Origin of the sequence: Streptomyces rhizoryzae, from assembly GCF_023155275.1 — a bacterium.
In the GTDB taxonomy this organism is placed as follows: domain Bacteria; phylum Actinomycetota; class Actinomycetes; order Streptomycetales; family Streptomycetaceae; genus Streptomyces; species Streptomyces rhizoryzae.
Genome location: NZ_JALMUV010000020.1, coordinates 1 through 56,887 on the forward strand (window position 1 = coordinate 1; position 56,887 = coordinate 56,887).

Sequence of the window (56,887 nt, forward strand, 5' to 3'; positions counted from 1 at the left end):
GTGCGGTGGGGTGTGAGTGGTGATGGGGGCGGCAGGGGTGGGGTGCTGGGGGGTGGTGGCAGGGGCGGGGGGTGGCGGTGTGGCGTGGGCGTCGGGGGGTGTGGACAGGGCGACGGCCGCGGCCGCGCAGGTGGCGGTGGCGGCGACGGTGGCGCAGACCCGGTGCGTCAGGGTGCGCAGGCGGCCGTCCGGTGCCGTGGGGTGGGTGTGCGGGGTCGGGCCCATGCCTATCGCCTCATGCGGCGGGTGCCTTCTGCGTCATGGTGATCAGCCTGCGGCGGGGGATGGTCGCTCGCGCGTGGGGATGCGTCAAATGGAGGGCGGCGGTCCTTCGGGTGGAGTCCGGGGGACTCCGAGTGGCTGATGGGGCGTCAGCGGGAGCAGGCCGGAGGGTGGGTGGCGCAGGTCACACCGCGGGAGGGAAATAACCGGGGAGCCGGTCCCCGTTTGCAGGGGTGTTGAGTGAAGCGGGGAGTGGTTCCCCGGTTCTGTGGTTTTCCGGTTCTGTGGCTTCCCGGTTCTCCGGATCCGGGGCGGCCGGCGCATCGTGACCGGCGGCCGGTGGCCTTCGCTCGGTGAGCGCCGATCGGTGATCAGCGGGCAGCGGGCAGCGGTCGGCGAAGAGTAAGGGGTGAAGGGTGAAGGGGGGTGTCGGTGTGGTGACTGTGCAGCCGAGGCTGCGGGCCGACGCGGTGCGCAACCGGGAGCGGATCATCGCGGCCGCGCGGGAGACGATGGTCGAGTACGGCGCCGACGTCCCGTTCGACGAGATCGCCCGGCGCGCGGGTGTCGGCAACGCGACGCTCTACCGTCACTTCGCGGACCGCCGGGAGTTGATCCACCACGTCACACTCTCCGTCATGTCCCGTATGGCGGACCGCGCGGAGCGCGCCCTCACCGAGGAGCCGGAGGCGTTCGAGGCGCTGCGGCGCTTCGCGCACGAGGCGGTGGAGGAGCGGATCGGCGCCCTGTGCCCGCTGCTGTCCGGCGGTGTCGACGCGGCTCATCCCGACCTGCTCGCGGCGCGCGCTCGCCTGGACACGGCGGTGGCCGCCCTCATGGACGCCGCCCGGGACGGCGGCCGGCTGCGCGCCGACATCGCGGTCGGCGATCTGATGGTCGCGCTCACCCAGCTCACCCGCCCGCTGCCGGGCAGCGGCTGTATCGACTTCGACAAGTTCGTGCACCGGCACCTACAGCTGTTCCTGGACGGCCTCCAGGCTCCGGCGCGGTCCGAACTGCCCGGGTGCGCCGCCACGTTGGAGGATCTGAGGAGTCGCCGCCGCTCGTAAGGGGGAGTGCCGGCCGCCCCATCCCCTGGCCCCGGCCCACGGGTCGCTGTACCCGTCCGGCGCTTCTTCACGTTCCGTTACGCACGTCCTCACGTCCTCACGCTTCACGTCCTCACGTCATTAACGGGCGCTGCGCGCTTCACGACCCTCACGCGCGTTTCCCCCGCTACGCACCGATATATCCGTTACGCATCACTAGGTGGACCTCGCCATGCCTGATATCGCTCCGCACGTCGATCCGCGGCGCTGGAAAGCGCTGATATTCATCGCCCTCGCGCAACTGATGGTCGTCCTGGACTCGACCATCGTGAACATCGCGCTGCCCTCCGCCCAGAAGGACCTGGGGATCAGCGACGCCAACCGGCAGTGGGTCATCACGGCCTACGCACTGGCCTTCGGCGGGCTGCTGCTCTTCGGCGGCCGGCTCTCCGACCTCTGGGGCCGGCGGCGCACCTTCCTCATCGGCCTGACCGGCTTCGCGCTGGCCTCCGCGCTCGGCGGGGCCGCGGCGGGTGAGGGGATGCTGCTGGGCGCGCGGGCGCTCCAGGGCGTCTTCGGCGCGCTGCTGGCGCCGTCCGCGCTGTCGCTGCTGGCGGTGACGTTCACCGAGGCGCGGGAGCGGGCCAAGGCGTTCGGCATCTTCGGTGCGATCGCCGGTGGCGGGGCCGCCCTCGGGCTGCTCCTCGGCGGTGTGCTGACCGAGTACCTGGACTGGCGCTGGACGTTCTTCGTCAACATCCCGATCGCGGTGATCGCCGCGGCCGGTGCCGTACTGGTCATCCGTGAGCCCGCCGTGGGCCGCAACTCCTCCCGGCTGGACGTCCCCGGTGTCGTCCTGGCGTCGCTCGGCCTGGTCTCCCTGGTCTACGCCTTCACCCGGGCCGAGTCCGACGGCTGGCTGGCCGGGGTGACGCTGGCGCTGTTCGGCGCGGCGGCCGTGCTGCTGCTGGCGTTCGTCGTGGTCGAGTCGAAGGTGGCGGCGCCGCTGCTGCCGCTGCGGGTGGTCGCCGAGCGGAACCGCGCGGGTGTCTACGCGTCGCTGGGCCTGGCCGTGATCGGCATGTTCGGTCTCTTCCTGTTCCTGACCTACTACCTCCAGATCGTGAAGGGTTACACGCCGGTCGTGACCGGTCTGGCCTTCCTTCCGATGGTCGCGGGCATGATCACCGGTTCGACGCAGATCGGTGCCCGGCTGATGACCCGGGTGCGGCCGCGGCTGCTGATGGCGCCCGGTTTCACGGTCGCCGCGCTCGGCATGCTCGTCCTGAGCCAGATCGACCTGGACACCTCCTACCCGGCGCTGATCCTGCCCGGCTTCGTCCTGATGGGCCTGGGCATGGGTACCGCGTTCATGCCGGCGATGTCGCTGGCCACGCACGGGGTCCAGCCGCGGGACGCGGGAGTGGCCTCCGCGATGGTCAACACCTCCCAGCAGGTCGGCGGGGCGATCGGCACCGCCCTGCTGAACACCATCGCGGCCAGCGCCACCACGGCGTACGCGACCGCGCACGCGGCCGGCGCGCGCTCCGCGGACCTGCTCAAGCTCCAGTCGATGGTGCACGGCTACACCTCCGCCATCCGGTGGGCGGTGGGCATCCTCGCCCTGGCGGCGGTGATCGCCTTCACGTTCATCAACACCGGGCGGCCGGGCGCCGGTTCGCCGGCGGCCTCGTCGTCGGACGGCGCTGCGGGTGCGGAAGCGGGTGCCGGGGACGGTGCGGGCACGGAAGAGGCGGCGCCGGTTCCGGTGATGGTGCACTGAGGGCGCGGTGCGGCGCGCGGCAGCGCGTGCGGTGAGGTGTCCGAGGTGGCCGGCAGCGCGTGCGCGGTGAGGTGTGCACGTGGGGGCGGCCACGAAGGACCGGCCGGTTCCCGGGGGCGCGGATGCGCCCCCGGGGCCGGCCGGTGCCGTGTTTCCGGCCGGTGGGTGGTGCCGGCGGGTGGTGGCGTGCGTGCGGCCGGCCGGTGGCAGGAGCCGGCGGGTGGGGGTGCTCAGGGGTGGCGGGCGGCAGTGCCCCGTGACCGCGCGCACCCGGGAGTCCGGGAGCCCTGGGGCCACCGGGCCGGGAGTCCGCGCGCCCCGGAGTCCGCTCGCCCGACGGGCCCCCGGGCGCGTGGCCTCCGCGTCGGCCCCCGCGTCGGCCTCCCCTCGTCCCGCTGAAGGTCAGCGGAGCCAGGGGAGGTCGGCGCCCTGGGGCTGGAGCCCGTCGGCGATCACGCAGCAGATCGCGTCGAGTTGGCTGATCTGTTCCCGGGTGAGCCGGTCGAAGATCGCGGCCCGGACGGCGGCGACGTGGCCGGGCGCGGCCTTCTCCAGAACGCGCAGCCCCTCGTCCGTGAGGTAGGCGTTCTGGCCCCGCTTGTCGGACGGGCAGTCCTCGCGGCGGACCCAGCCGTTCTTCTCCAGGCGGGCGACGGCGTGCGAGAGGCGGGACCGGGTGATCTTGGCGTTCTGGGCCAGCTCGGTCATCCGCATCCGGCGCCGGGGCGCGCGGGAGAGCTGGACGAGCAGGCCGTAATAGACGTGCGGCATCCCGGCGTCGCGCTGGAGCTGGCGGTCGAGGTGGTCCTCCAGGAGCGTGGTGGCGTGGAGGTACGCCTGCCAGGCGTGCTGCTCCTCGTCGTCGAGCCAGCGCGGCTCGGTCGCGGGTTCGTTGCTCATGCCATCCACTCTCTCACCGCTCGGAGAGTTATTTAAGATTTAACAATATGCCGTCGGCCGAGAAGCGCCGGGTGTGGCGGGTGCGGTGGCCCGTGCGGGGTGGGTCGGCCCGTGCAGGGGCATCGGGTAACGCCAGTGTCGCCCTGGTTGAGTGTGATGTCGGTAATGTCGGCGCTATTTTTCTTGACCGGAGGGCAGGGGGTGCGGGCGGAGCGGGCGCGCCCCCTCCGCCCCGCCCGTCAGTCCTCTCCCGGCGTGATCAGTTCCAGGGAGCGGAGGGCCGCCTTCAGGGCGCGGTCGTCGCCGTCCGGGGTCCAGGAGGCGACGTCGAGGGCGGTGTCGGTGAGCTTGATCGCGTGGGCGTCGCCGTGCGCCGCGGCCCGTTCGAAGACCTCCTCGGGGGTGAGCGGCCCGGTTGACGGCTCCGGCAGGGGCTCGTCGGGGCTGTAGACGGAGGTGAGCGCGGCGCTCGCCGCCCAGGCCGCGCCGAACGAGGGCACCCAGAGCGCGCGGGGCAGCGCCGGGAGGGTGCGCAGGATGGCGCTCGGGGCGGTGGCCGCGTGGACCAGCAGGACCGCGTCGCCGTGGCCGTAGCCGAGGTAGCGGTGGGTGGCCGCCCGGACCAGCGCGGCCAGCTGGTCCCGCGCGTCATCGGGGCCCTGCGGGGCGCGCAGCGCCGCGGCGGCGGCCGGCCAGCCCGCCGTGCCGGGAAGCTGGGTCAGCCCGTTGGTGACCGAGGTCCGCTGGTCGGCGACGTGCGGGAGGGCGGCCAGGGCGTCGTCGGGGGAGAGGGTGCCGGCGGGCTCCGCGGTGACCGGGAGGGTGGTGTGCCGGGCCGCCCAGTAGCCGAGGGCGTGCCCCAACTCCGCGATCCGCGGCGCCTCTTCGCCCTGCTCCAGCAGGGTGCGGACGGCGTGGCCGACGCGGATGACCGGGTGGGTGGCGGCGCCCGCGAGACCGGGCAGCAGCCGGGGCCACCACTCGGCGAGCACCTCGCGCCAGGGGCGTTCGGCGACCTGGCGGGTCAGGTACGTGGTCCAGTCGGTGACCCGGCGCCGGTCGCCCAGCGCCTCCCGCCAGTTGGTGTCGGTGAGCGCGGTGTGGGCGCCGGGGACGTCCTCCAGCCGGGTGGCGTAGTCGTCGAGCCAGCGGTGGACGGTGGCGGCCTGGCCGTGCCGGGCCAGGGCTTCCACCGCCATCGGGCCGTGGTTGCTGAGGTATCCGTTGAACTCGGGGCCGGTGGTGTGGAGGCGTTCCAGGGCTTCGTCGAGTGTGCCGCTCCTCGTATCCATGGCCCGAGGCTAGGGCGGCGCCGGGGACCGGGTAACGGGCCGCGGGCGGATCCCGGACGGGCCCGCGGGACTACGGCGCTGGTCGTACGGCGGGGAGGGGCCGCAGGCCGGTGCGGGGGCGGGTCGCGGGGCGTTGTCAGTGGCAGGTGAGACGCTGAAGTCATGGGCGCGGGGCGGCCTTTGGGACAGCCGGCGGCGCGGCCGCGACGGCACGCACCGGGACGGCGGGCCTGCGGCACGAGGCGGACAGGAGGGCGGAGATGGGGGCAGAGGTGAGGGCGGAGTGGGGGTGGGCTTACGGGGCGGGGTGACGGGCGGAGAGGTCGCCGGACTGGGGGGCTGAGGAGCTGAGGGGGTGCCGGTCTGCGGTGTGGGGGAGCCGCAGCGGAAAGCGGACAGGAGGTGTCGGGTATCCGCGGGAGGCTGGCCGCCATGACGAGTGAGGACGAGCAGCGGACGGGGAGCGGACGGCGCGTGGAACGCAGCGCGGCGGCCGGCGGCACGGGGCACAGGACGGGGCACAGAGGTGCGGCGGCGGGCGGGGCCGTGGGTGTCTCCTGGGCCGAGGTGGAGGCGGTGGCACCGGAGTTGGCCCGGGCGGTGCGGGCGCGCTTCGGGGCGTACCGGCATCACATCCTGGCCACCCTGCGGAGGGACGGTGCGCCGCGGCTGAGCGGACTGGAGGCGGATTTCCGCTACGGCGAGCTGTGGCTGGGCATGATGATCGGCTCGCGCAAGGCGCTGGACCTGCGGCGCGACCCCCGGTTCGCGCTGCACGCCAATCCCGGTGGCGGCACGGACCCGGGGGCGGGCGATGTGCGGATCGCCGGGCAGGCGGTGGAAGTGACCGACTCCGGGCTGAAGGCGCGGTACGCGGCGGACGTGGAGCCGCCGGAGCCGTTCCACCTCTACCGGGCGGAGGTGACGGAGGTGGTGCGGACGTCCGTCGAGGCGCCGTTCATGAAGGTGGAGAGCTGGCGGCCGGGGCGGCCGCTGCGGACGATACGGCGGACGTCCCAGGACGCGGAGCTGCTGGTGGACGGGTGAGCGTGCTGCCGGTGGGGTGCGGCCGGCCGGCCCGGCCGGTCAGTGGGCCGTGTGCAGCGGGCGCCCGCCGGCCGGGCGGGCGTGGCGCGGCCGGTGCCGGCCGTGCGGTTCGCGTACGCGGTGGGTGCGGAAGATGTAGAGGGAGGTGATGAACATCACCCCGAACATCCCCAGGCCCCAGAGCGTCGACGAGAGCACCGAGGGCGCGGAGCCGGCGAGGGAGTACAGCCAGCCCATCGATGCGCCGAAGAGGGCGCCGTAGGCGAGCGCGCGGGTCTCGGTGAGCATGGTCGACTGGAAGTGCACCAGCGTCACGCCCAGGATCCCGGTGACCACCGCCGCGATCAGCCCGGTGAGGGCGGCCTGCCCGCCCTTCGCCCCGTTGGTGTGGTCCATCCAGATCGTGTAGGCGCCGAAGCAGAGCGCCGCGATGACCGGGAGCACCACCGAGGGCCGGAGGCGTCCGGCCGTCCCGGTGTCCGGGCCGGTGTCCGGTCCGGCGCCGGAGCGTTCCGCGGTGGCCGGGGCGGTCGCGCCGTGCTCCGGTTCGATGCTGCCGTGGGAGCGGGCGGCCCGTGCCTCGGGCAGTCCGTCACCGCGGGGGTGCTGGTCGCCGTGGGCGTGCTGGTCCATGACGGGCTCCTCTCGTTCGCCCCTCTTGTCGTCGTGCCGTCCGGGGGCGGGCGGTCCGGGGCGGGCGGTCCGAGTCCCGCTCCCGTCCCCTGCGGACTGCCTCCCTGCGGACTGCTCCCTCCGGACCTCCTGCCCTGCGGAAGCCCTGGCATCCGGGGAACCTGCCGTCCAGGAGGTGTCCGGGGCGTCCGGGGGCGTCCGGGGCTTTCTGTCCAGGCGACACCCGGCCACCGGCGGCGTCAACTGGATCAGCCCCCGGGGCGCCCGGAGTCCCGGCACCCCGCCCTCCAGCCTCGGACTACCCGGCTACCCGGCGCTCGCCCCGTCCCGCTGCCCCGCCCCGTCGAGGTCCTTCTGGTACCAGGCGACGTCCCAGTAGCGGCCGAACTTACGACCCACCTCCGTGAACGTGCCGAGGTGGCGGAAGCCGAAGCGGGTGTGCAGGCGGACGGACGCCTCGTTGGGCTGGGCGATCCCGGCGTAGGCGCGGTGCACGTCCTGCTCCGCGAGCACCGCGAAGAGCGCCGTGTACAGGAGCGTGCCGATGCCCCGGCCGGTGGCATCCGGGGCGCAGTACACGCTGGTCTCCACGGACGTCGCGTACGCCGGCTTGGCGCGGTAGGGGCTGCTGGTCGCGTACCCGAGGAGGGTGCCGCCGGCGTCCTGCGCAACCAGAAGGCGATACGGGCCGTCTAGGGGGTAGGAGAGCAGCCACGGGCGGCGCCGGTCCGCGGTGAAGGGCTCCGTGTCGAAGGTGAGGGGCGTCTCACGGACGTAGTGGTTGTAGAGCTCCGTGAGCGCCGCGAGGTCCGTCTCCCCGCCCGCCCTGACCTGCACGTCCCCATGTCCGGACAGCATGTTTCCTCCCCTGGTGACGGCGCAGGGTACTGCATGATCAGAAAAATTGGGGCGCGGCAGGGGAATTCTGTCCGGATTCCAGCCGTTGTTTCCATCGGACGGGTCAGCCGGTCGCCCACCGCACGACAGACCGGAGGGCTCGCCCCACCGTCCCGCGACCGACTCAGCGCAAAGGGAGCACACGCATGGCAACCCGTGCCGTCGCCCGTCGTCAGGCCAGCACCGCCGGTCCTGGCGAGGCCAACAGCGTTCGCGCAGCAGGCGGGGACATCGCCGACCGCGACCTGGTCGGCATGTACCTCGACGAGATCGCGCGCACGCCGCTGCTGGACGCCGCAAAGGAGGTGGAGCTGTCCCAGACCATCGAGGCCGGCGTCTACGCCCAGCAGATCCTGGACGGCGAGATCACCGATGGCAACGCCGCAGGCGCGAGCCGTGAGGAGCTCGAAGCGCTGGCCGCCGAGGGCGAGAGGGCCAAGGACGTCTTCATCCGGTCCAACCTCCGCCTGGTCGTCGCCGTGGCCCGCCGGTACCCGCGCTCCGGCCTGCCCCTGCTGGACCTGATCCAGGAGGGGAACGCCGGCCTGGTCCGCGCCGTCGAGAAGTTCGACTACGCCAAGGGCTTCAAGTTCTCCACGTACGCGACGTGGTGGATCCGCCAGGCCATCACCCGTTCCATCGCCGACCAGTCGCGCACGATCCGGCTGCCCGTCCACCTCGTCGAGGAGCTGGGGCGGATCCGCCGGGTGCAGCGCGAGTTCAACCGCGAGAACGGCCGCGATCCCGAGCCGGAAGAGGTGGCGGGCGAGCTGGGCTCCACGGCCTCCCGGGTCACCGACGTCCTGGACTGGGCCCGCGACCCGGTCAGCCTGAACATGTCCGTGGACGACGACGGCGACACGCAGTTCGGCGACCTCCTGGAGGACACCTCCGCGGCCTCCCCCGAGCAGTCGGTGCTCACGCTGCTGCGCAGCGAGGAGCTGGAGGACCTGATAGACCGCCTGGACCAGCGCACCGCGTCGATCATCAAGGCGCGCTACGGCATCGAGGACGGCCGCGAGCGCACGCTGACCGAGGTCGGCAAGCAGCACGGCCTGACCCGGGAGCGGATCCGGCAGATCGAGAAGCACGCGCTGCTGGAGCTGAAGCGGATGGCGCGCGACACCGGCTTCGACGCGGCCGCCTGAGCCGCGCCGGGGCCGCGGCCGGTCCGGACGGCGGGTGCGCCGTGCCCGCCGGGCGAGGCGGCGCGGGCTGCCGCCGCAGCGGCCGCCGGTTGCCGGCCGCCGGCCGATGCTGCCGTCGTGCGTCGTTGGGGCGAGCCCCGGTGCCCGTCGTGGAGGGCGTCGGGGCTCCTTTGCGTAGGGGGCACCCCGGGTCCTGTCGCCCCTTTCTCTTGCCCGCGCATGCCCGTTCGTGCCCGATCTCTTGCCCGTATCTGTTTACTTGCGCGCCTTCCGGACGTAGTCTGCCGCCGAAACCACAAGTCCGGACACGCGACGGACAGGGATCAGGGCAGGCCGCAGGGCAGGCCACCGGGTAGGCAACAGGACCAGGGAACGGACACCGACGCAGATGTACGCACCCGAGCGCCAGCAGGAGATCCTGCGGCTCGCCCGTGAGAGCGGGCGGGTCGATGTGCTCTCCCTCGCCGAGGAGTTCCAGGTCACCGCCGAGACCGTACGGCGCGATCTGAAGGCGCTGGACCGCGCCGGTCTGGTCCGCCGGGTGCACGGCGGCGCCATCCCGGCCGGCCGCCTGGACTTCGAGCCCGACCTCGCCGAACGGGACGCGGTCGCCGCCGACGAGAAGCAGCGGATCGCCCGGGCCGCGCTCGCCGAACTGCCCGGCGGCGACGGCCCGCGCAGCATCATCCTCGACGCCGGCACCACCGCCGCCCGGCTCGCCGCCGAGCTGCCGCTGGAGGCCGAGCTGACCGTGGTCACGCACGGCCTCCCGGTCGCGGCACGGCTGGCCGACCACCCGGGCCTCACCCTCCACCTCGTGGGCGGCCGCATCCGGCACCGGACGCGGGCCGCGGTCGACGACTGGGCGCTGCGGGCCTACCGGGAGATCAACGCCGATGTGCTCTTCCTCGCGGCCAACGGCTTCTCCCCCGACGGCGGGCTGACCACGCCCGACCTCGCCGAGGCCGCGGTCAAGCGGGCGATGATCGCCGCCGCCCGCCGGGTGGTGCTGCTGGCCGACGCCGCGAAGTTCGGGCAGCGCCACTTCGCGCGCTTCGGCGAACTGGCCGACGTGGACGTGCTGATCACCGACACCGGGCTGAGCCCGCAGGACGCCCTGGCCATCGAGCGGGCCGGGACGGAGGTGGTGCGGGTATGACACCGCGCGCCGGTGCCGTCGCCGACCCCGCCGGGGGCCGCCCCGCGGCCGCTGCCCCCGCCACCCCCGCCGCTTCCCCCGCCGCCGGCTCCACCGGGCCGGTGCGCGCATGATCGTCCTCACCGTGACGCCCAACCCCAGCCTGGACCGCACGTACGAGGTTCCGGCGCTCGCGCGGGGAGCCGTGCTGCGGGCCGGGGCCGAACGGATCGACCCCGGCGGCAAGGGCGTCAACGTCTCGCGGGCGGTCGCCGCCGCCGGCCACCGCACCCTCGCCGTGCTGCCGCTGGGCGGCCCCGCGGGCGCGGCGCTGGCCGGCCTGCTGCGGGACGAGGGCATCGAGGTGGCGGGCGTCCCGGTGGCCGGGCAGACGCGCGCCAACATCGCCGTCGCCGAACCCGACGGCACCCTCACCAAGATCAACGCGGCCGGCCCGGAACTGACCCCGGACGAGTCCGAGGCGCTGCTGGCCGCGGTCGGCGCACGGTCCGCGGGCGCCGACTGGATCGCCTGCTGCGGCAGCCTGCCGCGCGGACTGGCCCCCGAGTGGTACGCCGAACTGGTCGCCCGGGCGCACCGCGCGGGCACCCGGATCGCGCTGGACACCTCGGGCCCCGCGCTGACCGCCGCGCTCCGTGCCCGCCCCGACGTCGTCAAGCCGAACGCCGAGGAACTCGCCCAGGCGGTCGGCCGCCCCCTGGCGACCCTCGGCGACGCGGTCCGGGCGGCGGCGGAACTGCGTGCCCGGGGCGCCCGCGCCGTACTGGCCTCACTGGGCGCCGACGGACAGGTGCTGGTCGACGCGGACGGCGCGTACTTCGGCAGCGCCCCGGTGGCCGCCGTGCGGAGCAACGTCGGTGCGGGGGACGCCTCGCTCGCCGGGTTCCTGGCGGCGGGCGGGGCCGGCGTCCGGGCGCTGGCGGCCGCGGTGGCGCACGGCGCGGCGGCCGTCCAACTGCCCGGCAGCCAGATGCCGGTGCCGTCCGACCTGGCGCCGGAACGGGTCGTGGTGACCGCCGACGTGCCGCTCGACCGTGCGCTGACCGAACCGGCCCCGGTGCCCTGAGCCCCTCCCCCGTCCCCTGTTCCTCCCCGCCCCCTGTTCTTCCTCCGTCCCCTGTTCCTCCCCCCCCGTCCCGTCCCCACCGCCCGTCCCCGGCGGTACCGCGTGCAAGGGAGCCCGCGATGAGTGAGCTGATCACCGCGGACCTGGTCGATCTCGACCTGTCCGCCGCTACGAAGGACGCCGCCGCGCGTGCGCTGGCGGAACGGATGGCCGCCGCCGGGCGGATCACCGACCTGGAGGGCTTCCTCGCGGACGTGGCCGCGCGCGAGGCCCAGATGCCGACCGGGCTGGAGGGCGGGATCGGGATCCCGCACTGCCGCAGCGCGCATGTCACGGAACCGGCGCTGGCCTTCGGGCGCAGCACGGCCGGTATCGACTTCGGCGCCCCGGACGGCCCGGCCGACCTGATCTTCCTGATCGCGGCCCCGGCGGGCGGTGACGCCGACCACCTGGCGATCCTCTCGCAGCTCGCCCGCCGCCTGATGGACGAGGAGTTCACCGGCGCCCTCCGGTCGGAGACCGCCCCGGCACGGGCCGCGGCCCTCCTCCGCGGCGACCGGCCCGCCCCGGCGGAGCACCCCCCCACCGCGGAGCACCCCCCACCGGCCGAGGAACCTTCACGGCCACAGGAGCCCCCTCAGGCCCAGGAGCCCCCTCAGACCCAGAAATCTCCTCAGGCCCAGGAGACCCCACCGGCCGAGCAACCCCCCACCCCGCACGCCCCCTTCCGGGTCGTCGCCGTCACCTCCTGCCCCACCGGTATCGCCCACACCTACATGGCCGCCGAGGCGCTGGCGAAGGCGGCGCGGGCGGCCGGGGTGGAGATCGCCGTGGAGACGCAGGGCTCGGCCGGGTTCCGGCGGCTCGATCCGGAGGTGATCGCGGCCGCGGACGGGGTGATCCTCGCGCACGACGTCGAGGTGCGGGAGCGCGCGCGGTTCGCCGGGAAGCCGGTCGTCGACGCCGGGGTGAAGGCCGGTATCAACCGCCCCGCCGAACTCCTCGCGGAGATACGGGCGAAGGCCGCCGCCGCACCGGCCGCCCCGGAGACCGGCGGGGGAGCCGCCCCCATGGACCGCGGCGCCGCGGAGGCCGACGGCTACGGCACCCGGCTCCGCACCTGGCTGATGACCGGCGTGAGTTACATGGTCCCGTTCGTCGCCGCGGGCGGCCTGCTGATCGCCCTGGCGTTCGCCATCGGCGGCTACACCGTCAACAAGGCCCCGTCGGTGGCCGAGCACTTCGTGTGGGCCGAGTCGGCGAGCTGGGCGGCGCTGCTCTTCCAGATCGGCAGCACCGCCTTCGGCTTCCTCGTCCCGGTCCTGGCCGGCTACATCGCCTACGGCATGGCGGACCGGCCCGGCCTGGTGCCGGGCTTCGTCGGCGGCGCGGTCGCGCTCACCGTCAACGCGGGCTTCCTGGGCGGGCTGATCGCCGGTCTGCTGGCGGGCGCGGTGGCGCGGACGGTCCAGCGGGCCCGGGTGCCGGCGGTACTGCGCGGCATCATGCCGGTCGTGGTCATCCCGCTGGTCTCCTCGGCGGCGGTCGGCTTCCTGATGTTCCTGGTGGTCGGCAAGCCGGTCGCCGCGCTCCAGAAGGCGCTCACCGGCTGGCTGACCGGCCTGTCCGGCGCCAACGCGGTCATCCTGGGCGTGCTGCTGGGCCTGATGATGTGCTTCGATCTCGGCGGCCCGCTCAACAAGGTCGCCTACACCTTCGCGGTCGGCGGCCTGGCCAACCCCAACCCGGGCAGCCTGAAGGTGATGGCCGCGGTAATGGCGGCCGGGATGGTGCCGCCGCTGGCGATGGCGCTGGCCACGACCCTGCGGGGCACGCTGTTCACCCGCGCCGAGCGGGAGAACGGCAAGGCCGCCTGGGTGCTGGGGGCGTCGTTCATCACCGAGGGCGCGATCCCGTTCGCCGCCGCCGACCCGCTGCGGGTGATCCCCTCCGCGATGGCCGGGGGCGCGGTCACCGGCGGCCTGTCGATGGCGTTCGGCTGCACCCTGCGCGCCCCGCACGGCGGCGTGTTCGTCGTCCCGCTGATCGGCCGGCCGCTGCTCTACCTGCTGGCGGTCGCCGCCGGCACGCTCGTCGCCGCCGCCCTGGTGGTCCTCCTCAAGCGCTTCCGGCCCGCGCCGGGCGGGGCGGCGCCGGCCCCGGGCCGGGAGGCGGACCCCCGCCACGAGGCCACCGCGCAGCGCACCGCAGGGCCGGGGCGCGAAGACGACCGGTCGGTGCACGTCTCCCCGTAGGCGAGGGGCCCGCACGCGACGAGGCGGTGACCGCCCCGCACGGGGGGAGCGGTCACCGCCTCGCGCGGTGCGGCCGGGCCGGCCGGGTCGTCAGGAGGCGCTGCCCGCCGTCCACTGCGACCAGGAGAGGTTCCAGCCGTTGAGGCCGTTGTCCGGCTGGATGACCTTGTCCTTGGAGTTCTTGACGATGACCACGTCGCCGATCAGCGACTGGTTGTAGAACCACTTGGCCGGGGTGTCGCCACCGCCGCCCTTGTTGTCCTCCAGGCCGACGCAGCCATGGCTGGTGCCGGTCCGGCCGAAGATCGACGAGCTGCCCCAGTAGTTGCCGTGTATGAACGTGCCCGAGGACGACAGCCGCATGGCGTGCGGGACGTCCTTGATGTCGTACTCGCCGCCGAAGCCGACCGTCGAACCGTCCATCCGGGTCTGCTCGAACTTCTCCGAGATGACCATCTGGCCGTTGTACGTCGGGTGCTCGGGGCTGCCGCCGGAGATCGGGATGGTCTTGATGACCTGGCCGTCCCGCTTGACGGTCATGGTCTGGGTGTCCATGTCCACCGTGGAGACCTGCGAGCGCCCGATGGTGAAGGACACCGTCTTGGACTGCACACCGGTGATGCCCGGGCCGCCCTTCACCCCGTCCAGGTCGATCTTCATGGTGACCTTGGAGCCGGCCTTCCAGTAGTCCTGCGGCCGGAAGTCCAGCCGCCGGTCGCCGAACCAGTGGCCGACGACCTGCTGGCCGCTGCTGGAGGTCACCGTGATGTGGGACTGGACGTCCTTGCGGTTGGTGATCGACTTGTCGAAGTTGAACGACACCGGCATGCCGACGCCGACGGTCTTGCCGTTGTCGGGCGTGAACGAGCCGATGAAGCTGTGCGCCGACGAGACCGTGGTGAAGGTGGCGTTCTCGGTCGCCGGGCGGCCCTTGGCGTCCTTGGCGTTCGCCACGATCTTGTACTTGGCGCCGCGGTCCAGCTGCTCCGACGGCTTCCAGGAGGAGCCGTCCGGCGATATGGCGCCGGTGACGTCCTTGCCGGTGTCCACGGCGGTCAGCTTGACGTCGGTCAACTTGCCGCCGGTGACCTTCACCCCGGTGTCGTTGATGCTGGCGTCGGTGGCGCCGTCCTTCGACGACACCTGGATCTTGGCGTCCGAGGCGTCCTTGGCGGCCGCGGCGTCCGCTCCGGCCTGGCCGTTCTTGCCGTCGTGGCCGCCCGCCTCGGCGTCCCCGCCGCAGGCCGACAGCGACAGGGCGCCCGCGGCGAACAGCGCGGTCACGGCCAGGGCGCGGCGCATCCGGCGGCTGCCGCGGCGCGATGCGGCGGAATCCCGTGGCTCGGTGTGAAGCGGCAGGTGGGGGGTGCGGGACGGGGCGGGCGCGGGGTTGTCCGGCGATGTCACGAGCTGCTCCATACAGGGGTGTTGTGATTCCGTGCTGGTAAACAGCACCTACGGGCGGATTTGGTTGCGGGTACCACTGAGCTGTGATGAAGGTCACATGCGCGGTGGCAGGGGTCGGTCGCCCGGCCCTGATAGCCAGGTTCGCAGTGCTGTGCCGTCTCCGTCCAGGCGGGGTGGCGCCGCGGGTTGGGCCACCGGGGTCGCCGACAGCCGCAGCGGGCTGCGGACTTGGGGGAGGGCCCCCGCGCCGACCGGGGCGACCGGGTCCAGCCCCAGCCGCTCGGCCAACTCCAGGGCCTCGGAGACGGTGTTGACCGGTCCGCACGGTACCGAAACCGCCGCCAGTCGCGCCGTCCACCCCCGCGGAGTGTCGGCCGCCAGCCGCTCCTCCAGCTCTTTGACCAGGTCTGTGCGGTTTCGTACCCGGTCCTGGTTGTGCCGGAACCGCACGTCCTCCGCCAGCCCCGGCGCCCCCAGTGCCGCCGCCAGCGCCCGGAACTGACGGTCGTTCCCCACCGCCACGGCCAGCAGCCCGCCCCGGCAGGCCAGCGTCTCGTACGGGGCGATGCTCGGGTGCCGGTTGCCCAGCGGGACCGGGTCGCGGCCGGTGGCCAGATAGCCGGACGCCTGGTTGACCAGGGAGCCCAGCAGCGACGACAGGAGGTTGACCTCGACCCGCTGCCCCTGGCCGGTCCGGTCCCGGTGCCGCAGCGCGGCCAGGATCCCGGTGACCGCGTCCTTGGCGGTCAGCACGTCCACCAGCGCCACCCCGGCCTTCAGCGGCGGCCCGCCGGGCTCCCCGGTGAGGCTCATCAGCCCGCCCACCGCCTGCACCACGAAGTCGTAGCCGGGCAGCGCGGCGCCCGCACCCGAGCCGAAACCGGTGATCGTGCAGTGCACCAGGCCCGGGTTGGCGGCCAGCGTGGCGGCCGGGTCCAGGCCGTACTTGTCCAGGGTGCCGGGGCGGAAGTTCTCGATCAGGACGTCCGCCCGGCGGGCCAGTTCGCGGGCCGCCGCGGCGTCCCGCGGATCCGCCAGGTCCAGCGCCAGACCGCGCTTGGAGCGATTGGCGGCATGGAAGTACGCGGCGGTCGGCGGCCCGTCGCCGGCCGCCGGGCCGGGGGCGAACGGCGGCCCCCAGGAGCGGGTGTCGTCCCCGCTGCCGGGTCGCTCGACCTTGATGACCTCGGCGCCGAGGTCGGCCAGCGTCACGGCGGCCAGCGGGCCGGCCAGGACCCGGCTGAAGTCGGCCACCAGGACGCCGTCGAGGGCGCGCGGGGCGGTCCGGTGGTGCGGCAGGGGCACGGGGCACTCCTCACGTCGCGGACGGGGTGCCGCCATCGTTGGGGACGGCGCCCGGTGCGCGGAAGGCGCCGGGGTGGCCAACGGCGGGCCCGGCAGTGCGCCGGTGCGGCCGGTAGCGGACGCCCGCCCGCCGGCACCCGGCGCCGGAGCGACCCGGCAGGAGGTGTGTGGTGTCGGGAATGCGGGGAAATGTCATAGGAGATGTGTCACTTCACTGATTTGCGGCTCAACATCCCCTGTTGGAAGCCCAGACGTGTGGTGTCTACTGGGCCTTGCCCTGCGCCCACTTGTTCGGGAGGAACCCCATGCTCCCCTCCGTATCGATTCTCCAGCAGATCGGTCTCGGCGTGCTGCTGGTCGTCGTCGTCCTCTGGGCAGTCGGTCTCCTCAGACTGACCCGGCGCGGGCACCACCCCGCCGCCGGCCGCCGCCGCCCGCACCGGCGGCTCGGCGCGGTGCCCCGGCAGACCGGCCCGGCCGGGCCCCCGTCGGAGAACGTCGACCTCACCCCCGCCGAACGCGCGGCCTTCGACGACCTCGTGCGGCAGCTCACCAGCCCGGGCTGACCGGCGGCCCCCGGCGCGCCGGCGGCCCCGGCGCATCCGCTCAGTTCACCGGCCCCAGCTTCAGCAGCGCCAGCGCCGCCAGCATCTGCACCGACACCGAGGCCGCCGACTTCCGGGTCGGCAGGTGGTGCTGACCGCGTATCAGCAGCACCGCGAGGAAGTACCCGAACCCCCACGTCGTCCAGGTGGCGGCCTGGACGAAGGTGGAGTTGGCCGGCAGCCAGGCGGCGATCGCCAGCCGCGGCAGGTCCGTCACCCAGAAGAGGACCACGAACAGGCTCGCCGTCGGTGCGAACCGCCCGCTCCCGCCGAGCGTCCGCGCTATCGCGTGGGTCACCGCCCCCAGGCCCAGACTGGCGAGCAGCACCCCCGCCTCGGCCATCCCGGCCAGTTGCAGCGCCGCCGTGCGGTCCACCGCCCACTGCGCCCGGAACGCGTCCACCGACACGATCCCGATCCCGCCGCTGATCAGGCACAGCAGCACCGCCGCGCTCCACGCGCTGCGGTCCCTGGCCTCGTCGAAGACGTCCACCGGCCGGTACCAGAGCCCGAATATCAGCCGGTGCCACCACAACCGGCGGCGCCGTACGGGAGCTTGGGCGGGCGCGGGGGCGGGCGGCGGCTGCACCAGTGTGGGCGGCGGAGGCGGAGGCTTGGCACCCGCCGGCGGCGCGGAGCGCCGGTTGCGGCGGGACGGAGGCGGGTTGGGGGGCGGCGATGCGGACATACGGCCGTTTCTACCACCGGCCGGACCGGCACGATGCGCGGGCACTGGGCGGGGCAGGGCTGCGGCGGCGGTCCGCGGATGAGACGCTCGGCCGGTGACGCTTCAGACACCGGGGCACGACGAGGCACACGGCGGCGGACTCGGCAGCCGCCTGAACTGGCTGCGGGCGGCGGTCCTCGGCGCCAACGACGGCATCGTCTCCACCGCCGGACTGGTGGTGGGCGTGGCCGGCGCCACCGACTCCCGCAACACCCTGCTGACCGCCGGCCTCGCCGGACTGCTGGCCGGCTCGATGTCCATGGCGGCCGGCGAATACGTCTCGGTCTCCACCCAGCGCGACTCCGAGAAGGCCGCCCTGGCCCTGGAGAAGCGCGAACTGGCCACCGAGCCCCAGGCCGAACTCGCCGAGCTGACCGAGCTGCTGGAGGGCAAGGGCCTGAGCCGCGCACTGGCCCACGAGGTCGCGCAGCAGCTGACCGCGCACGACGCCCTGCGGGCGCACGCCGAGGTGGAACTCGGCATCGACCCCGACGAACTCACCAACCCCTGGCACGCGGCCGGCGCCAGCTTCCTCGCCTTCACCGCGGGCGCCCTGCTGCCCCTCCTGGCCATCGTGCTCCCCGGTGCGGGCGAGCGGCTGTGGATCACCGTCGGCGCGGTGCTGGCCGCCCTCGCCCTCTGCGGCTGGAGCAGCGCCCGCCTGGGCACCGCCCCGGCGGCCCCGGCCGTCCTGCGCAACGTCGCGGGCGGCGCCTTGGCGATGGCCGTCACCTACGCGGCCGGCGCCCTCCTGGGCGCCGCGGGCGCCTAGCTGGTAGGGGTCGGCCCCCTACAGGCCCGCCCCGTACGACTCCGACCCGTACAGCTCCGACCCGTACAGCTCCGTATAGGCCGGGAAGACGCCGCCGGGGCCGTCCACCGTGGTGGCGGTGAGCGCGGCCTTGACGACGGCGCGGGCCAGCACGTCCGCCCCGGCGGCCAGGACGGCGTTCAGCGCACCGGCCCGGAGGTGGACGCCGAAGGCCGGGTCGGCCAGGGCCTCCGTGGCGGCGAGCGGGCGGGCGCCGGTGGCGAGCGCGAAGACCGTGTCGCCGTCGTTGAGCAGGTGCACCGGCCGCAGGGCCCGGGCCAGGCCGTCCTGGGCGGTGACGGCGAGCTTGCGGGCCTGGGCGCGGGTCAGGGCGGCGTCGGTGGCGACCACGGCGAGGGTGGTGTTCAGCGGCGGCCGGACGGACGCGGTGGAGCGCGCCGCGGAGGCCGCGCGGGCCTGGGCGAGGCGGCGCCGGGCGGCGGCGTGGACGCCGGGGTCGGGGAGCGGGCCGGGCGCGCCGTACAGGGCGCCGGTGCGCGGATCGGCGAACGAGCCCGCGGCGTTGACGGCGGCCAGCGCGGCCACCGTCGCCCCGGAGGGCAGTACCGCGCTGGCCGTCCCGATGGCGCCCTTGAGGCCGCCGGAGACCGCTCCGGTGCCGGCGCCGGTGTTCCCCTGGGCGACGGGCGCGCCGGGGGCCGTCCGGGCGGCGGCCTCGGCCGCGGCGCGGCCCAGCGCGGCGTCCGGGCGGTTCCGCCAGGCGCCGCCGCGGCCCAGGTCGAACAGGGCGGCGGCGGGCACCACCGGGACGACCTGCGCCGGATCGGGCCCGACCCGGAAGCCGCGGCCCTGCTCCTCCAGCCAGGCCACGACCCCGGACGCCGCGTCGAGTCCGTAGGCCGAACCGCCGGTCAGCACCACCGCGTCGACGTGCTCGACGAGGTTGCCCGGATCGAGGGCGTCGGTCTCCCGGGTGCCGGGGCCGCCGCCGCGGACGTCGGCCGCCGCGACCGCGCCGCCCTCGGGGGCCAGGACGACGGTGGTGCCGGTGAGCCAGCCGCCGCCGGTGCGCCGGGCGTGCCCGACCCGCAGGCCGGGCACGTCGGTCAGGGCGTCGCGCGGCCCCGGGGGGAGCGGGGCGGGCTCGTCCCCCGGGGGCCGCCGGTGTTGCCGGGCGTCAGTCATGGGCCCATGCGTACCACGCGGGCCGCGTCCGGGTCAGTGCCCGGCCGGTCCCATCACGATGACCGGGTGCTGCTCCGGGTCGAGGGTGCGCAGCAGCTCGCGCATCACCTCGGGCTTGAGGCTGATGCAGCCCTGGGTGGGCCCGTCGTGGTCGACGTGCAGCCAGACGCCGCCGCCCTTCTCGTCGCCGAGGGGCCGCCGGCCGTCCAGGGGGGAGGAGCCGGGGACGCGGTTGTAGTTGATGGCGATGACGTAGTCGAACGCCCCGGCCAGCGGCTCGCCCTCGACGCCGGTGCCGTGCGCGACGAAGTTGCTGTTGTGGTCGTAGGGGAGCTTGGTGCCCTCGGGGGCGGGCAGGCGGCCGCCGGCGTCGGTGAGGGTGTAGACGCCTTCGGGGGAGCGCAGGTCGCCGTAGTGGTGGTGGGTGGTCCATCCGTGGGCGGCGTTGTGCGCGGCCCAGGACGGGCCGGCCTGCCAGAGGTCCGAGCCCTCCTCGCGGGTGTAGAGGACGACCCGGGAGTCGTAGGAGTCCGGGCCCTTGCCGGTGACGACCAGGACCTGGCGGGTGTCGGCCGGTATGCGCTTGCGGGCGGCGTCGCCGAGGTCCGGGATGGCGCGCAGGCCGTGCGCGGCGTCCGGCGCGGCCTGGTGCGGGGCGGGGGTGTTCGGGCTGGACACCGTCCGGGGCGTACCGCTCTTGGCGTCCGGCCGGCCGCTGTGGTCGTCGCCCGAGGCCGGCCAGGCCCACAGGGCGGTGCCGACCAGCGTGGAGAGGGCGAGACCGCTGACGGCCTTGCTGCGCCGGGACAGTCTCCTGCGAGCACGGGACTGAGCGTGGCGGGCTGCCATGTCTGGCGTCTCCTCAGGTACGGACGGGTGGACGGCCCGTGAGCCGTCGCGGATCCACGGGATCCGCTGGGCCCCCGGGTATAAAAAGGGCAATCTGCACCCTACCGCGTTCCGGCGATGCCGCTTCCGCGGGCCTTGGTGAACGGTAGAGGGCACGAGGATGACGCCGCGCGCCGGGGTGACCTTTGATAGGGGAAAGCGGAGGCAGGGGCGCCGCCGGGCGGCACCGCACCGCCCGCGGCCCGCCGGAGGCCCCGCCCGAAGATGGCCGGATCCCGCCCCAAGTGCCGTATGGCGAAGGCGTGTTGAGGTCCGCTCCGGGGGTGCGTTCCAGGGGCGGCGCCGGCGCGCCGGGAGCCCGGCACGGGCCGGTCGGCGTACGGCCGTTCGGCACGCTTACGGGGGACGGGGCGCGGTCCCCGGGGCCCGCGCACCCGTCACCGGGCTGGGCCGACCGGCGGTCGCTACTCCTCCTCCAGAGCGGTTCCCTGGCGTGCCGTCAGGGTGACGCCCACCGCGACCGCCAGCGCCGCCACCCCGCCCGCCGCCGGCACCGCCGCCCGGCCCGCGAACGTACAGGCCAGCACCAGCAGCGCGGACACCGGCAGCACCAGCTGCTGGGCCGGGCCCCGCTTCTGGTGGCGGGAGTGGATCAGCCACACGGTGAACAGGTACAGCGCGCCCGGCACGGTGAAGCAGGCCGCCGCCCCGTACACCGGCAGGTGCGCCCGGCCCGCGGACTGCTCCACGGCGACCTCGATGCCCGCGCCGACCGCCGCGGCCGAGGCGAACACCAGGTAGTGGCCGTAGCCCCACAGGAACGCCTGGCGGTTGTTGCGCAGGTGCAGGTGGATGGGGACCGCGAAGTAGATCCAGTACGCGGCGAAGACCAGCAGCAGGCCGCCGGCCGCGATCGGCAGCAGGGTGCCGAGGTCGTGGTGCTCGTCCAGCGCCGACTGGACGGCGACGGTCGCCGCGGAGACCGTCTCGCCCAGCACGATGAGGGTGAACAGGCCGTAGCGTTCGGCGATGTGACGGGGATGCCAGCTGGTCTGCCGGTCCCGTTCGGCCAGCGCGGGCACCGCCAGCTCCAGCAGGCCCATCACCACGAAGATCCACGGAGCGTCGCCCGGCGGCAGGAACAGCAGGGCCAGCCAGCCGATCTGGCAGGCGGTCACACCGGCGGCGTAGCGCAGCGCGGTGCGCCGTTCGGCCCCCTCGGCCCCGTGGGCGGCGCGCAGCCACTGGCTGACCAGGGCCAGCCGCATCACCAGATAGCCGAACCAGACGACGCGGAAGTCACCGGCGGTGAACGCCCGGGGCACCCCGGCCGCCAGGATCAGCACCCCGGCGATCTGCACCAGCGTCACCACGCGGTACAGCACGTCGTCGGTGTCGTACGCCGAGGAGAACCAGCTGAAGTTGAGCCAGGCGAGCCACACGGCGAAGAACAGCATCAGGTAGCCGGTGACGCCGTGGCCCGGACGGCCCTCGGCCAGGGCGTGCACCAGCTGGCGGCCGGTCTGGGCGACCGCCACCACGAAGCACAGGTCGAAGAACAGCTCCAGCGGGGTGGCGGCCCGGTGGGCCTCGGCGCGGCTGCGCGCCCGCATCGACACGGTCACGGTGGCCCACCGCCCTCTCGTCCGCCGCCGGCAGGGTGCCTCCTAGTAGAGCGCGGGGGCGGGGGAGGGGCGGGCAAGGGGCGGCGGCGTGTCCGGGGCGGTGCGGCGCGGGCGGTCAGTCGGCGACGGCCTCGACGACGGAGGAGTAGCTCGCCGTCGGCAGGACGCGGGTCAGGCGGAAGCCGCCCGCGGCCAGCAGCGCGGCGAACTCGTCGGCGTTCCGCTCCCGGCCGTCCAGCACGGCCAGCATGGCCACGTCCATGGTCTTGCCGAAGTGCGGGGCGTTCCCGGGCGGCAGGACGCAGTCGGCGATCAGCAGGCGGCTGCCGGGCGCCATCGCCGCGCGGCAGGTGCGCAGCAGCCGGCGGCAGGCGTCGTCCGGCCAGTCGTGCAGCACGTGCTTGAGGATGTAGACGTCGCCGCCCTGCGGGACGGCGGCGAAGAAGTCGCCCTCCTGGGTGCGCCAGCGGCCCTTGAGGTCGTCGGTGTCCAGGAGGTGGTGGGCCAGCGGCGGCGCCAGGTCGAAGAGGACGCCGGTCAGCTGCGGGTGGCGGCGGAGCACGGCGCGCAGCAGGCCGCCGCGGCCGCCGCCGACGTCCACGACGGTCCCGGTGTCCGGGAAGGGGTAGGCGGCGGCCACCGCCTCGTCCACCGGGGCGGCCAGGGAGGACATCCCGGCGTCGAAGAGCTCCCGCTGCGCCGGATCCGACTCCAGGTGGACGAAGAGCGGGGCGCCGAAGAGCCGTTCGAAGGCCGCACCGCCGTACCGCACCGCCTCCGTCAGGCCGGCGGAGGTCCGCAGGAACAGGTCGTCGGTGAGCATCAGCACGGCCGGGAGCAGCGAGTCCGGTGCGTCGCTGCGGAGCCGGCGGGCGGCCGGCGTCAGCTGGTACGCGCCGGCGGTGTCCTCGCGGAAGATGCCGCGCGCGGCGAGGTAGCGCAGCACCCGGCGCAGGTGCGGGGCGTGGGTGCCGGTGGCGGCGGCGAGCTGTTCGGGGGTGCGCGGGCCCGCCGCGAGGTGGTCGGCGATGCGGTAGTGGGCGGCGGTGCGCAGGGCGGCGGAGAACAGGTGCCCCATGGCCTGGTCCATGAGGTGGGTCGCCAGGTCGCCGGGTTCGTCCGCCGGTCGGGTGGGGGTAGGGGCCAACGTCAGCCTCCGGTCGTCGGCTCGGGCCTGCCGCCGCACCACGTGGCGGGCCTGGCGCGGGCAGGTGGTCCTGGGTCGGGCAGGGGGAACCCACCCGTCGGGCTCGGTGATCCACGGTCGCAGGCGGGCGCGGTGGTGTCACGGGGGTGCGGCGCCGACCCGTCGCGTACCGGCCAGCGAGGACGCGCCGGACGGTGGGCGGCGGGCGCTGCGAAGCACGGGGGAGCCGGTGCGGGGCGGTGCGCCGGACGGGGTGCGGCCGGGGGCGCACCAGGGGGCGGACGGCGCGGACGCTCCATGGTCGAATGCGCCTATGAGCGACAGTGACCACACCTTCCCCGCACCCGTCCTGGAACCGCTCGACGCCCGCCTCGCGGACCTCGTGGCGCTCTACGAAGACCTGCACCGCCACCCCGAACTCGCCTTCGAGGAAACCCGTACGGCCGCGGAGGTGGCCCGCCGGCTGACCGGCCACGGCTACGACGTCACCACCGGCATCGGCGTCACCGGCGTCACCGGCGTGCTGCGCAACGGCCCGGGGCCGGTGGTGCTGCTGCGCGCCGACATGGACGCGCTGCCGGTGACCGAGGACTCCGGCCTGCCGTACGCCTCCACCGTCCCCGGGCGGATGCACGCCTGCGGGCACGACGTCCACGTGACCTGCCTGCTGGGCGCCGCGGACCTGCTCGCGGCCGGCCGCGCCCACTGGTCCGGCACGCTGGTGGTGCTCTTCCAGCCCGCCGAGGAGGCCGGCAGCGGAGCCCGGCGGATGCTCGACGACGGCCTCTACAGCAAGGGCCTGGTGCCCACCCCCGATGCGGTGCTGGCCCAGCACGTCGCCCCGTTCGGCGCCGGGCTGATCGCGTACTGCCCGGGCGCCTGCATGGCCGCCGCGGACAGCCTGCGGATCACCTTCCACGGCACCGGCGGCCACGGCTCGCGGCCGGAGTCGACGGTGGACCCGGTCCTGATGGCGGCGGCGTTCGTCCAGCGGGTGCAGTCGGTGGTGGCGCGGGAGATCGCGGCGAAGGACCAGGCGGTGGTCACGGTCGGCTCGTTCCACGCCGGGGACAGCGCCAACGTGATCCCGGACCGCGCCGTCGTCCAGCTCAGCGTCCGCAGCTTCGATCCGCACGTGCGGACCGCGGTGCTGGCCGCCATCGACCGCATCGCGCGCGCCGAGGCGACCGCGTCCGGCGCCGAGCGGGAACCGGAGACGGAGGCGCTCGACTCCTTCCCCGTCACGGTCAACGACGCGGACCTGCTGCGGGACGTCAACGAGGGCTTCACCCGCCTCTTCGGCCCCGAGCGGGTGTTCGCCTACGAGCCGGCGACCGGCAGCGAGGACGCCGGGCTGCTGGCGACCGCCGCCGGGGCCCCGCTGTACTACTGGTGGCTGGGCGGCTGGGACCCCGAGGCGTTCCGCACCGCCCTGGCGGCCGGGCGGCTCGCCCAGGACATCCCCTCCAACCACTCCCCGCACTTCGTCCCGGTCGTCCGGCCGACCCTCACCATGGGCGTCCAGGCCCTGACGGCCGCGGCCCTGACCCGTCTGGACACCCCGTAAGGGGTGCGGCCCGGGGGCGGCGGCACCGCGCCGGGCCGTCCCCGGGCCCCCGGGGCCGCCGTTGACCTTGCCCCTGGGGGAAGGCCCAGCATCGGTGGGGCCGGGCCGGGGGCCCGGTACGAGGAGGCGGACGGGTCCGCCGGGGCGGCCGTGCGTGCCGCTCCCCGGCGGGCTGCGGCCGGTGGCGGGCGGAGACGCGGCGGAGGGAGGTACGGCCGGTGGACGGGGGACTGCTGACCATCGGGGCGTTCGCCCGGGCCGCCCGGCTCTCGCCCAAGGCCCTGCGCCTGTACGACGAGCTGGGCCTGCTGACCCCCGCCCACGTCGACCCGCACAGCGGCTACCGCCGCTACGCCCCGGCCCAGTTGGAGCGGGCCCGGCTGGTCGCCTGGCTGCGCCGGCTCGGGATGCCGCTGGCCCGGATCCGCGAGGTGTGCGAGCTGGCACCGGGGCCCGCGGCCCGGGCGGTCGCCGCGTACTGGGCGCAGGTCGAGGCCGAGGTCGCCGCCCGCCGGGACCTGGCCGCCTTCCTCGTCGACCAGTTGGCACGGAAGGACCCCGCGATGACCGAGCAACACCCGCAGCCCACCCAGCCGTTGACGCTGCGCTGCGCCGCCCTCACGGACCAGGGGCTGGTCCGCACCGTCCACCAGGACGCCGCCTACGCCGGCCGGCGCCTGCTGGCGGTGGCCGACGGCTTCGGACCCGGGGGCGGCCCGGCGGCCACCGCCGCCATCGAGGCGCTCAAGGCCCTGGAGGACCGGGACCTGACCGGCCTGCCCGCCGCGGACCTGCCGGGCGTCCTGGCGGCGGCGGCCCTGCCCGCCCACCGGGCCGCGCACGGGGCGGACGGCCCCGAGGGAGCGGCGGCGGGAACGGGGGGCGGTGCGGCCGGGGCCGGGGACAGGGCGATGACCGGTAGCACCCTCACCGCCCTGCTGCACTCCGGTTCCCGGCTGGCGCTGCTGCACCTCGGCGACTCCCGCGCGTACGTCCTGCGCGACTCCGGCCTCTTCCGGATCACCCACGACCACAGCGTGGTCCAGTCCCTCATCGACGAGGGGCGGCTCACGCCCGAGGAGGCGCCGTCGCACCCGCAGCGGTCCCTGCTGCTGCGGGCGCTGGGCGGCGGCACCGACTTCGCCCCCGACCTCGACGTCCTGGACGCCCGGCCCCAGGAGCGCTACCTGCTCTGCACGGACGGCCTGACCGGCGTCGTCCCGCCGGAGGCGATCCGGGCGGCCCTCACCGGGGCGGCCACCCCGCAGCAGGCCGTCACCGACCTCGTCCGCCTCACCCGCGAGGCGGGCGCCCCGGACAACGTGGGCTGCGTGGTGGCCGACCTGGTGGGGGAGGGGGCGGGGGTGCAGGGGCCGTGGGGGCCGTAGGGGCCTGCCTCCGGGTGGTCTCCGGGGCCGGGCCGGGCCGGGCCGGTCTCCGGGTCCGGGCCGGTCTCCGGGCTCCGGTTTCGCTCCGGTCCGGGGGCGCCGTCTTCCGCCGGCCGGTCGTCGCGTCCCGGTCCCCCGGCTACGCCCGGCCCTTGAGCATCCCCTGGAAGTACAGCTGCGGCAGGCCGTACCGCTTCAGGAACCACATGTCGGTGCGCTCCCGGGTGGTGTCCAGGAAGGGGAACGAGGGCGCCGGGCGGAGGTCGTAGTCGAACTCCGCCAGCACCATCTTGTGCCGGGCGGTGACCAGCGGGCAGGAGGTGTAGCCGTCGTAGCGGGCGGCGGCCGGCCGGCCCCGGAGACCGGCGAGGAGGTTGGCGACGACCACCGGGGCCTGTTTGCGGATCGCCGCGCCGGTCTTGGAGGTCGGGAGGTTCGCGACGTCCCCCAGGGCGAAAACGGTGGGGAAATCAGGGTGCCGGAGCGTGTGCGGATCCGCTGACACGTACCCGTAAGGGGATGCGGGGTCGGCCAGCGGGCCGTCCGCGACCCACTGCGGGGCGCGCTGCGGCGGGACCGCGTGCAGCAGGTCGTAGCGGACGGTCTCGGTGCGGCCGGTGGCGTGGTCGGTGAGGGCCGCGGCGCGCTCCGGCCCGTCCAGCCCGGTCAGTTCGGTGCGCAGGCGCACCTCGATGCCGTAGCGGCGGGCGGCCCCCTCCAGGGCACGGGCGAAGACCGGCACCTTGAAGAGGGACGGCTCCGGGAGCGCGAGGATGACGCGGATGTCGCCCAGGACCCCGCGCTTGCGCCAGTGGTCCGCGGCCAGGTACGCGATCTTCTGCGGGGCGCCACCGCACTTGACCGGCCCGGACGGCATGGAGAACACCGCGGTGCCGCGCCGCATCCGGCGGATCAGCTCCCAGGTGTACGGGGCGAGGTCGGCCCGGTAGTTGCTGCTCACCCCGTCGTGGCCGACGGCCGCCGCCAGCCCCGGCACCCCGTCCCAGTCGAGGCTCAGCCCCGGGGCCAGGACCAGCCACTCGTAGGAGACGACCCGGCCGGCGGCGGTGGTGACGGTACGGGCCACCGGGTCGACGGCGGTGGCCCGCTCGCGCAGCCAGCGCACGCCGGGCGGGATGACCTCGGCCTCCGGGCGCAGGGCCGCCCGCAACGGCGCCTGGCCGCCGCCGACCAGTGTCCACAGCGGCTGGTACCAGTGCGTCTCGGCGGGCTCCAGCAGCGCGACGTCCCGCAGCCCGGCACGCCGTAACCGGGCGGCAACGGTGATGCCCGCGGTCCCGCCCCCGACGATGAGGACCTGGTGGTGGGGGCGGTGGGGAGGGGCGGGCTCGGGGGCGGTTGCGGAGACGGGTGCCGGGTCGGTGCTGGGTGCCGGGGCCGGTGCCGGTCGGTCTGCTGACTGGGACATGGGGGGCTCCTGTCTTTCCGGATGGGGTGGTGGGTCGGGGGTTGGCTGGGGGTGGTGGGTCGGGGTGGCGAATCGGCGGTGGTGAGTGGGGAGGTGAGGTGGAGTGTGGTGTCTGGTGGGGAGCTTGCGGCTTGGGGGTGTGGTGCGCTGGGGGCTTGTGGGGTGGTCGTGGGTGGCGGTGGGCCTTGGGGGTGGGGGCTTTTGGGCCTTGCGTTTCGTGGCTGGGGTTGACCTTGGGTTTGGGCCTTCGCTTTGGGCCTTGGGTTTGGGCCTTGGGCGTTGGCTACCTGCTCCGTGGCCCGTCGGGGCTGTGGGTGGGTGGGCGGACGGGGAAGATCCGGGGCTAGAGGGCGGGCAGTGTGGTGGCCGCCATCGCCAGCGCGAGGACGGTGACCAGGGCGGCGAAGGAGGCGGTGAGGGCCTGCGGGCGGAGCCGGCCGGCGAGCCGGTTGCCGAGGTGGCTGCCGGTCGCGGCGCAGGCCGCGAGGGTGGCCAGCAGCGGCCAGTCCACGGACCCGGTACCGACCCGGGTGGCGAGCGCGGCACCGGAGTTGATGAGGATCACCAGCAGGGAGGTCCCGACGGCGACCGGCATCTCCAGCCCGAGGACGAGGGTCAGCGCCGGCACCACGACGAACCCGCCGCCCACCCCGAAGAACCCGGTCAGCAACCCGACGGAGGAAGCGGTCACGATGATCCGCAGCGGCCGGGGGCGGTTCCGGGGGGCTTGGTCGTGGTCCCGGGGCTGGTCGTGGCCCCGGGGCTGAGGGCGGTGAGTGCCCAGGGGGTGCCCCCGCACCCGTAAGGGAGGCGCTCCCGCCCGGAGGGGACGCTCTTCCGCCCCTGGGGAACGCTCCTCGGCCCGTACGGGGCGGGCCCGCGCCCCTGAGGGACGGGCGGGCACCCGTAAGCGGCGCAACGGCACCCGTAAGCGGCGCAGCCACCGCCCCGCCCGCCCCGGGGTGCTTCCCCGCGCCCCGCGGAGCGCCATCCCCGCGGCCACCACGAGCAGCAGCCCCGAGAACGCCGCCATCAGGGCCGTGGGGTCCAGGGCCGCGCTCCACCGGGAGCCGGCGAAGCTCCCGGCCGTACCCAGGGCACCGAACACCGCCCCGGCGCCCCAGCGGACCCGGCCGGCCCGGGCGTGGCAGACCAGGCCGCTGACCGCGCCGACCGCGACGACCACCAGGGCACCCGTGGTCGCCGCGTGCGGGGACTGGCCCAGCAGATAGACCAGGACGGGCACCGCCAGCACCGAACCGCCGCCGCCGAGCGCGCCCAGCAGCAGCCCGATCAGCAGACCGCAGGGCAGCGCCGCGACGGCTATGAGGACGGACGACACGGCCCGTTACGCCGACGGCGCCGCGGCGCGCGGGGCGAGGGCGACCGCCTGACTCGCGTCCGACCACTCGGCGACGAACGCGAAGCGGTCGCCGCGGACCACCGTCTCGCGCCACTCCACGGGCCGTTCACCGGCCCGCCCGAGCCGTTCGATGGCGAACGCCGCCTCGCGGTCGGCCAGTCCCAGCAGCCACGCCTGCCGGATGTCCGGGAGGAACGGAGCGATCCGTTCCCGCCCGCCGCTGACCTTCACCCCGCAGCGCCGCGCCAGCTCCCCGTAGAGCGAGGTGTGCCCGAAGTCCGCGTCCAGGAGGGGCTCGGCGACCTCCGCCGGGAGGTACGCGGTGTCGTGGGCGAGCGGTTCGCCGTCGGCGAGCCGGAGCCGCTCCAGGACCACCAGGGGCGCGTCCGGGACCAGCCCCAGGTGGCCGGCGACCACCGCGTCCGCGGTCCGTTCCAGCCGCAGCACCTCACTGCGCTGCTCCACGCCCTGCGCCTCCAGCTCGCGGAAGAGGCTGTAGAGGGAGCCGAGCGGCTGCTGTATGCGGCGGGTGTCGAGCCGGCTGGCGCGGCCGCGTTCGGCGATGACCAGGCCGTCCGCGCGCAGCTTGCGCAGCGCCTCCCGGACGGTGTGCCGGCTGACCTCGTACTCGCTCGTCAGCCGGTGCTCGGCCGGGAACTCCTCGGTGAACGCGCCCGATTCCATCCGGCGGCGCAGATCGGCCAGCAGCTGCGCCCACAGGGGCAGCGGTGACCCGCGGTCCAACGGGCGGGGACCGTAAGGGTCCTGGCCGCCGGGGTCGGCGCCACCGGGGGAGTTGCGGCCGTGCGCGCCCGTCGGGCGGTGCTGAGGCGGCGTCATATCGGTCCTCTCGTTCGTCATCCGGCCTGTCGCGGAAAGGGGCCCGGCTTGCCCCCCGCCCACCGGATACTTAATGTACGTACATCCGTGCATCCGCACAACGCGCCGCGGTATGCCCGACCGGAACCAGCCCACCCCCAACGCCCCGACCCCGACCCGCCCGAAGACCCCGCGGGCATCCGAACACCGGGCACCGCACCTGGCACCGCACCCCCTGGAGGCCGACCGTGCACTTCGCGCAGTACTACCTCGACTGCCTCTCCCAGGCGTCATACCTGATCGGCGATCAGGAGACCGGACGCGCCGTCCTCGTGGACCCCCGCCGCGACATCGACAGCTACCTGGCCGACGCCGAGGCGGCCGGCCTGCGCATCGAGCTGGTCATCGAGACCCACGTCCACGCCGACTTCCTCTCCGGCCACCTGGAGGCGGCCCGGGCGACCGGCGCCGAGATCGCCTTCGGCGAAGCCGCCGAAACCGGCTTCCCCATACGGCGGTTACGAGACGGCGAACGCATCTGCCTGGGCACCCCGCCGAATCCGGGACGGCAGCCCGCGACCGCACCAGGGGCCGCGGCCGAACCCGGTGCGGACCTCCAGCCCGCACCAGGGGCGAACATCCGGCAGCCCGCATCGGGGGCGAACATCCGGAAGGAATCCGGGGTCACCCTCACCGTCCTCGCCACCCCGGGCCACACCCCGGAATCCATCTGCCTGGTCATCAGGGAAAACCCCGACGACGAGGTCCCGTTCGGCGTCCTGACCGGCGACACCCTCTTCGTCGGCGACGTCGGCCGCCCCGACCTGCTCTCCGCCGCCGGCCACTCCCCCCAGGACATGGCCGCCCGCCTGTACCGCTCCCTGCACACCAAACTGCTGACCCTCCCGGACGCGACCCGGATTTTCCCCGCACACGGCGCCGGTTCCGCCTGCGGCCGCAGCATCTCCACCGAGACCAGCTCCACCATCGGCGACCAGCGTCGCCTGAACCACGCGCTCCAGCCCATGACCGAGGACGAGTTCGTCCGGCTGGTCACCGCCGGGCAGCCCACCGCCCCCGGATACTTCGCCCACGACGCGGCCCTCAACCGGGACGGCCACCCCCTGAGGGACCCCGCCCCGCCCGCCCCGCTCACCCTGACCGAGGCGCTCACCGCACGCGACGAGCACGGCGCCGCCCTGCTCGACTGCCGTCCGGCCGCCGCCTACGCCCGCGCCCACCTCGCCGGCTCGCTGCACGTCGGACTGGACACCCGGTTCGCGGAGTACGCCGGCACCGTGATCACCCCCGGCACCCCGATCGTCCTCCTGGCCGACCCGGGAACCGAGCACGAGGCCCGCCTCCGGCTCGCCCGGATCGGCTACGACCGGGTCCTGGGGCACCTGCCCGACCCGGCCGCGGCACTCGCCGGCGCCCCGGAACTCACCCGCCGCAGCGAGCGCCTCCACCTGGCCGACCTGCTCCCGCGGCTGTCCCTGGCGCCCGAGTCCGGAGCCCAGCTCATCGACGTCCGCAACCCGGCCGAGTACGCCACGGGCGCCCTGCCCGGCGCCCGCAACATCCCGCTCGCCGCCCTCCCCGCCCGGACCGCCGAACTCGACCCCTCCCGCCCCGTCATCCTCTACTGCCGCAGCGGCAACCGTTCACTGATCGCCGCCGCACTCCTCGAATCCCGCGGCTTCACCCACCTCACCGACCTCGCCGACGGCTTCACCCCAGCCCTGACCCCCTGACCCCCTGACCCCGAGGACCGAACCCGGGCCTCCGGGGCTGTGAGCCTCGGGGCCCACGGGCCTGGCGGCTCACGGGTTTGGTGGCCACGGGCCTGGCGGCTCACGGGCCTGGTGGCCACGGGCTTGGCGGTCCACGGGTTTGGTGGCCACGGGCTTGGTGGCCACGGCCCTGGCGGCCCACGGGTTTGGTGGCCACGGCCCTGGCGGCCCCCGGTCCTCGCGCCCGTGAGCCGCTCATCCTCGGCCCCCACCCTCGGCTTCTAACCCTTGGCCTACGAGCCCCGAACCCGCAGGCCCCGCCCCAGCCCCCTCCTCCGACCGCGCCCACTCCACCTCCCTCCGCTTCCTCCCCACGCCCCACCACCCGCTGCCCCTCACTCGGCTCCTCACTCATCACTCCCTCCCCACCACTCCCTCCCCTCCCGACCGCCCCGGCGCTCACCGTTCAGCCACCCACGCACCACCGGCACCACAACCCCCACCCAAACCCACACCACCCCTCCAACCACCGCCCCCACCAGGCACCCGACCGCAGACAGGGTGAGCAGCGGCAGGTGACCACCACTGGCCGACAACGCTTCCCCGGCCACCGGCGCCGCGGCAGAAGAACCCGAACCCGAACCCGCCCCCGTAAGGGCCAGCCCCAGCCCCGCCGTGCTGGTCAGCACGGACTTGGTGACGCCCGACGCCTCTCCCGCCCGTTCCCGCCGTACGACGGCCTGGGTACCCGTAAGGGCCAGCCCGCTGGCCACCCCCAGCGCGGCCGCCGCGCCCGTCGCAGCGAGCAGCAACCCCGCCGTCCCCCTAAGGGTTCCGGCGCTCCACAGCCCACCCCCGGCGACCGCCAGGCACAGCGCCATCACGGGACCGGCCGCCCGGGGCGGTACCCGTCCGGCCACCGGACCCCCGGCGGCCAACCCCGCGGCCGGAGCGAGAAACGCCGCCCCGGCGCCCAGCACCGACCACCCGCGCCCCTGCTGAAGCGCCAGCGGGATCGCGTACAGCAGCGCCACCGTCGCCGCGTTGGCGATCGCGCCCGCGGCGGTCAGGGCCACGTAGGGCCGATTGCGGAAGAGTGCGAGGTCCACCAGCGGGCCCGCCGCCCGCCGTTCCGCCCGTACGAACAGCGCACCGAGCAGCGCCGCCCCCGCCGCCCAGCCCCAGCCCTCCGGCTGCGCCGGCCAGCGCACCAGGCACACCAGGCACACCAGGACACCGGTCGCGGTCACCGCGCCGGCCACGTCGAACGGGTGCCTCGCCGCGCCCGCGTCCCGTGATTCGGCCGCCCGGCGGGCACACCCCGCGGTGGCCGCGGCGAGCGGCACCGTCAGCCAGAACACCGCCCGCCAGGAGGCCACCTCGGCCAGCGCCGCGCCGACGAACGGGCCGCCCACGGTGGCCAGTCCGGCCAGGCCCAGCGCCCGCCCGGTGCGCCGCCGCGCCTCGGCGGGCGGGCAGGCGTTCGTGAGCAGTGCCAGCCCGGCGGGCATGATGAGCGCCCCGCCCGTGCCCTGCACCACCCGCGCCGCCACCAGGAACGGCAACGAGGGCGCCAGCGCACAGAGAGCAGCGCTCACACCGAAGAGCGCCGCCCCCAGGCGCAACATCCGCCGCCGCCCGTACAGATCGGCCAGCCGCCCGGCGACCGGCATCAGCGAACCGGCCGCCAGCAGATACCCGCTCACCACCCACGGCACCATGCCCGCGCCACCGGGCAGACCGCCCCGGAGAACCGGCAGCACCGCATTCAACGCAAACGAATCCAACTGCACGCAGAACGCCCCCACCGCCACCGCCCGCCCCGCCCAACGGCCCCCCGCCCAACGGCCCCGCGCCCCCGACCTGTTCCGCCCACCCCCGAGCCCCCGACGACCCCCACGCCCCCACTCCAACCCCCGGGAAGCAACCCCGCCAACGAACCGCGAGAAGACGACCCCGGCCCGGCACCTCGCCAAGCCCGCCGACAGGACCACCCGCGCGGCCGCCCCCGGCACCACCCCAACGACCGCCCACCACCCCGCCCGACCCGCACCACAGCCACGAAAACGGCGATCAGGGACATGACGACCACAGAATCGAGGGCCCCGGGATCGAAGACCCCAGGAACGAAGGCCCCGGGAACAACGGCAACACGAACGACGGCAACGGTGGTGGACATCATGGTCAGCGCCATGGAACGGACAACCCGCCTCTCACACCATGCGCAAGCGAAAACCGAGGAAGCGACACAGCAAGGGGAGGGATGAAGTGCACCGGACCGGGGCAGGAAGAGGCGGGAGCCCACGACCGGGCTTCCGCAGAACACCCGGCGCCGGGCACTGCCGCGCGGGGTGCGGGAAGGGGCGGCGCGGACCCCGTGGAGCGGGAGCCGTACGGTCCCCGTGGTCCGTACAGCGGACGTTCAGCGATCGTTGATCGCTGATCTCCATGCTGGAGCGCATGTTGCGCCGTGTGACTTCAGAGCATGCAGATGACCTCCGGGGAACGCAAGAGCCCGATGCGTCGCAGATCGCCCTCACCTGGAGTGGGGAACCGGGCCGCCTGGAGGAGCTGACGCACGGCATGCTCCTGGAGCAGGCCGACCGGGCGGCGGCCGCCCTCGCCCGCTACGGGGTGCGGGCCGGTGACCGGGTCGCGGTGCACCTGCCGCTCGTACCGGAGTCGGTGATCGCCACGCTGGCCTGCGGCCGGCTGGACGCGATACGCACCACCCTGCCGGTCTCGCTGACCGTCCCCGAACTCGCCGCGCGCATCCGGGAGTCGGGGACGCGGGTGCTGATCACGGCGGACGCGGCGTTCTGGGACGGTTCCGTGCGGCCGGTGAAGCCGCTGCTGGACCACGCGCTGGCGCGCGCCGCCGCCACCGACGCGACCGCTCTGCCGCGCACCGTCCTGGTGGTGAACCGCTGCTCCCGCCCGGTCTCCTGGAAGCCCGGCCGCGACAAGTGGTGGCACGAGGCCCTGACCACCAGCTGACCACCTCCGCCACCGGCCGGCAGGCCACCCCGATGCCCCGCCCAACGGGCCGGGCGTCTCCGGCGCTCCTAGCGTGGGCCTTCCCGCCCCTTTCCCCGCAGGAAGCCGCCGCCCATGCCTCGACGCGCAGCCCGCAGCCACCACCCCCAGCCCTGCCCGCTCCCCGGCTCGGAACGCGGCCGGCCGCTCGGCCGCGGCCACGCCGAGCACGGCCCGCCGACCCGCCCGCCCAACGTGCACGGCCCGCACCCGATACCCACCCACGAACACGGAAGCCGCGAATCCTGACCGGACAGGGCAGCCAGGACACCTGACCGGCCCGACGCCGCGCCCCAATGCCGCCCGCCCCGGCACCGCACCCTCGACGCCGCGCCCGCGTGGCCTGGCCCGACCGGTGCGACGGACGAGGTGGGGGCGGCAGCTCCTGACGGGCACCCGTCTCCCGAGGGGCCCGCCCGTACCCTGGAAGGGTGAGCACCAACCCCGCCCCAGCCCCGGAGCCGGACTCCCGGCCCGACCCCGCCCCCGGCACCGATCTCGGCACCGATGCCGCGACCGATTCCGGCGCCTACACCGAGGACGGCCCGGCGGCCGGCCCCACGCGCCCGTCCCCCCAGTCGCCGCGACCCCAGGGGCGGAACGCCGCCGCGGCGCTGATCTTCGATGATCCGTTGAGCCAGCGGTCGGCCGATGACAGTGACCGCGGCTGGGGCGAGCGGCCCACGAGCAGCGGCAGCGCGGCCGATCTCGCGCGCTTCCTCGACGAGAAGCCGCCCCACCACCTCTGATCCGAGCGAGGCGAAGGGGCGGCGGGAACATGCCGGCCGGCGCGCCCCTAGTGCTGGGACTTCTGGCTGATGATGGCCGCCGAGGCCGTCCCGGACAGGGCGGCGGAGGCGCCGTCGCGCTGGGCGAGCAGGTCGCGGATCTCGGTGAGCAGCTCGACCTCGGTCGGTGCCGCCGGGGTGCCGTCCATCGCCTTCTTCGCGTCCTGCCGGGCCTTCCACTTGTTCATCGGCAGGATCATGAGGAAGTAGACGACCGCCGCGGTGATCAGGAACGTCAGCGCCGCGCTGAGCACCGAGCCCCAGAGGATGTAGATGCCGTCCACGTACTGGCCGGTCTTCTTGTCCACCCCGCAGGTGGTCAGGCAGGTCTGGTAGTTGTCGAGGTTCTGCGAGCCGAAGGCACCGACGATCGGGTTGATGACGCCCTTGACCACCGCGTTGACGATGTTGGTGAACGCCGCACCGACGACGACCGCCACCGCGAGTTCGATGACGTTGCCACGCATCAGGAATTCCTTGAATCCCTGAAGGACGCTCTTGCTCTCGCCCTTGTTCTCGCTCACCTGACAGCCTCTTTCCACGCTTGCTCTGGACGGTGCACCGACGATCAGCACCGCAACTTACGGCAGGGCGGGGCGGGGGTGTCCAATCACGCAACTCGAACCGGCGATCGGCCAGAGCGCCAGTACGGATATCCGCCCAGATACCGGGCACACCAGCGCCACCGTGAACGCCACCGCCACCGTGAACGCCACCATGAGCGCCATGAACGCGCTGGGCGCCACGGACCCCGCGGACACCAGGGGCTGTCCGGACGGGTGCCGGAGGGCGGTGGGACGGCCCGCTGGGGAGGGCCCGTGCCGTAGTGGGGGACGCGATGGTGAGGGATGCGGTGGTGCCGACAGCGGTGTCGGCGTCGGCGGCGGTGCGGGCGCGCCTCCGTAAGAGGTGCCCGGCAGGTGCCCGGCCACCCGGAGAAGTTTTCCGTGCCGGGCCGCGGGACGCCACTCGATCTTGGCGCGCGGGGAGCAGGGCGGCCACCGTCACCGCCCCCCGGAGGCCGGCGCGGCGGGGCAGGCGGAGGCGGGCGGGCCGGTGCGTAACGGGGCGTCCGATACGCCTGTGGCCAGGGCCGCGGCGGCAGCCGCGAGGGTGGCGGCGAGCCATCGGCGGCGCACCGGTCCGGACCAGCGGGCGCGGAGGCCGCCGATGCGGATGGGCGCGAAGTGCGGCACGTCACACCGCGGGGGAGTGGGCAGGGAGGGGAGGAGGGAGGGCATGGTCATCACCGCCTGGGGTGCGGAAGCGGGCCCGCCGTTCGGACCCGGCGCTCACCACCGTGCCGCATTCCGCCGCCGCCCGCGCCGGCCTGTGGACAGCCCCTGAGGCTGTGGAAAACCCCGTCACCCTCCAGGGCGCGGACGGCGCCCCGGCCCCGCCCGGCCCTGCCCCCTACGGCAGCTCGATCCCCAGCTCCCACCCCTGGTGGGCGTCCGTGCACAGGCAGGCGCGTTCGGCGGTGGCGGGCAGGGCTGCGACGGTGTCGAAGAGGACCTCGCGCAGGCGGCTGATGTTCGCGCCGAAGACCTTCAGGACCTCGTCATGCGAGACGCCCTCGCCGGTCTCGGTGCCCGCGTCCAGGTCGGTGACCAGGGTCAGTGAGGTGTAGCAGAGGCTCAGTTCCCGGGCGAGGACGGCCTCGGGATGGCCGGTCATGCCGACCACCGACCAGCCCTGGGCGGCGTGCCAGCGCGATTCGGCGCGGGTGGAGAAGCGCGGCCCCTCGATGACCACCAGGGTGCCGCCGTCGACCGGTTCCCAGTCGCGGCCGCGGGCGGCGTCGAGGGCCACCCGGCGGCCGGTGGGGCAGTACGGGTCGGCGAAGGTGAGGTGGACGACGTGGGGGACGCTGCCGTCGGGGCGCGGTTCCCCGTCGAAGTAGGTCTGGGCCCGGGACTTGGTGCGGTCCACCAGCTGGTCGGGGACGAGCAGGGTGCCGGGCCCGTACTCCGGGCGCAGCCCGCCGACCGCGCACGGGCCGAGGACCTGGCGGACGCCGACGGAGCGCAGGGCCCAGAGGTTGGCGCGGTAGTTGATGCGGTGCGGCGGGAGGTGGTGGCCGCGGCCGTGCCGGGGCAGGAAGGCGACCGAGCGGCCGGCGATCTCGCCCAGGAAGAGGGAGTCGCTGGGGCTCCCGTAGGGGGTGTCCACCGTGATCTCGGTCACGTCGTCGAGGAAGGAGTAGAACCCCGACCCGCCGATAACGCCAATCTCCGCGTCAGCCATGCGATCACCCTAGCGGGGGCCGGGGAGGGCCCGCCGGTGAGCCGCCGGATCCCCTCACCGCCCGCCCGGAACGCCGAAGGCCCCACCGTCCCGTAGGGGAGGCGGGGCCGGGGCCGGAGCTCGGGTCAGGCGGCCGAACCGGTGCTCGCCGAGGCCGTCGACTTGCTGTCCGAGGAGGACGACGAGGTCGAGGACGACGTCGACGAAGAGGTCGACGAGGACGAAGAAGAGGAGGTCGACGTCGAGGACGAGGACGACGACGGGCTGCTGCTGGACGACGAGCCGCGGCTGTCGTTGCGGTAGAAGCCGGAGCCCTTGAAGACGATGCCGACCGCCGAGAAGACCTTCTTGAGGCGGCCGTTGCAGTTGGGGCACTCGGTGAGCGCGTCGTCGGTGAACTTCTGCACGGCCTCAAGGCCCTCGCCGCACGCGGTGCACTGGTACTGGTAGGTCGGCACTTGACTTCCTCCTGGCACTCTCACTCATTGAGTGCTAACGACGCTCCATATTGCAGTATTCCGGCGCGTCAGTCCACCGCGAACGCGGCAACGGTGACCGACTCCACGCCGGGCCCGGGGCGGTGGTGCACCGCCCCGGGACGGCTCAGGCGCGGTTCAGGCGTGGCTCAGCTCCCGCTCGCGGCCGGCGTCGGCCGTCCCGGTGGTGCCCGGTGCGCCGGCGACCACCTTGCCGGTGTGCGGCGCCAGCCGGGACCGCAGGGTGAGCAGGACCACCAGGGCCAGGGCGGTGCCGGCCAGCGGCACCAGGAAGCCGGAGCTGGGGCCGAAGCGGTCGGCGAGCTGGCCGGCGGCGGTGGCCGCGGCGGCCTGGCCCAGCGCGACCGCGCCGGTCAGCCAGGTGAACGCCTCGGTCCGGGCGGCGGCCGGGACCAGGGACTCCACCAGGGTGTAGCCGGTGATCAGCGCGGGGGCGATGCACAGGCCGACGACGAGGCCGACGGCGCCCAGCAGCGGCACCGCGGTGACCGCCCACAGCGGGGTGGTGGCCAGCGCCAGCAGCCCGTAGGCGACCAGGAGGCGGCGGCGCGGGCCGACCTTCCAGGCGATCGCGCCGCAGGCGACACCGGCGAGCATGTTGCCGCCGGCGAAGATCCCGTAGAGGACGCCGTTGATGCCGGGCTGGCCGATGTGCTCGGTGAGCGCGGTCAGCGAGACCTGCATGCCGCCGAAGACCGAGCCGATGCCCAGGAACGCCACGATCAGGACGCGGACACCGGGGACGGACAGCGCGGAGACCCGCGGGCGGTCGTCGCTCCGGTCCCGGTGGACGGGCGGCTGGGTGCGCCGCTGGGAGGCGAACAGCAGGCCGCCGGCCAGCGTCAGCGCGGCCTCGGCCACCAGGCCGGCGGCCGGGTGGATGCCGGTGCACAGCGCGGTCGCCAGCACCGGGCCGACGACGAAGGTGAACTCGTCGGTGACCGATTCGAAGGCGGCGGCGGTCGGCATCAGCGGGCTGCCGCCCAGCTTCGCCGCCCACCGGGCCCGCACCATCGGGCCGACCTGGGGCGTCGAGGCGCCCGTGGGGACGGCGACGGCCAGCAGCGCCCACAGGGGGGCGTGGGCCAGGGCCAGGGTGATCAGGGCGCAGACGCCGGCGACGTGCACCAGGACGCCGGGGATGAGCACCGCGCGCTGGCCGAACCGGTCGGCGAGCTTGCCGCCCTGAGGGGCGAACAGGGCCATCGAGACACCGGTGGCGGCGGAGACCGCGCCGGCGGTGCCGTAGGAGCCGGTGGTGGACTGGACGAGCAGCACGATGCCGATGGTCAGCATGGCGAACGGCTGCCGGGCCAGGAAGCCGGGCAGGAGGAAGGTCCACGCACCAGGGGTGCGGAGCAGCTGTCCGTATCCGGGACGGGATTGCTTGACCGCGGATGCCACGGCCGGGCCTTTCTGCTGCCTGGTAGCGCCGCCCCGAGAGATCGTCACGGGTGCGCGCCGAGAGCTGTCCTCTCGCGCAGGACCGAGTGATACCGCGTGGTCCGCACCGGGAAGGTGGCTGCGTGTGGCAGGGGACCGCGGCCGCCGAGCGGTCGCGCCAGCTCTGCGTCAGGCAGAGTTGGTTCGTGATCCGTACAAGTTTCCCTCTTGATTATACAGGGCGGGCCGCGAGAAGCCCTGCGATTAACCAGGGCTTCACCGCGATTTCCTTGGTATCGGTGGAGAGATAGCGCACATTCGGCGCCAGGGCGGGCAAGGCGGTCGGTCCGGCGGGGCCGCCGGCCGGCGGGGTGGGCGGCCCGGCCTCAGTCGGTGCCGCGCCGTCGTCCCCACCGGGCCTGCGGCTGCCGCTCCCGCCGCCCCTGGGGCTGCCGTTCCGGCTCGCCGGTGCCCAGCCAGCCGGCCAGCTTGCCGCCCTGGGAGACCGCCTGGAGCCGCCGCTCGGCCGCGTCCCGCACCGGGTCGGTGGCGACCACCAGGAGTTCGTCGCCGTGCCGCAGCACGGTGGTGGGGGAGGGCACGAAGCTGGTGCCGTCCCGGACGACGAGGGTGACGGCGGCGCCCGCCGGCATCCGCAGCTCGCCGACCTCCACACCGTGCATACGGGACGTCGGTCCTATGGAGGTGGACAGCAGGTGGCCGCGCAGCCGCTCCAGGGGGGCCGACTCGATGCCCAGGTCGGCGGCCTCCTCGCCGTCGCCGAGCCGCAGCCGCCGGGCCAGCCAGGGCAGCGTCGGGCCCTGGATGAGGGTGTAGACCACGACCAGCACGAAGACGATGTTGAAGACCGTCTCGCTGCCGGGGACGTCGTTGACCATCGGGATGGTGGCCAGCACGATCGGCACCGCGCCGCGCAGCCCGGCCCACGACAGCAGGGCCTTCTCCTGCCACGGCATCCGGAAGGGCAGCAGTGACCCGAAGACCGACAGCGGGCGGGCCACCAGCGTCAGGATCATGCCGATGAGCAGCGCCGGCACGAAGTCGTCGAGCAGGTTGTGCGGGGTGACCAGCAGGCCGAGCAGGACGAACATGCCGATCTGGCCGATCCAGCCGACCCCCTCGGCGAAACCGCGGGTGGCCGGGGCGTGCGGCAGCTTGGCGTTGCCGAGGATGACCGCGGCCAGGTAGACGGCGAGGAAGCCCGAGCCGTGCGCCAGCGCGCCGGCGGCGTACGCGGAGACCGCGATGGCCATCACCGCGATCGGGTAGAGACCGGACGCGGGCAGCGCGACGTGCCGCATGCAGTAGGCGCCGAGCCAGCCGATGGCCACGCCGACGGCGGCGCCGATGGCCAGCTCCAGCGCGATCTCGCCGAGCAGGACGTACCAGTGCTCGGCCGGGCCGGCGGCGGAGAACGCCACCACGAGGATGACCACCGGGGCGTCGTTGAAGCCGGACTCGGCCTCCAGGACACCCGTCAGCCGGGACGGCAGGGGGACGCTGCGCAGGACGGAGAAGACCGCCGCCGCGTCCGTGGACGAGACGACCGCGCCGATCAGCAGCGCCTGTTTCCAGCCGAGGCCGGCGAGGTAGTGCGCGCCGGCCGCGGTGACCCCCACGCTCACCGCGACGCCGACCGTCGAGAGCATCGCGGCCCGGGGAAGGGCTGGTTTGATCTCTTTCCACTTGGTGCCCAGGCCGCCCTCGGCCAGGATCACCACCAGGGCGGCGTAGCCGAGGAGTTGGGTGAGCTCGGCGTTGTCGAAGACGACGCCGCCGATCCCGTCCTGCCCTATCGCGATGCCTATCCCCAGGTAGATGAGCAGGCTGGGGAGCCCGCTGCGCGAGGAGAGCCGTACCGCGGCGACTGCGATGAGCAGTACGAGTGAGCAGACCAGCAGGAGTTCGTTGAGGTGTTCGACAGTCAGGAGCTGATCCTTCCTCGCGCTGGTCCGGCCAAGCGGTCCTTACCGTATCTAGTTACTGACCCTAACAATTTACCATTGCTTGAAAGTTTAATGTGCTCGGTGCTGACTCCGCGTAGGGGTCGTCAAACCGGTGCGCCTATGGTTGCTCCAGCACTCCCACCCTGCCCCTCGAAGGACAGAGATGCCCGCCAACAAGTCCGGTCCAGCCCCCAAAAAGAAGAAGGGGCGGCGCGGCCGCCTCGTCGCGCTCACGGTCGTGCTGCTGCTCGTGGCGGGCATCGGCTTCGGCGCGTACTGGAGCGTCAGCACCGTCCGCGCCTCCTTCCCGGAGACCACCGGTTCGCTCAAACTCCCGGGCCTGACCGATCCGGTGGACGTCATCCGTGACGCCAACGGCATCCCGCAGATCTACGCCGACACCGACGAGGACCTCTTCCGCGCGCAGGGCTACGTCCAGGCGCAGGACCGCTTCTGGGAGATGGACGTCCGCCGCCACATGACGGCCGGGCGGCTCTCCGAGATGTTCGGCAAGAGCCAGATCAAGACCGACGAGTTCCTGCGCACCCTGGGCTGGCACGAGGTGGCGCAGAAGGAATACGACACCAAGCTCTCGCCGGCGACGAAGAAATACCTCCAGGCGTACTCCGCCGGTGTCAACGCCTACCTCAAGGACCATCAGGGCTCGGCGCTGTCCGTGGAGTACGCGGCGCTCGGCTTCACCGGCGACTACAAGCCGCAGCCCTGGACCCCGGTCGACTCGGTGGCCTGGCTCAAGGCGATGGCCTGGGACCTGCGCGGCAACATGCAGGACGAGATCGACCGGGCCCTGATGACCAGCCGCTTCACCCCGGCCCAGATCGCGCAGCTCTACCCGGCCTACCCGTACCAGCGGAACCGGCCGATCGTGGACGGCGGCGGCGTCGACCCGGTCACCAAGGAGTTCGACCCCAAGGCCACCACCACCTCCACCGGCGGCGGCACGGCCGCCGGGACCCCGCGCGGCGCCGCCGCCGGGCTCCAGAGCCGGCTCTCGACGCTCTCGAAGCACCTCGACTCCGTCCCGGCGCTGCTCGGCCCGAACGGCAACGGCATCGGCTCGAACTCCTGGGTCGTCTCCGGTGCGCACACCACCACCGGCAAGCCGCTGCTCGCCAACGACCCCCACCTGGCCCCGCAGATGCCCTCGCTCTGGTACCAGATGGGCCTGCACTGCCGCACCACCGGCCCCAAGTGCAACTACGACGTGGCCGGCTTCACCTTCTCCGGGATGCCCGGCGTCGTCATCGGCCACAACCAGAACATCTCCTGGGGCATGACCAACCTCGGCGCCGACGTCACCGACCTCTACCTGGAGAAGATCAACGCCGACGGCTACCTCTACGACGGCAAGCAGAAGCCGTTCCTCACCCGCCAGGAGACCATCAAGGTCGCCGGCGGCGACAGCCGCAAGATCACCGTCCGGTCCACCAACAACGGCCCGATCGTCTCCGACCGCGACGACGAACTGACCAACGTCGGCAAGGACGCCCCGGTCGCCGACGGCGCCCCGGACCGCGGCGACGGCTACGCGGTCTCGCTCCGCTGGACCGCGCTGGAGCCCGGCAAGTCCATGGACGCCGTCTTCGAGCTCAACCGCGCCCAGGACTGGACCGCCTTCCGCAAGGCCGCCGCCGACTTCGAGGTCCCCTCGCAGAACCTCATCTACGCCGACACCAAGGGCAACATCGGCTACCAGGCCCCGGGGAAGATCCCGGTCCGCGGCAAGGGCGACGGCACCTCCCCGGCACCCGGCTGGGACTCCGCCTACCGGTGGACCGGCTACATCCCGCAGAGCGCGCTGCCGTACGAGTACAACCCCAAGCGCGGCTACATCGTCACCGCCAACCAGGCCGTCACCGACGCCAAGTACCCGTACCTGCTCACCAAGGACTGGGGCTACGGCGCCCGCAGCCAGCGGATCAACGACCTGATCGAGTCCAAGATCAAGGACGGCGGCAAGGTCTCCACCGACGACATGCAGACCTTCCAGAAGGACAACAGCAGCGAGATCGCCCGGCTGCTCACGCCCTATCTGACGAAGATCGACATCAAGGACCCCTACGTCCGCGACGCACAGCAGCTGCTCAACGGCTGGGACTTCACCCAGGAGCCCGACTCCGCCGCGGCCGCCTACTTCAACGCCGTCTGGCGCAACACGCTCAAGCTCGCCTTCGGCAACAAGATGCCCAAGGAGCTGCGCGTCCAGGGTCAGTGCCTCTACGTCCGCCCGGCCGGCGACAACGGCCCGGCCGACGAGAACAACAAGCTCGTCCGCGAATGCGGCGAGCGGGCCGGCGACACCGCCCAGCCCGACGGCGGCGACCGCTGGTACGAGGTCGTCCGCTCGATCCTGGACGACCCGAACAACGCCTGGTGGAAGACCGAGGACCGGCCCGGCCACCCCGGCCTGAAGAACCGCGACCAGCTCCTCGCCCAGGCGATGAAGGACGCCCGCTACGAGCTGACCTCCAAGCTCGGCAAGAACATCGACCACTGGGCCTGGGGCCGGCTGCACCAGATGGACCTGAGGAACCAGACCCTCGGCAAGGAGGGCCCGGGCTTCCTCCAGGACCTCCTCAACCGCGGGCCCTGGAACGTCGGCGGCGGTGAGGCCGCGGTCGACGCCACCGGCTGGAACGCCTCCGGCGGCTACAAGGTCACCTGGGTCCCGTCCATGCGGATGGTGGTCAACCTCGCCGACCTCGACAAGTCCCGCTGGATCAACCTCACCGGCGCCTCCGGGCACGCCTACCACGCCCACTACTACGACCAGACCGACAAGTGGGCCAAGGGCGAGCTGCTGCCCTGGGCGTTCAGCGAGGACGCCGTGAAGAAGGCCGGCAAGGACACCCTCACCCTGTCGCCGTAACGGGCGGCGGACACCTCACCGCGTCGGGCGGGCCGGACACCTCCGGCCCGCCCGGCGGCGTTTCACGTGAAACATCCGACCGGCCCCGGCCGGTCAGTGCCGGAAACGGTGCACCCCCGACGGCGTCAGCGCCGCGTGCACCCGGCGGTCGTGCGGCTCGGCCGGCACCGCGTCCACCACCTCGTCGTCGTAGAGCAGCACCACCAGCGCCGTCCGCCGCCCCGACCGCTCCAGCCGCGCCAGCACCCGGTCGTACGACCCGCCGCCCCGGCCCAGCCGCAGCCCGGTGCGGTCCACCGCCACCCCCGGCAGCAGCACGACGTCCGCCCCGGCGACCGCCTCCGGCGTCAGCCGCGGCCCGGCCGGCTCGCGCAGCCCCCAGCCCGCCGGAACCAGCCGTTCGGGCCCTTCGTATACGGCCCAGTCCAGATCGTTGTCCGGCAGCAGCACCGGCAGCAGCACCCGCACCCCGGCCGCCCGCAGCTCCTCGATCAGCGCCCCGGTCTCCGGCTCCCCGCCGATCGACACATACGCGGCGACGGTCCGCGCCGGACCCTCCCGCAGCGCCTCCGCGAGCTCGTCGAGCTCCCGCGCCCGCCGCGCCAGCGCCGCCCCGCGGGCCGCCACGACATCGGCCGGCAATCCCCGTCTCATCTCCCGGAGATCCCGCCGCAACCTGCGCTTTTCCTCGTGCTCACGGCTCACCGCCGGCCCCCTTCGCGCTCTCATGATCTCTTGGCCTGACCCTCATCATCGGCCCATCCGCGCCGGTTAGGGTGGCGCGCATGACCGCATCGCATGGACGGATCACCAAGGCTGTCATCCCGGCGGCGGGGCTCGGCACCCGCTTCCTGCCGGCGACCAAGGCCACCCCCAAGGAGATGCTCCCGGTCGTCGACAAGCCGGCCATCCAGTACGTGGTGGAAGAGGCGGCGGCGGCCGGGCTCTCCGACGTGCTGATGGTGACCGGACGCAACAAGCGACCGCTGGAGGACCACTTCGACCGCAACTACGAGCTGGAGGAGGCGCTGCACCGCAAGGGCGACGGCTCCCGGCTCGCCAGGGTCCAGGAGTCCAGCGACCTGGCCACCATCCACTACGTCCGCCAGGGCGATCCGCGCGGCCTCGGCCACGCCGTGCTGTGCGCCGCGCCGCACGTCGGCGACCAGCCCTTCGCGGTCCTCCTCGGCGACGACCTCATCGACCCCCGCGACCCGCTGCTGCGCCGGATGATCGAGGTGCGCGAGGAGTACGGCGGTTCGGTCGTCGCCCTGATGGAGGTCGATCCGGCCAGCATCGGCCTCTACGGCTGCGCGGCCGCCACCCCCACCGGCGACGACGACGTCGTCACCGTCTCCGACCTGGTCGAGAAGCCCGAGCCCGCCGAGGCCCCCAGCAACCTCGCCATCATCGGCCGCTACGTCCTCGACCCGGCCGTCTTCGAGGCGCTGCGCAAGACCGCCCCCGGCCGCGGCGGCGAGATCCAGCTCACCGACGCCCTCCAGGAGCTGGCCGCCCACCCCGAACTGGGCGGCCCGGTCCACGGCGTGGTCTTCAAGGGCCGCCGCTATGACACCGGGGACCGCGGAGACTATCTGCGTGCCATTGTCAGACTGGCATGCGAACGTGAGGACCTGGGCCCCGACTTCCGGGCCTGGCTGCGCAGTTACGTCACCGAGGAGATGTAGGACGTTGAACGGCACCACCGGCCAGACCACCCCACCGGACCGCGTCTGGTCGGTGGCCGAGCACCTGGACGACATCCTGGCGGCGCTCCGCCCGCCGGCCCCCGTCATCCGCCAGCTCCTCGACGCCCAGGGCTGCGTCCTCGCCGAGGACCTCACCGTCCCGCTGCCGCTGCCGCCCTTCGACAACAGCTCCATGGACGGCTACGCGGTCCGCGCCGCGGACGTCGCCGGCGCCACCGCGGACGCCCCGGCCGTCCTCACCGTCATCGGTGACGTCGCCGCCGGCAGCGGCACGCTGCCCGCCGTCGGCCCCGGCCAGGCCGCCCGCATCATGACCGGCGCCCCGCTGCCGCCCGGCGCCGAGGCCGTGGTCCCCGTCGAATGGACCGACGGCGGCACCGGCCAGGGCCCGGCCGCCGCCATGCGCGCCCGCAGCGCCGCCCCGCAGGACGCGGCCGGCGAGGTCCGGGTGCACCGCCCGGCCGCCGCCGGCGCCCACATCCGCCGGGCCGGCAGCGACGCCCGCACCGGCGAGCCCGCCCTGCCCGCCGGCACCGTCCTCGGCCCCTCACAGCTCGGCCTGCTCGCCGCCCTCGGCCTGGACACCGTCCGCGTCCGCCCCCGCCCCCGCGTCGTGGTCCTGTCCACCGGCAGCGAACTGGTCCAGCCCGGCGAGCCGTTGGGCCCCGGCCAGATCCACGACTCCAACAGCTTCCAGCTCACCGCCGCCGCCCGCGCGGCCGGCGCGGTCGCCTACCGCGTCGGCGCGGTCGCCGACGACGCCGCCACCCTGCGCGCCGCCCTTCAGGACCAGTACGCCCGCGCGGACGTCCTGGTCACCAGCGGCGGCGTCAGCGTCGGCGCCTACGACGTGGTCAAGGAGACCCTGACCGCCCTCTCCGCGGACGACGGCCGGGTGCAGTTCCGCAAGCTCGCCATGCAGCCCGGCAAACCGCAGGGCTTCGGCCTGATCGGCCCCGGCCGCATCCCGCTGCTCGCGCTGCCCGGCAACCCCGTCAGCTCCTACGTCTCCTTCGAGCTGTTCGTCCGCCCCGTCATCCGCACGCTGATGGGCCACCCCGAGGTCCACCGCCCCACCGCCCGGGCCCGCGTCACCGAGCCGCTGGGCGCCTCACCGCGCGGCAAGCGGCAGTTCCTGCGCGGCTCCTACGACCCGGCAGCCGGCACCGTCACCCCCGTCGGCGGCAGCGGCTCCCACCTCGTGCGGGCCATGGCCTACGCCGATGCGCTGATCGTCGTCCCCGAGGACACCACCGACGTCCCCGCGGACGCCACCGTGGACGTCATCCCCCTCGGCCACCCGTAGCCCCGGAAGGCCCGCTGCCCCCTCCGTCCCCGGGCGCCCCGGCCGCAGCCCGCCCGCGCACCGCCGACCGGGCCGGGTGGCCGCCGCGGCCCGGGGGTACGGTGTCGTCCCACAAGCGGCAGTATGGACCGGGAGAACGATGAGCAGCGGTCAGCAACACCTCACCCACCTCGACGCGGCCGGCGCGGCCCGCATGGTCGACGTCTCGGGCAAGGACGTCACCGCCCGGACCGCCCGCGCCCGCGGCCGCGTCCTGGTCTCCCCGCAGGTCGTCGACCTGCTGCGCGGCGAGGGCGTGCCCAAGGGCGACGCCCTGGCCACCGCCCGGCTCGCCGGGATCATGGGCGCCAAGCGCACCCCGGACCTCATCCCGCTGTGCCACCCGCTGGCCGTCTCCGGGGTCACGGTCGACCTCGCCGTCACCGACGAGGCGGTGGAGATCACCGCCACGGTGAAGACCACCGACCGCACCGGCGTCGAGATGGAGGCGCTGACCGCCGTCTCGGTCGCCGCGCTCACCGTCGTGGACATGGTCAAGGCGGTCGACAAGGCCGCGGTGATCTCCGACATCCGCGTCGAGGAGAAGACCGGCGGCAAGTCCGGCGACTGGCGGCGGCCGTGAACCCCGCCCGCGCCCTGGTCGTCACCGCCTCCAACCGCGCCGCCGCGGGCGTCTACGAGGACAAGGGCGGCCCGCTGCTCGCCGAAGGACTGGCCGCCATGGGCTTCGCCGTGGACGGGCCCCGCGTCGTCCCCGACGGCGACCCGGTCGAGGCCGCCCTGCGCGACGCCGTCGCGGCCGGCTACGACGTGGTGCTGACCACCGGCGGCACCGGCATCTCGCCCACCGACCGCACCCCCGAGGCCACCCGCCGGGTCCTCGATCACGACGTCCCCGGCATCCCCGAGGCGATCCGCGCCGCCGGCCGCGCCAAGGTCCCCACCGCCGCGCTCTCCCGCGGCCTGGCGGGGGTCGCCGGCCGCACCCTGATCGTCAACCTCCCCGGCTCGGCCGGCGGTGTCCGCGACGGCCTGGCCGTCCTCGCCGACCTCCTGCCGCACGCCGTCGACCAGATCCGCGGCGGCGACCACCCCAGACCCTCCGGGAGCCCCAGCTGAACACGCCCTGGCCGGTGGTCCTGACGGACGGAGAGGTCTCCCTCCGCCCCATAAGGCTGCGCGACCAGCGCCCCTGGCGCGAGGTCAACCGCCGCAACCGCGACTGGCTGCGCCCCTGGGAGGCGACCGTTCCGCCGCCCCCGCCGGGCGTCCCGGTGCCGCACCGCCCCACCTTCCGGCAGATGGTCCGGCACCTGCGCGCCGAGGCGCACGCCGGCCGGATGCTGCCGTTCGTCGTGGAATACCGCGGCCGGCTCGCCGGCCAGCTCACCGTCGCCGGCATCACCTGGGGCTCGATGTGCTCGGGCCATATCGGTTACTGGGTCGACCGGGACGTCGCCGGCCGCGGGGTGATGCCGACCGCGGTGGCGCTCGCCGTCGACCACTGTTTCCGCACCGTCGGACTGCACCGCATCGAGGTCTGCATTCGCCCGGAAAACGTCCCCAGCCGGCGGGTGGTGGAAAAACTCGGCTTCCGCGAGGAAGGTCTCCGCCCCCGCTACCTGCACATCGACGGCGCCTGGCGCGACCACGCCGTTTTCGCGCTCACCGCCGAAGAAGTCCCCGAAGGGCTGCTCAACCGCTGGCACCGGCAGAAACCCGGCACCCCCGGCCGCTCCGACGCACCCCACAAATAAAAAGCCTGTTCGAATTATGCGGTCCCCGGTGCCGCATTCCTCACAAGTCCATCGCAACAATCACAAAAAAAGTTCGAGATATCAGCCAGATCGTGCGACACACCGGCTCAATTGGCGGATGGCCCCACGCAAACCCCTCTACCGTGTGAGTTGTGAGAAGCAGCGGCCTCATCTACGCAGTCATCGTCGGGGCCTGGGCCGCCTACCTGGTGCCGATGTGGCTCCGTAGGCAGGACGAGCTGAACGAGGCCCGTCCCACCGAGCGCTTCAGCACCGCCATCCGGCTCCTGTCCGGGCGCGCGGCCATGCAGCGCCGCTACGACCGGGAGCACGGCGCGTGCCCCGCCGACGATGCCGGCGACGAGCCGGACCCGGACGCCGCGGACGGCCCGGCCGGCGCCCGGCCCTTCGGCGACCCCGAACCGCCCCCGCCGCTCGCCGACGAGGCCCCCGCCCCCGGTCGCGCCCAGCCGGCCCCGCCGCGCCCCTCGCTCGCCGAGCGGACCAAGCGCGCCAAGGTCCTGGCCCGTCGCCGGCGCACCATCACCGTGCTCTTCCTCGCCTTCACCGCCGGTGCCATCGCCGCGGCCGTCGGCGGACTGCCGTTCCTGTGGGCCCCGGCCCTGCCCGCCGTCCTGCTCACCGCGTACATCGTCTACCTGCGGGCCCAGGAGCGGCGCCGCTTCGTCTTCACCATGGACCAGCGCAAGGCGGAGGCGGCGGCGCGGCGGCTGCGGGAGGGCCGCCCCCGCCCTCACGAGGCGGCCGACCAGCCGCCCGCCGACGACCACCGCCCCGCCGCCCGCGCTGACGCCGACCCCGCCGCCCCCGAGCCCGCCCGCCCGGCGGTGCCCCCGCACACCCCCGGCGCCCGCGCCCTCGTGGAGGAGACCGACCACGCCGAGTGGGTCGACCAGCAGCGCGAGCGGCCGCGGCCCGCCGCCGGCTCCTGGGAGCCGGTCCCGGTCCCGCTGCCCACCTACGTCACCGCCCCGGTCGCCCCGCGCGCCACCAGCCACGTCGACCTCGACGCGGACGACGCCTGGAGCTCCGCCCGCTCCAGCTCCGTCCCCGAGCGCCCCCGCCCGGACCGCACCCCCGACCGCCCCACCCACCCGGGCCGCCGCGCCCGCGGCCGCACCCCGCTGTTCGACCAGTACGAGGACGAGGACCGGCCGCGCGCGGCGAACGAGTGAGGCACTCCGCACTGACCAGCACCGGAAGCGATTTCCGGGCACGGCGAACGGGATGCTAGAGTTTCACTCGTCGCAAGGGCCTGTGGCGCAGCTGGTAGCGCACCTCGTTCGCAACGAGGGGGTCAGGGGTTCGAGTCCCCTCAGGTCCACCGCACGAAAGAACCCCTCCCGGGGAGATCCGGGAGGGGTTTTTTCGTCGGCCGGCCGGGAGGTGAACTCCCGGGTGGCTTTCCGCGGTTCGATCGGCGCCGCGCCGCGCCTCGGTGACCGCGTGAGGAACCCCCGCCGGACGATCCGGTGGGGGCTTTTTCATGGGGCGTCGGGGCGGGTGCTGACGGGGTGTGGGTCAGGGGAGGAGGTCGGGGAGGGCCTGGAGGGCGGTGGTGGGGCCGTCCTCGGTGGCGAGGTGGCGGGCGGCTGCCCGGGCGCGGGTGCGCAGGGCGGCGGTGGTGGTGGCCTCGGTGAGGGCGGCGGCGAGGCGGGCCGCGGCGTCGTCGGGGGAGAGGTCCTTGGCCAGGGCGGTGAGGGGGAGCGGGGCGGTCGCGGTCCCCAGGGCGGTCAGGCGGGCGGCCCAGAAGGGCTGGTCGCCGGTGAACGGGACCGGGACGGAGGGGAGGCCGGCGCGCAGGACGGCGGCCGAGGTGCCGGCGCCGCAGTGGTGGACGGCGGCGGCGACGCGGGGCAGCAGCAGGGCGTGCGGGACCTCGGCGGGAAGGGCGAGGACGTCGTCGGAGGGGCTTTCGGGCGCGGTCAGCGCGGAGTTGGCGGTCAGCAGCAGGCCGCGGAGGCCGGCGCGGCGCAGGGCGCGGACGGCGAGGGACGTCAGGCGTGCGGCGTGTGCGGAGGACATGCTGCCGAAGCCGAGGTAGACCGGCGGCGGCCCGGCGGCGAGGAAGTCCTCCAGGGCGGGCGGGAGTTGGGCGTCGGCGGGATGGTGGGGCCACCAGGTGCCGGTGATGCGGAGGCCGGGGCGCCAGTCGGCGGGGCGGGGTACGAGGAGTTCGCTGAAGCCGTGCAGAACCGGCCAGTTGGCGGCCTCGGCGCGGCGGCGGACCGTACCGGGCGAGGTGGGCGGCAGGCCGAGGCGGGTGCGCAGGGCGCGGGCGGCGCGGGCGTGCAGGCGGTCCACGACGCGAAGGGAGAGCCGGCCGGCGGTGCGGTTGCCCCAGCCGCCCAGGGAGCGGCCGCCGCTGAGGACGGGCGGGAAGGCGCGGGTCGGGGCGGTGGGCACGAGGTAGGCGCCGGCCGAGGGGATGCCGAGGGCCTCGGCGAGGTGCCAGCCGAGCGGGGCCGTGGTGGTGGAGAGCAGCAGCAGCTCGGTGTCCTCGGGGACGGCGTCGGCCAGGCCGGTGCCCAGCTGTTCGAGGAAGGCGGCGGCGCGGCGCATCAGGGCGCGGCGGTCGGTGGGGGTGGCGTCCCGGCCGTCGGCGGGGCGGGTGGCGCGGGGGTCGGCGGGCAGGGCGCGGAAGGCGAGGCCGGCGGCGCGGGCGAGCGGGGCGTAGCGGTCGTCGGCGGCGAGGGTGACCTCGTGGCCGCCGGCCGCCAGGCGGGCGCCGAGGCCGGTGTACGGGGCGACGTCGCCGTAGGAGCCGGCGGTGGTGAGCGTGATGCGCATGGGATCGCCTTGCGGGAGGAGGGGCGGGCGGCAGCGGGTGCGGGCGGGTCAGGGCGCCGGGTGGTCAGGGCGCGGGGTGGTCCCCGTCGGACGGGGGCGTCTGGCGGACGGCGTTGGCGTGCACGGCGGTGCGGAGGTACGGGGCCAGGCCGGGGCGCTGTTCGGTGGGCGGGACGAGGAGGGCGAAGGCGCGGGGGTCGGCGGCGAAGTCGTCCGCGATCCGGCCGTGCATCGCCGTGGAGCAGGGGGTGAACCAGCGGGTCAGGTGGTGGCGGTGCTCCTCGGCGAGGTCCATGGCGCGCTCCCCGTCGGGCGGTTCGCCGGCGTCGAAGGCGGCGGTCAGGCGGGCCCGCCAGTCGGCGGCCTCGGCCATGATCCGCGCCCAGTCCTCCTTGGAGTGCGCGGCGGCCCGGGCCATCGAGCGGCGGTAGCCCTCGCTGTGCTGCCACTGCCGCTCGGCCTTGGTGGCGTAGGTCAGGTCGAACGCGATCTCGCCGAAGACCTCGAAGCGCTCCTCCGGGGTCAGCCGGACGCCGGTCTGCTGCACCTCCATGGCCTGCTCGGCGACCTCGACCAGGCGCTGGAGGCGGTTGATCTCCTCGGTGAGCCGGCGGTGCCGGGCGCGCAGCTGGTCCAGGGCGTTGGCCTCCGGGTCCGCCAGGATCGCGGCGATCTCGTCGAGCGGGAAGCCCAGCTCCCGGTAGAAGAGGATCTGCTGGAGCCGGGCGAGGTCCGCGTCGCCGTAGAGGCGGTAGCCGGCCGGGCTGCGGTCGCTGGGGCACAGCAGGCCGGTCCGGTCGTAGTGGTGCAGGGTGCGGACGGTGACCCCGGCGAAGGCGGCGACCTGGCCTACCGGGTATCCCATGGGGAAGCCTTTCGGTGAACGGGACGGAGGGGACGGGGCGGGGCGGACGGGCGCCGGCCCCGGGTGCGGGACAAGCGTGCGCCCTGACGTGACGTGAGGGTCAAGGTGCGGCATGGCGGGGGCGGGGGCGGGGGAGGCGTCGGGGAACGGTGCCGGGAAGCGGTCGGGCGCCGGTTCGGAGGGACCCCCGTTACATTTGTCGGGAAACAGATATTCGCTCGTGTGTGCGGGTGGGTGTGTACGGCTGGGCACGCAGGGTCATGTGCGCAGGTGCCGGGGTGGCCCGGCCCGGGGTGTGCCGGGGCGGGTGCCGGGGTGCCGGGCGCTGGCCGTGGGCGGTGCGCCCGGGTGCCGGGGCGCGCCTTCCGCCGTGCCGGGGCCGTCCCGCGGCCCGTCCGGCGCCTTCCGCCGTCCCGCACCGCCCTGCCCCCCGTCCCGTCCCGTCCCGTCCCCGTCCCGCCGCCGTCCGAGGAATTGTTGGTTGTGAGATCAGCGTCTGCCGCCGCCCGTGCCGCCGGGGCCGCCGGGGCCGTGCTGCTGCTCGCGGGGGCGTGCTCCGCGGTGCTCTCGGGGTGCGGCGGGCCGGATCCGCTGCTGCGGGACCAGGGGCCCGCCCTCGCGCCGCCCGCGCGGACCGGACCGGTCTACGCGGCCGGGGACGCCGGCCGTCCGCTGCAACGCCCGGACGCCCTGCCCCTGGGCGACTCGGCGCGGCTGACCGGGCTGCGCTGGGAGTCGTGGGGCGGCCCGACCGCGGTGGCCGACGGCGGGCTGTCCGGGCCCTGGTGCGCGCCGGAGTGCGTCCGCACGCCGTACCGGGTCAAGGTCACGCTGAGCGGGCTCCAGCGGCAGCAGGGGTTCGCGTACTACTCCGCGGCCGGGGTGGTGGCGCCGCAGCTGCGCGGGGAGAAGGCCGCCGAGCTGGGCCGGGTGAGCCTGCACCTGCCGGACGTGTGAGCCGCCGGCCCCCAGGACGCGGGCGGCGGGGAAGGCGGGACCGGCGGGGACAGTGGGGCCGGTGGGGGAAACGGGGTCGGAAGGCGGCGGCGGGGGAACGCGGAGGACGACAGGAACGGAGACGGGAACGGATGGGGTTGCGCGCCAAGATCGGCATCGCGATCGCCGCCACCGCCGCGGTGGTCGCGGTCCTCGTCGGCGTGCTCGTCCACCACCGCACCGTCAACGCCCAGCTCGACCTGGCCGGGCACAGCATCGACAGCCGGCTCCAGACCGCCGTGCAGGACCGCGCGGCCGGTATCGACACCGGGCGCGGGATGATCAACCCGCCGGACCTGCCGCACCCGTTGAAGGAGCTGACCGAGCGCGGCCGGCGGGGCGTCTACCTGGAGGAGGGCGGGCGGACCCCGTACCTGTGGGCGGCCACCAGAGTGGGCCCGGACGTCATCGCGCTGAAGCGGTCCTACCAGCGCGAAGCGCAGACCGTGGCGGAGCTGGACCGGATGCTGTGGGTCGCCGGGGCGGCCGGTACGGCGCTGGGCTGCGTGGTCGGACTGCTGGTGGCGCACCGGCTCGGGCGGCGGCTGACGAGGTCGGCGGCGACCGCCCAGCGGATCGCCGAGGGCGATCTGGGTGCGCGGCTGGCGGGGACCGGGAACGACGAGATCGCGCAGCTCACCGCGGCGGTCAACACCATGGCCGACGCGCTCGCGGGCCGGCTGAAGGCCGAGCGGGACGTCACCGCGAACATCGCGCACGAGCTGCGGACGCCGGTGGCCGGGCTGGTCGCCGCAGCCGGACTGCTGCCGCCGTCCCGGCCCGCCGAGATGGTCCGGGAGCGGGCCGAGCGGGTGCGCGGGCTGATGGAGGACGTCCTGGAGGTGGCCCGGCTGGACGCCCGTACCGAGGAGGCGGACCGGGAGGTGCGGCCGCTGGGGGAGCTGGTGCGGCGGGCCGTCGCGGGCGCCGCTCCGGGCGCCGCGCGGGCGGCCGGGCCGGACGGGGACGGGCCGGCGGGTGCCGGGCCGGACGGGGACGGGCCGGTGCGGGTGCGCGTCGCCGCGGACGGGCTGGTGGAGACCGATCCGCGGCGGGTCGAGCGGATCCTGGTCAATCTGATCAGCAACGCCCGGCGGCACGGTGCCGCGCCGGTGACGGTGGAGGTCGACGACGGGCTGATACGGGTGCGGGATGCCGGGCCCGGTTTCCCGCCGGCACTGCTGGCGCACGGGCCGCAGCGGTTCCGTACCGGCGGGGGCGCGGGCGGGGCCGGGCTGGGCCTGGGGCTGACCATCGCGGCCGGGCAGGCGCGGGTGCTGGGCGCCGGGCTGAGCTTCGCCAATCCGCCCGGCGGCGGGGCGCAGGCCACCGTGGACCTGCGGGCGGCCCGCTGCCCGGAGCCGGACGAGGGGGCGGGGACGGAGCCGGGCGAGCGGACGGAAACCGGGCCGGGCGAAAGGCCGGACACGGAGCCGGGCACGGGGCCGGGCGCGGGATCGCGCCGGGGATCGCGTGAGTGGTCGGCGGAGGCCGGTCCGGACGGGGGCGGCAGCGGGGGCGGGCGGCAGGGCTGACGGGGTGCGCCCCCGGGGGCGCACCCCCGGGGCGCGGCGCCGGGAGCCCGCCCCGCGCTCATCCCTCCCGGCTCGCCGGGAAGCGGTCCTCCAGGACGGAGTTCAGCAGCGCGCGGACGTCCTCGCGGTCCAGGCCCTCGGCGCGGGCGCGGTCCATCCAGGCGCGCAGCTCCTCGCGCAGCACGGCGTCCGCGGCCGAGTCGGGCCGGGCCAGGGTCCGGCTGACGAACGTGCCGAGCCCCGGGCGCGGCTCGACCAGGCCCTCCCGCTCCAGCTCCCGGTACGCCTTGAGCGTGGTGTTCGGGTTGACCTTGGTGGTGGCGGCGACCTGCGCCGCCGTCGGCAGCCGGTCGCCCTCCACCAGGACGCCCAGCCGTAGTGCCTGCTGAACCTGCTGGACGATCTGGAGGTAAGTGGCGACGCCGCTGCGGCGGTCGATCCGGAATTCGACGGCACTCACCGCCTCTCTGCCTCGGGGTCCGTGCCGGCGCGGCCGGCGCCCCGGCGGGGCCCGCGCGCGTCGACCGCTCGATGATCGGGCCGCCCGGGACGGGTGTCAAAGCGCCGCCCGGGACGCGGCCGGCGGCCGTTCAGAGCGGCCGCCGGCGGGCCCGCCACACCACGAACGCCAGCAGCACGGCGGTCAGCGCCAGCAGCAGGGCCGCCCCGCGCCACTGCATCGCCGCCATCTGGTCGTACGAGAAGTACTCGGTGACGCGGTGGACGATGCCCAGCTTGGCCCGGCAGGCGTCCGGCTGGGCGTCGTGGACGCAGGTGCCGAAGCCGTACAGGCGGCCGTCGGCGGTGGCCACCCAGTCGTCGAACCGCACCGCGTCCGCCGGCAGCGCGGGACCGTCGCCGTCGTACGGGTAGGTCAGGCGCAGCGGGGTGCCGAGCCGCGCCACCACCTTCTCGCCCCACACGACGCTCACCGCCGCCGCGGTGAACGCGGTGGCCACCATCGCCGGGATCATCCGCTTGAGCAGTTTGCCCAGGGCGATGCCGCAGGCGGTCAGGAAGAGGGTCTTGGCGGCCAGCACCGGGCCGGTGACGTCGAACGGGCCGCTGTTGAGCCAGTCGCCCCCCACGACCAGGGAGCGGGCCGGCGCCCACAGCCACTGGAAGACCACCGCCAGCAGCGTGGTGCAGACCGTCACCAGGGTCAGGGGCAGTGCGAGGGTGGTCGCCAGCCAGCGGCCGCGGCCGGTGGACTGGGTGGTGACCAGGTGGACGGTGCCGCGCTCCAGCTCGGAGGAGATCAGCGGGGCGCCGAGGAAGACGGCGACCACGACCGGGATGTACCGGAGGAACGAGAGGTCGCTGTTGAAGGCCCCGTCGAACCGGGTCCGGAACTCGTCCTGGAGCGCGTCCGGCGCGCCGTGGTCCCCGAGGAAGCCCATCAGCCCGATCCGCTGGTACGAGAAGAGGGCGCAGGCGGCGAGGGTGAGCAGGATGCCGGCGAGCAGCGCGGTGCGGTGGCGGCGCCAGACCAGCCACAGGGTGCCGTGCAGCGCGCCGCCGGCCGCGCGGCCGGTACCGGTCTTCGGGGTGGTGGCGGTGCTCATGCCGCAGTCTCCTTCCGGGGCTCGTCCAGCACGAGGGCGGGGGCTCCCGGGGCGCGCATGCAGGCCAGGAGGACCTCCTCCAGGCTCGGCGAGAGGGTGTCCCAGGCGGCGGCCGCCGGGGCGCCGGGGGTGCCGGCCAGCGGCCCGTTCGGCCGGACCAGGG

Annotated in this window: 51 protein-coding genes, 1 tRNA gene and 1 pseudogene (1 of these 53 cut by a window edge); 25 read left to right on the forward strand and 28 right to left on the reverse strand. The window is 74.7% G+C overall.

What is annotated here, in order from left to right:
- Positions 1-225, reverse strand: a pseudogene (locus MUU72_RS17550) (hypothetical protein); the annotation flags it as partial.
- Between the two features lie 431 nt (positions 226-656).
- On the opposite strand from MUU72_RS17550, the gene MUU72_RS17555 reads away from it, so the two are divergent.
- Positions 657-1,292 (forward strand): TetR/AcrR family transcriptional regulator, encoded by a 636-nt coding sequence (locus MUU72_RS17555; RefSeq protein ID WP_248014232.1) that lies wholly within the window; start codon positions 657-659, stop codon positions 1,290-1,292.
- A 211-nt stretch (positions 1,293-1,503) separates the two neighbouring features.
- Positions 1,504-3,054 (forward strand): MFS transporter, encoded by a 1,551-nt coding sequence (locus MUU72_RS17560; RefSeq protein ID WP_248014233.1) that lies wholly within the window; start codon positions 1,504-1,506, stop codon positions 3,052-3,054.
- A gap of 402 nt (positions 3,055-3,456) precedes the next feature.
- Here the strand turns inward: MUU72_RS17560 and MUU72_RS17565 are convergent, their stop codons facing one another.
- Both MUU72_RS17565 and MUU72_RS17570 read right to left on the reverse strand, forming a co-directional pair.
- Positions 3,457-3,954 carry a MarR family winged helix-turn-helix transcriptional regulator gene (locus MUU72_RS17565; protein WP_248014234.1) on the reverse strand — a complete coding sequence of 166 codons (498 nt, stop codon included), beginning with the start codon at positions 3,952-3,954 and terminating at the stop codon, positions 3,457-3,459.
- A 239-nt stretch (positions 3,955-4,193) separates the two neighbouring features.
- On the reverse strand, positions 4,194-5,246 hold the full coding sequence (locus tag MUU72_RS17570; protein ID WP_248014235.1) for a questin oxidase family protein: 1,053 nt from the start codon (positions 5,244-5,246) through the stop codon (positions 4,194-4,196).
- Between the two features lie 567 nt (positions 5,247-5,813).
- Between MUU72_RS17570 and MUU72_RS17575 the strand changes: the two genes are divergently transcribed.
- Entirely contained in the window at positions 5,814-6,293 is a 480-nt protein-coding gene (locus MUU72_RS17575) for a pyridoxamine 5'-phosphate oxidase family protein (RefSeq protein WP_248014336.1), read from the forward strand.
- A gap of 39 nt (positions 6,294-6,332) precedes the next feature.
- Here the strand turns inward: MUU72_RS17575 and MUU72_RS17580 are convergent, their stop codons facing one another.
- Both MUU72_RS17580 and MUU72_RS17585 read right to left on the reverse strand, forming a co-directional pair.
- Complete coding sequence (locus MUU72_RS17580) at positions 6,333-6,926, reverse strand: hypothetical protein (protein ID WP_248014236.1); 594 nt, start codon at positions 6,924-6,926, stop codon at positions 6,333-6,335.
- Between the two features lie 306 nt (positions 6,927-7,232).
- Positions 7,233-7,784 carry a GNAT family N-acetyltransferase gene (locus tag MUU72_RS17585; RefSeq protein ID WP_372503157.1) on the reverse strand — a complete coding sequence of 184 codons (552 nt, stop codon included), beginning with the start codon at positions 7,782-7,784 and terminating at the stop codon, positions 7,233-7,235.
- Positions 7,785-7,969: 185 nt separating this feature from the next.
- Between MUU72_RS17585 and MUU72_RS17590 the strand changes: the two genes are divergently transcribed.
- From MUU72_RS17590 to MUU72_RS17605, 4 genes are all read left to right on the forward strand, one after another.
- Positions 7,970-8,971 (forward strand): sigma-70 family RNA polymerase sigma factor, encoded by a 1,002-nt coding sequence (locus MUU72_RS17590; protein ID WP_248014237.1) that lies wholly within the window; start codon positions 7,970-7,972, stop codon positions 8,969-8,971.
- Between the two features lie 388 nt (positions 8,972-9,359).
- Complete coding sequence (locus MUU72_RS17595; RefSeq protein WP_248014238.1) at positions 9,360-10,130, forward strand: DeoR/GlpR family DNA-binding transcription regulator; 771 nt, start codon at positions 9,360-9,362, stop codon at positions 10,128-10,130.
- A gap of 112 nt (positions 10,131-10,242) precedes the next feature.
- Complete coding sequence (gene pfkB, locus MUU72_RS17600) at positions 10,243-11,196, forward strand: 1-phosphofructokinase (RefSeq protein ID WP_248014338.1); 954 nt, start codon at positions 10,243-10,245, stop codon at positions 11,194-11,196.
- A 119-nt stretch (positions 11,197-11,315) separates the two neighbouring features.
- The gene (locus MUU72_RS17605; protein ID WP_248014239.1) at positions 11,316-13,451 is read left to right on the forward strand and encodes a fructose-specific PTS transporter subunit EIIC; all 2,136 of its coding nucleotides are present in this window, start codon (positions 11,316-11,318) and stop codon (positions 13,449-13,451) included.
- 90 nt (positions 13,452-13,541) lie between these two features.
- Here MUU72_RS17605 and MUU72_RS17610 read toward each other — a convergent pair whose 3' ends face one another.
- Together MUU72_RS17610 and MUU72_RS17615 are read right to left on the reverse strand one after the other, a co-directional pair.
- Entirely contained in the window at positions 13,542-14,870 is a 1,329-nt protein-coding gene (locus MUU72_RS17610; protein ID WP_248014240.1) for a L,D-transpeptidase, read from the reverse strand.
- 81 nt (positions 14,871-14,951) lie between these two features.
- A complete protein-coding gene (locus MUU72_RS17615; protein ID WP_248014241.1) occupies positions 14,952-16,163 on the reverse strand; it encodes a CaiB/BaiF CoA transferase family protein in 1,212 nt (403 codons plus the stop codon).
- Positions 16,164-16,468: 305 nt separating this feature from the next.
- On the opposite strand from MUU72_RS17615, the gene MUU72_RS17620 reads away from it, so the two are divergent.
- Positions 16,469-16,729, forward strand: a complete 261-nt coding sequence (locus MUU72_RS17620; protein WP_248014242.1) for a hypothetical protein — start codon at positions 16,469-16,471, stop codon at positions 16,727-16,729.
- 40 nt (positions 16,730-16,769) lie between these two features.
- Here MUU72_RS17620 and MUU72_RS17625 read toward each other — a convergent pair whose 3' ends face one another.
- The gene (locus tag MUU72_RS17625) at positions 16,770-17,357 is read right to left on the reverse strand and encodes a YIP1 family protein (protein WP_308403831.1); all 588 of its coding nucleotides are present in this window, start codon (positions 17,355-17,357) and stop codon (positions 16,770-16,772) included.
- A 193-nt stretch (positions 17,358-17,550) separates the two neighbouring features.
- Here MUU72_RS17625 and MUU72_RS17630 point away from each other — a divergent pair, with 193 nt between their 5' ends.
- A complete protein-coding gene (locus tag MUU72_RS17630) occupies positions 17,551-18,267 on the forward strand; it encodes a VIT1/CCC1 transporter family protein (protein WP_248014244.1) in 717 nt (238 codons plus the stop codon).
- Between the two features lie 18 nt (positions 18,268-18,285).
- On the opposite strand, the gene MUU72_RS17635 is transcribed toward MUU72_RS17630, so the two are convergent.
- The 4 genes from MUU72_RS17635 to MUU72_RS17650 form a co-directional block, all read right to left on the reverse strand.
- On the reverse strand, positions 18,286-19,452 hold the full coding sequence (locus MUU72_RS17635; protein WP_248014245.1) for a P1 family peptidase: 1,167 nt from the start codon (positions 19,450-19,452) through the stop codon (positions 18,286-18,288).
- A gap of 33 nt (positions 19,453-19,485) precedes the next feature.
- Positions 19,486-20,301: a L,D-transpeptidase family protein gene (locus tag MUU72_RS17640; protein ID WP_248014246.1), complete on the reverse strand. Its 816-nt coding sequence runs from the start codon at positions 20,299-20,301 to the stop codon at positions 19,486-19,488.
- Between the two features lie 464 nt (positions 20,302-20,765).
- A complete protein-coding gene (locus MUU72_RS17645) occupies positions 20,766-21,926 on the reverse strand; it encodes a low temperature requirement protein A (RefSeq protein ID WP_248014247.1) in 1,161 nt (386 codons plus the stop codon).
- Between the two features lie 115 nt (positions 21,927-22,041).
- Positions 22,042-23,073 (reverse strand): methyltransferase, encoded by a 1,032-nt coding sequence (locus MUU72_RS17650; RefSeq protein ID WP_248014248.1) that lies wholly within the window; start codon positions 23,071-23,073, stop codon positions 22,042-22,044.
- A 313-nt stretch (positions 23,074-23,386) separates the two neighbouring features.
- Between MUU72_RS17650 and MUU72_RS17655 the strand changes: the two genes are divergently transcribed.
- Positions 23,387-24,640, forward strand: coding sequence for an amidohydrolase (locus MUU72_RS17655; RefSeq protein ID WP_248014249.1), 1,254 nt, complete (start codon positions 23,387-23,389; stop codon positions 24,638-24,640).
- 218 nt (positions 24,641-24,858) lie between these two features.
- Positions 24,859-26,028, forward strand: a complete 1,170-nt coding sequence (locus MUU72_RS17660; protein WP_248014250.1) for a MerR family transcriptional regulator — start codon at positions 24,859-24,861, stop codon at positions 26,026-26,028.
- A gap of 139 nt (positions 26,029-26,167) precedes the next feature.
- On the opposite strand, the gene MUU72_RS17665 is transcribed toward MUU72_RS17660, so the two are convergent.
- The 3 genes from MUU72_RS17665 to MUU72_RS17675 all read right to left on the reverse strand — a co-directional run bounded on the left by MUU72_RS17665 (position 26,168) and on the right by MUU72_RS17675 (position 29,660).
- Positions 26,168-27,457 (reverse strand): NAD(P)/FAD-dependent oxidoreductase, encoded by a 1,290-nt coding sequence (locus MUU72_RS17665; RefSeq protein WP_248014251.1) that lies wholly within the window; start codon positions 27,455-27,457, stop codon positions 26,168-26,170.
- A gap of 343 nt (positions 27,458-27,800) precedes the next feature.
- Positions 27,801-28,799, reverse strand: coding sequence for a sulfite exporter TauE/SafE family protein (locus tag MUU72_RS17670; protein WP_248014252.1), 999 nt, complete (start codon positions 28,797-28,799; stop codon positions 27,801-27,803).
- Positions 28,800-28,805: 6 nt separating this feature from the next.
- Positions 28,806-29,660 (reverse strand): GntR family transcriptional regulator, encoded by an 855-nt coding sequence (locus MUU72_RS17675; RefSeq protein WP_248014253.1) that lies wholly within the window; start codon positions 29,658-29,660, stop codon positions 28,806-28,808.
- A 227-nt stretch (positions 29,661-29,887) separates the two neighbouring features.
- Between MUU72_RS17675 and MUU72_RS17680 the strand changes: the two genes are divergently transcribed.
- Complete coding sequence (locus tag MUU72_RS17680) at positions 29,888-31,393, forward strand: rhodanese-like domain-containing protein (protein WP_248014254.1); 1,506 nt, start codon at positions 29,888-29,890, stop codon at positions 31,391-31,393.
- Positions 31,394-31,779: 386 nt separating this feature from the next.
- Here the strand turns inward: MUU72_RS17680 and MUU72_RS17685 are convergent, their stop codons facing one another.
- Positions 31,780-33,186, reverse strand: a complete 1,407-nt coding sequence (locus tag MUU72_RS17685; RefSeq protein ID WP_308403832.1) for an MFS transporter — start codon at positions 33,184-33,186, stop codon at positions 31,780-31,782.
- 658 nt (positions 33,187-33,844) lie between these two features.
- On the opposite strand from MUU72_RS17685, the gene MUU72_RS17695 reads away from it, so the two are divergent.
- From MUU72_RS17695 to MUU72_RS17705, 3 genes are all read left to right on the forward strand, one after another.
- The gene (locus MUU72_RS17695) at positions 33,845-34,369 is read left to right on the forward strand and encodes an AMP-binding protein (protein WP_248014256.1); all 525 of its coding nucleotides are present in this window, start codon (positions 33,845-33,847) and stop codon (positions 34,367-34,369) included.
- Positions 34,370-34,483: 114 nt separating this feature from the next.
- On the forward strand, positions 34,484-34,657 hold the full coding sequence (locus MUU72_RS17700; RefSeq protein ID WP_248014257.1) for a hypothetical protein: 174 nt from the start codon (positions 34,484-34,486) through the stop codon (positions 34,655-34,657).
- A gap of 182 nt (positions 34,658-34,839) precedes the next feature.
- Positions 34,840-35,157 (forward strand): hypothetical protein, encoded by a 318-nt coding sequence (locus MUU72_RS17705; protein WP_248014343.1) that lies wholly within the window; start codon positions 34,840-34,842, stop codon positions 35,155-35,157.
- A gap of 47 nt (positions 35,158-35,204) precedes the next feature.
- On the opposite strand, the gene mscL is transcribed toward MUU72_RS17705, so the two are convergent.
- The 6 genes from mscL to MUU72_RS17735 form a co-directional block, all read right to left on the reverse strand.
- Positions 35,205-35,720, reverse strand: coding sequence for a large conductance mechanosensitive channel protein MscL (mscL, locus tag MUU72_RS17710; protein WP_308403833.1), 516 nt, complete (start codon positions 35,718-35,720; stop codon positions 35,205-35,207).
- A 57-nt stretch (positions 35,721-35,777) separates the two neighbouring features.
- Positions 35,778-35,957 (reverse strand): hypothetical protein, encoded by a 180-nt coding sequence (locus MUU72_RS17715; protein WP_248014258.1) that lies wholly within the window; start codon positions 35,955-35,957, stop codon positions 35,778-35,780.
- 652 nt (positions 35,958-36,609) lie between these two features.
- Positions 36,610-37,443 carry an S-methyl-5'-thioadenosine phosphorylase gene (locus MUU72_RS17720; RefSeq protein ID WP_248014259.1) on the reverse strand — a complete coding sequence of 278 codons (834 nt, stop codon included), beginning with the start codon at positions 37,441-37,443 and terminating at the stop codon, positions 36,610-36,612.
- Positions 37,444-37,568: 125 nt separating this feature from the next.
- On the reverse strand, positions 37,569-37,901 hold the full coding sequence (locus MUU72_RS17725; protein ID WP_248014260.1) for an FmdB family zinc ribbon protein: 333 nt from the start codon (positions 37,899-37,901) through the stop codon (positions 37,569-37,571).
- Between the two features lie 156 nt (positions 37,902-38,057).
- Positions 38,058-39,344, reverse strand: a complete 1,287-nt coding sequence (locus MUU72_RS17730; protein WP_248014261.1) for an MFS transporter — start codon at positions 39,342-39,344, stop codon at positions 38,058-38,060.
- A gap of 365 nt (positions 39,345-39,709) precedes the next feature.
- On the reverse strand, positions 39,710-41,272 hold the full coding sequence (locus tag MUU72_RS17735) for a potassium/proton antiporter (RefSeq protein WP_248014340.1): 1,563 nt from the start codon (positions 41,270-41,272) through the stop codon (positions 39,710-39,712).
- Between the two features lie 181 nt (positions 41,273-41,453).
- Between MUU72_RS17735 and MUU72_RS17740 the strand changes: the two genes are divergently transcribed.
- On the forward strand, positions 41,454-44,180 hold the full coding sequence (locus MUU72_RS17740; RefSeq protein WP_248014262.1) for a penicillin acylase family protein: 2,727 nt from the start codon (positions 41,454-41,456) through the stop codon (positions 44,178-44,180).
- A 93-nt stretch (positions 44,181-44,273) separates the two neighbouring features.
- On the opposite strand, the gene MUU72_RS17745 is transcribed toward MUU72_RS17740, so the two are convergent.
- Positions 44,274-44,909: a 5-formyltetrahydrofolate cyclo-ligase gene (locus tag MUU72_RS17745; RefSeq protein ID WP_282504228.1), complete on the reverse strand. Its 636-nt coding sequence runs from the start codon at positions 44,907-44,909 to the stop codon at positions 44,274-44,276.
- A gap of 56 nt (positions 44,910-44,965) precedes the next feature.
- Between MUU72_RS17745 and galU the strand changes: the two genes are divergently transcribed.
- The 7 genes from galU to MUU72_RS17780 all read left to right on the forward strand — a co-directional run bounded on the left by galU (position 44,966) and on the right by MUU72_RS17780 (position 50,297).
- Positions 44,966-45,868 carry a UTP--glucose-1-phosphate uridylyltransferase GalU gene (gene galU, locus MUU72_RS17750; RefSeq protein WP_248014264.1) on the forward strand — a complete coding sequence of 301 codons (903 nt, stop codon included), beginning with the start codon at positions 44,966-44,968 and terminating at the stop codon, positions 45,866-45,868.
- A 4-nt stretch (positions 45,869-45,872) separates the two neighbouring features.
- On the forward strand, positions 45,873-47,195 hold the full coding sequence (gene glp / locus MUU72_RS17755; protein WP_248014265.1) for a molybdotransferase-like divisome protein Glp: 1,323 nt from the start codon (positions 45,873-45,875) through the stop codon (positions 47,193-47,195).
- A gap of 139 nt (positions 47,196-47,334) precedes the next feature.
- Positions 47,335-47,817 (forward strand): cyclic pyranopterin monophosphate synthase MoaC, encoded by a 483-nt coding sequence (gene moaC / locus MUU72_RS17760; RefSeq protein ID WP_248014266.1) that lies wholly within the window; start codon positions 47,335-47,337, stop codon positions 47,815-47,817.
- A complete protein-coding gene (locus MUU72_RS17765) occupies positions 47,814-48,314 on the forward strand; it encodes a MogA/MoaB family molybdenum cofactor biosynthesis protein (RefSeq protein WP_248014267.1) in 501 nt (166 codons plus the stop codon). Before moaC ends, MUU72_RS17765 begins: the two co-directional genes overlap by 4 nt.
- Positions 48,315-48,328: 14 nt before the next feature.
- Positions 48,329-48,952 (forward strand): GNAT family N-acetyltransferase, encoded by a 624-nt coding sequence (locus MUU72_RS17770; RefSeq protein ID WP_248014268.1) that lies wholly within the window; start codon positions 48,329-48,331, stop codon positions 48,950-48,952.
- Between the two features lie 152 nt (positions 48,953-49,104).
- The gene (gene sepX, locus MUU72_RS17775; RefSeq protein ID WP_248014269.1) at positions 49,105-50,148 is read left to right on the forward strand and encodes a divisome protein SepX/GlpR; all 1,044 of its coding nucleotides are present in this window, start codon (positions 49,105-49,107) and stop codon (positions 50,146-50,148) included.
- A gap of 76 nt (positions 50,149-50,224) precedes the next feature.
- Positions 50,225-50,297, forward strand: a tRNA-Ala gene (locus tag MUU72_RS17780).
- Between the two features lie 197 nt (positions 50,298-50,494).
- Here MUU72_RS17780 and MUU72_RS17785 read toward each other — a convergent pair.
- Both MUU72_RS17785 and MUU72_RS17790 read right to left on the reverse strand, forming a co-directional pair.
- Entirely contained in the window at positions 50,495-51,763 is a 1,269-nt protein-coding gene (locus tag MUU72_RS17785; protein ID WP_248014270.1) for a glycosyltransferase, read from the reverse strand.
- A 64-nt stretch (positions 51,764-51,827) separates the two neighbouring features.
- Positions 51,828-52,628 carry a MerR family transcriptional regulator gene (locus tag MUU72_RS17790; protein ID WP_248014341.1) on the reverse strand — a complete coding sequence of 267 codons (801 nt, stop codon included), beginning with the start codon at positions 52,626-52,628 and terminating at the stop codon, positions 51,828-51,830.
- A gap of 483 nt (positions 52,629-53,111) precedes the next feature.
- Here MUU72_RS17790 and MUU72_RS17795 point away from each other — a divergent pair, with 483 nt between their 5' ends.
- Both MUU72_RS17795 and MUU72_RS17800 read left to right on the forward strand, forming a co-directional pair.
- Positions 53,112-53,585 (forward strand): hypothetical protein, encoded by a 474-nt coding sequence (locus tag MUU72_RS17795; protein WP_248014271.1) that lies wholly within the window; start codon positions 53,112-53,114, stop codon positions 53,583-53,585.
- A gap of 131 nt (positions 53,586-53,716) precedes the next feature.
- Positions 53,717-55,159, forward strand: coding sequence for an ATP-binding protein (locus MUU72_RS17800; protein WP_248014272.1), 1,443 nt, complete (start codon positions 53,717-53,719; stop codon positions 55,157-55,159).
- 58 nt (positions 55,160-55,217) lie between these two features.
- Here MUU72_RS17800 and MUU72_RS17805 read toward each other — a convergent pair whose 3' ends face one another.
- The 3 genes from MUU72_RS17805 to MUU72_RS17815 form a co-directional block, all read right to left on the reverse strand.
- On the reverse strand, positions 55,218-55,619 hold the full coding sequence (locus MUU72_RS17805; RefSeq protein ID WP_248014273.1) for a GntR family transcriptional regulator: 402 nt from the start codon (positions 55,617-55,619) through the stop codon (positions 55,218-55,220).
- Positions 55,620-55,749: 130 nt separating this feature from the next.
- Positions 55,750-56,724, reverse strand: a complete 975-nt coding sequence (locus MUU72_RS17810) for an ABC-2 membrane transporter-related protein (RefSeq protein WP_248014274.1) — start codon at positions 56,722-56,724, stop codon at positions 55,750-55,752.
- Positions 56,721-56,887 carry the end of an ABC transporter ATP-binding protein gene (locus MUU72_RS17815; RefSeq protein WP_248014275.1) on the reverse strand. Its footprint extends 784 nt past the window's final position, so only the last 167 of its 951 coding nucleotides appear in the window; its start codon lies beyond the right edge, outside the window — the gene reads right to left on this strand; the stop codon is at positions 56,721-56,723. The genes MUU72_RS17810 and MUU72_RS17815 overlap by 4 nt, the downstream gene beginning before the upstream one ends.

Bases quoted from the DNA above. Each gene is read 5' to 3' on its own strand.
- MUU72_RS17560 (WP_248014233.1), top strand. From the start codon at position 1,504: ATGCCTGATATCGCTCCGCACGTCGATCCGCGGCGCTGGAAAGCGCTG.
- MUU72_RS17565 (WP_248014234.1), bottom strand. From the start codon at position 3,954: ATGAGCAACGAACCCGCGACCGAGCCGCGCTGGCTCGACGACGAGGAG.
- MUU72_RS17570 (WP_248014235.1), bottom strand. From the start codon at position 5,246: ATGGATACGAGGAGCGGCACACTCGACGAAGCCCTGGAACGCCTCCAC.
- MUU72_RS17580 (WP_248014236.1), bottom strand. From the start codon at position 6,926: ATGGACCAGCACGCCCACGGCGACCAGCACCCCCGCGGTGACGGACTG.
- MUU72_RS17585 (WP_372503157.1), bottom strand. From the start codon at position 7,784: ATGCTGTCCGGACATGGGGACGTGCAGGTCAGGGCGGGCGGGGAGACG.
- MUU72_RS17590 (WP_248014237.1), top strand. From the start codon at position 7,970: ATGGCAACCCGTGCCGTCGCCCGTCGTCAGGCCAGCACCGCCGGTCCT.
- MUU72_RS17595 (WP_248014238.1), top strand. From the start codon at position 9,360: ATGTACGCACCCGAGCGCCAGCAGGAGATCCTGCGGCTCGCCCGTGAG.
- MUU72_RS17605 (WP_248014239.1), top strand. From the start codon at position 11,316: ATGAGTGAGCTGATCACCGCGGACCTGGTCGATCTCGACCTGTCCGCC.
- MUU72_RS17610 (WP_248014240.1), bottom strand. From the start codon at position 14,870: ATGGAGCAGCTCGTGACATCGCCGGACAACCCCGCGCCCGCCCCGTCC.
- MUU72_RS17620 (WP_248014242.1), top strand. From the start codon at position 16,469: ATGCTCCCCTCCGTATCGATTCTCCAGCAGATCGGTCTCGGCGTGCTG.
- MUU72_RS17635 (WP_248014245.1), bottom strand. From the start codon at position 19,452: ATGACTGACGCCCGGCAACACCGGCGGCCCCCGGGGGACGAGCCCGCC.
- MUU72_RS17640 (WP_248014246.1), bottom strand. From the start codon at position 20,301: ATGGCAGCCCGCCACGCTCAGTCCCGTGCTCGCAGGAGACTGTCCCGG.
- MUU72_RS17655 (WP_248014249.1), top strand. From the start codon at position 23,387: ATGAGCGACAGTGACCACACCTTCCCCGCACCCGTCCTGGAACCGCTC.
- MUU72_RS17665 (WP_248014251.1), bottom strand. From the start codon at position 27,457: ATGTCCCAGTCAGCAGACCGACCGGCACCGGCCCCGGCACCCAGCACC.
- MUU72_RS17675 (WP_248014253.1), bottom strand. From the start codon at position 29,660: ATGACGCCGCCTCAGCACCGCCCGACGGGCGCGCACGGCCGCAACTCC.
- MUU72_RS17700 (WP_248014257.1), top strand. From the start codon at position 34,484: ATGCCTCGACGCGCAGCCCGCAGCCACCACCCCCAGCCCTGCCCGCTC.
- MUU72_RS17720 (WP_248014259.1), bottom strand. From the start codon at position 37,443: ATGGCTGACGCGGAGATTGGCGTTATCGGCGGGTCGGGGTTCTACTCC.
- MUU72_RS17740 (WP_248014262.1), top strand. From the start codon at position 41,454: ATGCCCGCCAACAAGTCCGGTCCAGCCCCCAAAAAGAAGAAGGGGCGG.
- MUU72_RS17745 (WP_282504228.1), bottom strand. From the start codon at position 44,909: ATGAGAGCGCGAAGGGGGCCGGCGGTGAGCCGTGAGCACGAGGAAAAG.
- galU (WP_248014264.1), top strand. From the start codon at position 44,966: ATGACCGCATCGCATGGACGGATCACCAAGGCTGTCATCCCGGCGGCG.
- moaC (WP_248014266.1), top strand. From the start codon at position 47,335: ATGAGCAGCGGTCAGCAACACCTCACCCACCTCGACGCGGCCGGCGCG.
- MUU72_RS17785 (WP_248014270.1), bottom strand. From the start codon at position 51,763: ATGCGCATCACGCTCACCACCGCCGGCTCCTACGGCGACGTCGCCCCG.
- MUU72_RS17790 (WP_248014341.1), bottom strand. From the start codon at position 52,628: ATGGGATACCCGGTAGGCCAGGTCGCCGCCTTCGCCGGGGTCACCGTC.
- MUU72_RS17800 (WP_248014272.1), top strand. From the start codon at position 53,717: ATGGGGTTGCGCGCCAAGATCGGCATCGCGATCGCCGCCACCGCCGCG.
- MUU72_RS17810 (WP_248014274.1), bottom strand. From the start codon at position 56,724: ATGAGCACCGCCACCACCCCGAAGACCGGTACCGGCCGCGCGGCCGGC.